This is a genomic window from Actinomadura roseirufa (genome assembly GCF_900659635.1).
Taxonomy (GTDB): Bacteria; Actinomycetota; Actinomycetes; order Streptosporangiales; family Streptosporangiaceae; genus Spirillospora; species Spirillospora roseirufa.
Genome location: NZ_CAACVB010000023.1, coordinates 1 through 55952, shown reverse-complemented (window position 1 = coordinate 55952; position 55952 = coordinate 1). Strand labels below are relative to the sequence as shown.

Here is a 55952-nt window from a genome sequence, read left to right as displayed (position 1 = left end):
AGCGTCGCCGGCGGTCTCGCCGCCCTGTCCCTGGACGCGATGGCGTCGGTCGCGTACGGGCCCGAGGCGATCGTCCTCGTCCTGGCGCTCGCCGGGGGAGCCGGCATGGGCTTCATGCTGCCCGTCACCCTCACGATCGCCGGGCTGCTGACCGTCCTGACCCTGTCCTACCGCCAGGTGATCGCCGCCTTCCCGGAAGGAGGCGGCGCGTACGGCGTCGCCAAGAAGCACCTCGGACGCCGTCCGGCGCTGGTCGCCGCGGCCTCCCTGATCGTCGACTACGTGCTCAACGTCGCGGTCTCGGTCGCCGCCGGAGTCGCGGCCCTGACCTCCGCCTTCCCCGAGCTGCTGCCCTACACGGTCTGGCTGTGCCTGGCCGTGCTCGCCGCCATCACGCTCGTCAACTACCGGGGCATCGCCCACAGCGCGCGGATGTTCATCGTCCCCACCGCCGTCTATGTGGGCGCGATCATCCTGGTCATCGTGGCCGGGCTGCTGCGCGATCACCCCGCCGTCACCGAGCACGCGGCCGCCGCGCGGGCGAACGGCCCGCAGACGGTCGGCGCGCTGTTGCTGCTCAAGGCGTTCGCCAACGGCTGCGCCGCGCTCACCGGCGTGGAGGCCATCGCCAACGCCGTCCCGTCCTTCCGCAGGCCGCGCGTGAGGCGGGCGCAGCGCGCCGAGGTCACCCTGGGGGTGCTGCTGGCTTTGATGCTGATCGGCATCGCGCTGCTGATCGCGAGGTTCTCCGTCCGTCCCGTGGACGGCGTGACCGTGCTCTCCCAGGTCACCGAGGGCGCGTTGGGACACGGCGCCGCGTTCTACGTGGTCCAGTTCGCCACCGTGGTGCTGCTCGCGCTGGCCGCCAACACCTCCTTCGGCGGCCTCCCCGTCCTGGCCCGGCTCCTCGCCGCGGACAACAATCTGCCGCACCTGTTCGCGCTGCGCGCCGAACGGCAGGTCCACCGCTACGGCATCGGCTTCCTGGCCGTCACCTCGGCGGCGCTGCTGCTCGCGGCCCGTGGAGACATGAACACCCTCGTCCCGCTGTTCGCCATCGGCGTCTTCGTCGGGTTCACCCTCTCGCAGGCGGGCATGGTGCGCCACTGGGTGACCGACCGCCCGGACGGCTGGCGTCGCAAGACCCTGCTCAACGGCCTGGGCGCCCTCCTGACCGGCACCGCCGCGATCGTGGTGACACTGTCCAAGTTCACCGAAGGCGGCTGGCTGATCCTGCTGGCGCTGCCGGCGCTGGTCCTGCTCATGGAGCGGATCAGCCGCGCCTACGCCCGGATCGGAGAACGGCTCGGGCTCGGCCGCACGCCCGCTCCGCCGCGTCCGCGCAGGGCACTGGTCATCGTGCCCGTCGGCGGGGTCACCGACCTCACCCGCCAAGCTCTCGCCGCCGCGCTCAGCCTCGGCGACCGGGTCGTGGCCGTCCGCGTCGTCCATCCGGAGGAGGCCGGCGACCGGCGAAGGTTCCTCGCCGAGTGGGAGCGCTGGTCGCCCGGCGTCGAACTGGTCCTGCTGAACGACGACCATCTGCGGTTGGTCGAGCCGATCGTCCAGCACGTGCGGGACGTCTCAGAGCGGCACGTGTTCGTGCTCATACCCGAGCTGGAGCCCGAGCACGTCTGGCAGCGCGTCCTGCAGAACCAGCGCGGCGCCGTCCTCGCCCACGCCCTGCGCCGCGACACCGACGCCGTCGTGTGCCGCCTCCGCTTCCGCCTTGCGCCGCGTCCCGAACCCGGCATGCGGGGCACGCTGGCCCGCACAGCGAGCTGGACCACCTGAGGAACATGAACCAGCTGCTCGGCACGCTCCTCATCATCGCGGGCATCGCTCTCGCCCGATGGTCGCGGCACCTTCGCCACCCACAGTCGGCCACGGACGAACCCGCGAACCCAGACGACTCAGAGTCATGGATGTTCGCCGCGGGCCTCGGCCTGATACTCGTCGGCGTGGCCGCCCTCAACGTCGAACCCGTCGGCGTCCTGCTCGCACTCGTCCTGCCCGGTGTGCTTCTCTGCACGGCCCTTGCCGCCATCGGCCTCGTCCTCGACCGACCCGGAAAGCACCAGGGCCACAGATAGGGGACGCGAGAACGAACGTCGCCAACACCAATTCAGCGCCCGATCTGCCGCGTTCGTCAGTGGCGGCATTATGGCGCGGGTTTCTTGAGGTGGGGGAGAGGCGTGTATCGCGGGTGTATCGAAAAACGCATACGTCATGGCAACGCTCTTCGGTCTTCGGTGGAGGCAAGAGGACCACAGCGGTCCTTGCCGGGGCGTGGTGCTGCCGGCTTCGGACGATGACCATGGAAGAGGAGAAGGTCATGGCTGATGGCGGGGCGTGGGATCGGCGTTCGCTGTTGCGGGGGGCGGCCGTGGTGGCCGGTGCCGCCGGGGTGGCGCCGTTGCTGGGCGGGACGGCCAGGGCGCAGGGCGGCGGCGGTGACGCGGACGCGTTGTTCAAGGCCGGGAAGTTCGAGCCGGCCGGCCGCGCGTACGAGGAGATCCTGAAGAAGGACCCCGGGGACCTGCACGCGGCTCGCCAGCGCGGCTATGTCGGGCTGCTGGCCAACAAGTTCCCCGACGCCGAGAAGTACCTCACGATGGCCCTCAAGCTGGCGCCCGACGACAAGGAGACCAACACGCTCCTGGGGGACTGCTACATCCGGCAGAACAAATTCTCCCTCTCCGTGCCGCGCTGGCAGGCGGCCGGCGAGGAAGCCTACGCCAAATGGTTCGCGGCGGTCAGCGGCGATGCCTATCAGATTCATGGCGACATCGGCCGTGTGCCATGGACGCGGGTGGACCCGGAGCCGCAGGTCGAGGTCTCGGTCAACGGCGGACCGCCGAAGACCTTCAGTTTCTACACCGGCGCCGGGTGGCTGGGCATGTCCGCGGCCGTGGCCAGGGAGGCAGGGCTACGCCCCGTGTATCAGGAAAGGAGTGAATTCGAAGGCCACGCCATGTGGTCGTACTACGGGGTGCTGGAATCGTTCAAACTGGGCGGCATCGAACTGCGCAACGTCCCCGTGAACTGGTCAGAGCCGGAGTCGGCCGCGGACGCGCCTCCCAAGACCAATGACGGCCTCATCGGCACGTGGGTCTTCTACCACCTGCTGACCACCTTCGACTACGCGGGCCAGTCGCTGATCCTGCGCCGCCCCACCCCCGAGGCGGCTAGGAAAGTTCACATCGCCGCGGCACGGGCGGGAGTCAAGCCCCTGCCGCTGTGGATGTCCCGTGACCACGATCTCAGCAGCGTGGGCAGCATCGCCGGCTCCGGCACCCGGGTGGTGGGCGTGAACTTCGGCGGGGTCGGCGAAATGGTCGCGGGCATGCCGGGGGAGGTGGCCAAACGGTTGGGGATCCGCACCGACTACGACCGCCCGATCGAGACCGCTGGGCACGGCCACCCGACCGTCACCTATCCCTGCTACCCGGAGGAACTCCGACTCGGTGACGCCGTCGCCAACGAGGTCTACTGCGAAATGGACCCGAACATGCTGGTGAACGTGCCCTGGCCCTATGGTCCCGGGTACGACGCGACCGGCTACTTCGCCCACTGCTTCTTCAAGCCCTACAACATCACCCTCGACTTCACGAACATGAACCTCTACATCGCCCGCGGCAAGGCCACTTGATAACTACCGCGACGGGCGCCGCCTGGAACTGTCGGCTTCGTGGTCCGCGGGGGCGGCGGCGTCGTGTCAGGTTCTTCGCGTGCAGGCCAGGCCGCTCAGGGTGAGGCTGATGAGGCGGTCGGCGGCGGCGGGTGACAGGTCTTCGCGGACGGCCGCGGCGGCGGTGGTCAGCGCGGTGAGGTCCGCGCCGGTCGCGTCGGGACGGACGGTGCCCGACGCGCGGGCCGAGGCGACGAGGCGGTCGCCTATGTCGGCCATGCGCAGGCAGGAGTCGTGCAGTTCCGATGCCTCGTCGTCCAGGCCGCCGGCCAGCAGCGAGGCCAGGCCGCTGTAGGTGGCGGCGTGGTCGGTGACCGCCCGCGCCCACGTCGCCAGGGCATCGGGGGTGTTCTGGGCGACGAGCCGGTCGCCGAGCTCGAACAGGGCCTCGTTGCGCTCCCGCAGCAGGGCGCCGACCAGTGCGCGGCGGGTCGGGAAGTGGCCGTAGAGGGTGCCGATGGCCACGCCCGCGCCGCGCGCGATGCTCTCCAGGCTGGCACCGACTCCGCGCTCGGCGAAGGCGGCGTCGGCCTCCGACAGCAGGCGCTCGTAGTTGCGCCGGGCATCGGCCCGCGGCCGGCGGGTGGTGCTCAAGGGATCCTCCGGTTGTAAATCGAGGGTGCCTCGGGATAAGTTTCCGAGGCACCCTCAGTTTAGTGTCGCGCCGTCGGCGCGCACCTGGAAGGACGCTCATGATCCTGGTCACCGGGGCCACCGGCTCCATCGGCACGCACCTCGTCCGGCTCCTTCTCGATCGCGACGTCCCCTTCCGGGCGCTCGTCCGAGACGCCGCCAAGGGACGGGCCCTCGGCTGCGACTACGTCGTGGGCGACTTCGCCGACCCCGGCTCCCTCGCCTCCGCCATGACGGGCGTGGACCGCCTGCTGCTGAACAGCACCGGCGCCGAGCCGGTCGCCGACGGGGAGCAGCCGATGATCCGTCTGCAGCGGGCGGCCATCGACGCCGCCCGCGCCGCCGGGGTGGGCCGGGTGGTGAAGGTCTCGGTCTGGCACGCGCACCAGGGCGGGCCGCTGGCGGAAGGCGCGCACTGGGAGATCGAGCGGTACCTCAAGGCGTCCGGGCTGGGCTGGACGATCCTGCAGCCGAGCGGGTTCATGCAGAACTTCATCACCGGAGCGGGCACGTTCACCGCCGAGGGCGGCATCGCCGGTGCCTACGGTGACGCCGGCGTGTCCTATGTCGATTGCCGGGACATCGCCGCCTGCGCCGCCGCGCTCCTGTCCGGGACGGCTGGCCTCGGCGAGACCTACGTGCTCACCGGCCCCCAGGCCCTCACCCACGCCGACGTCGCCCGCGAGATCTCCACGGTGCTGGGCCGTTCCGTCGCGCACGTCGAGCTGTCGCCGGACGAGATGGCCGCGTCGCTGCGAGCCCAGGGTCTTCCGGCCGGGTTCGCCGACGACATCGCCGAACTCTGCCGCGAGGTGGCGGCGGGCTCGCTGGAGGCCACCACGACCGCGGTGCGCGAGCTGACCGGACGCGAACCCCGCACGTTCGCCCGCTTCCTGGCCGACAACGCCGACGCGCTGCGCGCCGGCCTCCTCGCCGCCACGCGCTGAACCGGCAGGGCCCGGCCCCTTGAGCGCCACGCCGGCGAAGGCGCCGGGCCTTCCTTCGCTTCGGGTGATCCGGTGATGCGTGTGATGAGGCGATGCGGCCCGCGAGGCGAGGAGGTCAAGGCGTTCGTCCAGGTCAGCGGGCAGACCGACCAGGTCGGGCGCCCTCGTCCAGCGCTCGGTGCGGGTGCACCCCGGCTACCCCGCCAGGCCGGTCAGCCATCCGCGCTGGGTGGCTCGTACACCGGCCTCGAAACGGCTCTGGGCGCCCAGGCGGTCCATGAGGTCCGACATCATGCGCCGCGCCGTTCGGACGGACACGCCGAGCACCCTGCTGGCGGACTCATCGGTATGGCCACTCGCCAGGAGCCCGAGTAGTTCTCGTTCCTGGGGAGAAACGCCATTGCCGTCGGCGGCGGGTCTGCTCTCCCACGGCGTCGCGTCCTGCCAGAACTTCTCAAAGAGCATGGCGAGGGGAGTCACCAGCCCCGGGCCCCGGAGGAGGAGCGCGCCCCGCCGTCCGTCCTCGGGATCCAGCGGCACGAGGGCGCTCTCCCGATCGACGATCACCAGCAGCGTCGGGAGGGATGGCACGGTCCGGGTCTCGCCGCCGAGCAGGGCGAGCCGCCGCACGTAGCGCAGGCAGGCCGGATCGTTGCGGAAGCTCTCCTGGTAGATGCTGCGGATGAGCACCCCGCGTGCCAGCGCCTCCTCGTCGAGCGGGCCGCTGGCCTGCATCGTCTCCGTGTCGGGCGGCCCACCCGGCAGAAAGGAGAGGCACTCGCGTTCGGCGCGTTCGGCCAGCTCGGCCAAGCGCCCCCGCACGGCGTCCAGCCCCTCGATCCGCTCGACGGTTTCGAGGTCGTGGCTGTCGTGGCCGTACCGGTCGACCAGGTCGCGTACGGCCGACCTCGTGACGTCGATCACCCGCTGTCGCGTGGCGAGCTCGGCCTCCTCCCTGGCGAGCAGGGAGACCAGGGCGACCCTCGGGCTGACCACCCGGAGCGTTCCAGGGACGTCGGCGGACTTGCTCAGGAGATGCAGGTCGGCCAGGGCGTCCAACGCGATGCGGGTTCGCGGCGCGTCCCAGCCCAGATGCCCGGCGAGCTCGTCCAGTCCCCACGAGGGATGCTCGAGCAGTAATCGGTAAACGGTTTCGGTCGACCTCTCCAGACCAAGAGCATTGAGCATGCCCCGTCTCCTCCGAGTCCGGTTCCGTTGAAGATCATCTGATTATCGTCGCCCGGCCCGTGGCAGGCAAGGCGCTCCGTACCGGCTCCCTCGGGAAAGCGCCTGGCAACTTCCGGCCTGGCAACGGCAGGCCAAATCGGCGCGGTCGCTGATGGTGCGCCGCGCGGCGCCCGGACGCCGAGGACCATTCCTGCCAAGGCTCTTTGTGCCAGCGGAGACCAGGTGACACGGGGTCTCGTGCCGGGGGACTCTTGACGAACCGGCGCGGATCAATGAATTCGCCGCCGCCGAAGAGAGAGGCGACCCGATGTGCATCGTGCAGGACTCTGAAAGACTCGCGTTCTCCAGCGGTGGCTTTTCCTGGGGCTGAACCACGTTACTGGAGAGCACCCCGTGCATATGATCATCGTCCGGCTCGAGTTGCGGGACGGCCTTTCTCCGGACGCCCTGGAGATCACCGCCGTCACGGCGGCCTTCCAGGCGGCGGCGTGCGCCGACGACGCCCTGGAGCACCTGCGAGTCCAGACTTCCGATCGCGAGATAGCGGTGGCCGTTTTCGTCAGGCTTCCCGGGCTCGTGCAGGCGACGCTGCGGGCATGGCAGATCTGCCTGCGAGCACTGGACGGGTCCTCCTGGGCGAATTGTTCGGGCATCACCGAAGACGCGTTGGTCAGCGTCGGCAGCGAAGCATCCACTCGACTCACCTGACGGTCCGAGGAGCATTCATGAAGATCTTCTTCGACGGCAGCGATCTCCACGAGATCGGCGCGGTCCTGGAACGCGGGCTCGCCCGGGGCATCACCACCAACCCCACGCAGATAAGCGAACAGGCGGCTGGGCGGCCGCTTCACCACATACAGCGAATCGTGCGGCTGGTCGAACAACGGGACCTGGAGCTGCCGATCAGCGTCCAGGTCATGGCGCATGATCCCGGCGACATCGAGTACCAGGCCCGGCGAATCATCGATGAGGTGGCCTACAAGCAATTGGTCATCAAAATTCCCTGCAGCTGGGAACTGCTGCCGGTCATCAGCCGGCTGGCCGGCGACGGTGTCCCGGTCAACTGCACCGCATGCGTCACGGTGAGCCAGTCGCTCATCGCGGCTTCGGCGGGGGCTCGTTATGTCTCGCTCTTCTGCGGCAAGATGAGCGACGCGGGGCTCGACCCGGCCACGGTCATCGCGGAGGCGGCCCCCCTGGTGGAGAAGCAGGGCGGCGAACTGATCGCCGCGAGCCTGCGGCGGTCGTTCGACGTTCCGGTGTTCGCCCGCGCGGGAGCGCACATCACCACGCTGCCGCTGCGTTACCTGGAGCCGCTGGCCGCGCATCCGAAGACCGTGGAGGCGGTGGATCTCTTCGCGCGCAACTACGTGCCGCTGGAGGAGACCGGCCGGACGGAGCCGCGATGATCGCGGCTCACGCTCCGGGCGTCACCGTCCTCGCCGGGACCGTCGCCGACAGCCTGGCCCTCACCGGGTCGCCGGAGGCGCGCACGGTGAGCAGGCACTGGCTCAAGTCCGGACGGTTGCACGAACGGGTGGCCACCGAACTCCGAAGGCTGCCCGACGCATCGGTGCGGTCGCTGGGAATGGCGGCCATGGCCGATCCGCGCGACGCGAAGGCGTACCGTGCCTTCGTCCGGCTGCTCACGGACAGGCTGTCCGGCGACGACCGGGACGGCCGGTACGCACGAATGATCGACGCCGCCTGGAAGGCCGACTCGAAGTCGAGGATCGGATACCACATCGGCGGCAAATATTCACCGGCCTCCCCTCGGCCCTCATATCGACGGTCGATCGGACGGCCCTTGACCGACCGGACGAGGCCGGCCGGGGACGTTCCGCTCCTGGTCGTGATCCCGTTCCGCGACGACCACCCCGACAAACGCAGACTCCGGAACCTCCTGGCCTGTCTGCAGTCGCTTCACGACCAGTCCTGCGACCGGGCATCGTACCGAATCGTGGTCGTCGAGGCGGACACCCGGCCGCGCTGGGGCGACGTGCTGCGCGAGCATTCGGACATTTACCTGTTCGCTCAGGACGCCGGTGCCTTCAACAAATCCTGGGCGATCAACGTCGGTGTGGTCAACGCCGGCTGCCGAGCGGAGATCCTGTGCGTGCTCGACGCCGACTGCATCGTCGATCGCTCTTTCATCGAGCGCAATCTGGAACGGTTCCAGCACTCCGGCCGGCAGGTGCACCTGCCCTATCGGGACGCGCTCTACCTGGATGCGCAATCGAGCGGCTCGGTGATTCAGGCGCGTTGTGCGCGCGGCGAGCCCGGCTTCGACCTCGAATCGCTCCGAGGTTTCCTGCTGCGCCGGACCATGGGCGCCTGCATTTGGCTTCGGGCCGATATCTTCCGCCAGGTCGGCGGCTTCGACGAGCGGTTCGTCGGCTGGGGCGGTGAGGACATCGACTTCATGCTCCGGCTGCACACGGTCTCCTCGGTGGACCGCTATGACGATGATCTGCTGCATCTCGACCACGGCAGGCCGGAGATGTCCGCGCGGGGCGTGGTCGCGCGCGGGGAGATCGCCGCGCTGAGCTGGCCTGCGGACGCGACGATCGGCGTCATCGCCCATGGATGAGCCGAGGCCGCCCACCGGGGAACGGAGAACGATGCCCCATGCCCCGGGGGCGGGCGCCGGGCCTCGGCGGGTCGTGTTCTCCCCCCACCTGGACGACGCGGCCCTGTCGGCGTCGATCCGGCTGATGGAGCCGGACACTCAGGTCGTCACGGTCTTCGCCGGCCCGCCGCCCGAGGACGTCGGCCTGACCGCCTACGACCGGCTCACCGGTGCCCGTTCGTCGGCGAGCCGGTTCGCCGCGCGCCTCGCCGAGGACGAACGCGCCATGGCGGCCATGAGCTGCCGGGTTCGGAGGCTGAGCGAACTCGACGAGCAGTACCGCCGCGCGCCTCTGGACCAAGAGCGGCTCGCCGCCGCCCTCGGCCCGTACGTGGACGGGGCGGCGGAGATATGGGCGCCGGCCGGGATAGGCGGCCATGTCGACCACGTGGCCACCCGCGACGCGGTCATCGCCGCGATCCGCGGACGGAACATCTCGCCTGAGCTGTTCCTCTACGCGGACATCCCCTATAGCCTGCGCTTCGGCTGGCCGTCCTGGGTCACGGGACGACCCGATTCCGCCTACCTCGACCTCGGATTCTGGTTCGACCAGGAACTGTCCGCCTGCGGGCTGGATCCGGAATCCCTGGAAGCCGGGGTATTCCCGCTCGACACCGAGATGCGGAGAAGCAAGGAGCGCGCCGCACTCGCTTACGAGTCGCAGCTCCCTTCGCTGCGGCTCGGTCCCGGCAACCCGCTTCGTTGGGACGCCTTCCTGCGGTACGAGGTCGCATGGCGGCTTCCCCTTGGAACGCTGAGGTGACCAAGATGCAAGAGGACTCCGGACCGGCGATCCACGCCGAGGAGCTCGGCAGGAGCTTCACCGTCACCACACGGAAGAGCGGCCTTCTCGGGGCTCTGCGATCTCTCGTCCGGCCGGCTCGCGAATCGCGCACGGTGATAAACGGCGTCTCGTTCCGGGTCGAGCCCGGTGAGCTGGTCGGGCTGCTGGGCCCGAACGGCGCCGGGAAGTCGACCTTGGTGAAGATGCTCACCGGAATAGTCGTACCGAGTTCGGGGGCGGTGCACGTCAACGGGCGGGTTCCGCACGCCGAACGCGGGCGGCTCGCCCAGGAGATCGGGGTGGTCTTCGGGCAGCGGACCCAACTCTGGTGGGACCTGCCCGCCCGGGAGTCCTTGAACATTCTCCGGGACATCTACGCGATCTCCGAGAGCGACTACCGGCGCCGGCTCCGCGAATTCGACGATGTTCTTGCGCTCGCGGAGTTCTGGAACACGCCGGTGCGCCACCTGTCCCTCGGCCAGCGCGTCCGATGCGACCTGGCCGCGGCTCTGCTGCACGATCCGCGGATCGTCTTCCTCGATGAGCCGACCATCGGAATGGACGTGATGGTGAAGGAGCAGGTTCGGGATTTTCTTCGGTACCAGGCCACGGTGCGAGGCCGGACCGTCCTGCTCACCACCCACGACACCGCCGACATCGCGCAACTCTGCGACCGGCTGCTCCTGATCGACCATGGGCGCGTCGTCTTCGACGGCACGCTCGAAGCCCTGCGGGCGGCGCGCGACGACGGGGTGACGGTCCGGGTCGCCTTCGCCGAACCGGTCGGTCACCTGGAGATCGACGGCGCCGTCGTCGTCGAGCGCACCGAACTGCGCGCCACCCTGGTCCCCGCGCCGGGCGTGCCGCACGGGCGCGTCGTCCAGCAGGTGGTGTCCCGCGCGCCCGTCACGGACCTGCGGGTGGAGGAGAGCAGCGTCGAAGCGCTGATCAGGGACGTCTACCGAGGCGGGTCACCGGCCGTCGCAAGGGCCGGTGCGTGACCGGCCATGGCGATCCACGCCGCGCGTACGCGCCGCCTCCTGACCGTCCCCGCGCTCAGTGAACTGACCCGGCGCAGCGGAGTCGTCACGGCGCTGCTGATGGCCGTGCTGCAGGTCGGCCTCGTCTGCACCCTCTGGCGGGCCGTGTACGCGACCACGGAGGTCAGCGCCGGTCTGGACGTCCGGCAGGCGGTGACGTACGTCGTTCTCGCGCTGCTCGTGCAGCGGATCCGGTGGGGCTCGCGGCTGCATTCCCGGGAGTCCCTCTGGGCCCTCGTCCGAGACGGGCGGATCATCTACTGGTTCCTCCGGCCGCTCGGACCGCGGCGCCACTACCTGCTCAAGTCGCTGGGCGAGATCCTCTACTGGGGGACCTGGTCGCTCGCCGGGTACGGCATCGCGCTGGCGGCGGGTCTGATCTCACCGCCGCCGGACGCGCGAGTGGCCGCCCTCGCCGCCGTCAGCCTGCTCCTGGGACAGGTCATCGCGCACCAGCTCATGCTGGGCATCGACCTGTTGTGCTTCTGGACCACCGCCAACACGAACGCGCTCCGCGTCTACTCCTTCAGCAGTGATCTGCTGTCGGGCGCGTTCGTCCCACTGTGGTTCTTCCCGGGCTGGTTCCTCACGCTGAACCAGTGGCTCCCCTTCCAGGGCACGATCAATGTGCCGGTTTCGATCTATGTGGGCCGGATCCCGGCCGCCGAGGCCCTCGTACAGCTGGGCATCCAGACCCTGTGGTGCTGTCTCCTGTACGCGATGACCTCTTTCCTCTGGCGGCACGCCATCCGGCGGGTCGACGTCCAGGGAGGGTGAGCGAAATTTCCGTACGGGCATTCCGCCGACGACTTCAGATCGTCCGGCGTATCACCGGCCTGAACCTGCGCGCCCGCCTGGAATACCGCACCGAGTTCCTGCTGGCCATTCTGAACGGGGTGCTGTGGCAGGCGTCCGTCCTGCTCTTCATGACGGTGCTCGTGACCCGATTCTCGGGGCTCGCCGGATGGAGCAGTTCCGAAGTACTGTTCATCACCGGCTTCCGCCTGTTGGCACATGCCCTGTACGTGTGCTTCTTCCTCAACGTGACGTACGTTCCGGTCATGATTCGGGAAGGTCGCGTCGACGCCTTCCTCGCCAGGCCGTTGCCGCTGCTCACCCAGGTGCTGCTCAACTCGTTCAACGTCAACGCCCTCGGCGACCTCTGTGTCGCCGCCACCCTTTTCGGCGTCGCCGCGAGCACCGTTCCGCTGGACTGGACGGCCCCACGCGTCTGCCTTCTGGTGATCTCCGTGGCCGGGGCGGTTCTCCTTGAGGCGGCGATCCAGCTCCTCATCTCATCGGCCGCCTTTCGGCAGTCGGAGACCTTCACCCTCTCGACCTGGATCGACGAACTCATGGCGACCTTCGGAAACTATCCGACGGTCATCTTCCCGCTGGTGCTGCGGGCCTTGTTCCTCAGCGTCCTGCCAATAGCGTTCATAGCGTACCTGCCCGCCTCCGTCATCCTGGGTGAGCAGCACCGGTCGTCGATGACGTCCATCCTCGGCTACGCCGCCCCCGCGATCGGTCTGTGCGCCTTTCTGGGCGCTCGCCTGATCTGGTACCGCTCGGCGCGCGCCTACCAGGGCAACGGCGGCTGACCTTCGTCGAACGGGGGGCGGCCGGCCGCGGCTGGGGCGGTCGCCGTCGTCCCAGCCGCGGGCCGCCCGGTCAGAGGTTCTCGGGTGAGGACGCCGGAGCCCCGGGTCAGATGTGCTCGGTGAACCAGGCCGCCGCCACCTTGGCCGTCTCGCGGCGCACCTCGACGTCCTCGTAGAGGGTCAGGTGGGTGGACCGGGGGACCACGTGGAACTTCTTGCGGGGTCCGGGGATCGCGTCGAACGCCTCGGCCGCCAGGTCCCAGTGCGTGTGGTCGTCGCCCTCGGCGACGCACATGAGGGTGGGCGTGGCGACGAGACGCGTGAGGAACGGGCGGACGCTGTAGGCGAGGAGCATCTCGGTCGACTGGGCCGTGGCGTTGCCCACGTAACCGGGCGCCTCCGTGCCCTTGATGCGGGCGAAGGTGTCGCGGCTCGCGGGGAAGGGGAAGGTCCCGACGGCTCCGAGCTCGACGGGCTGGTGGTCGATGTAGGTGTGCTCGCCCGTCTCGAACAGCCGGGTGCGCGCCTCCTCCAGAGCGGCTCGCAGGGCGCGGAAGCTCACCGTGCCGTGCGAGAGGCGGAGGTTGTCCCACCCGTCGATGACGGGGACGACCGAGCAGACGGCGCGGACGCGCGGGTCGACCGCGCCGAGGATGAGGACGTGCCCGCCGCTGTAGGAGATGCCCCAGGCCCCGATCCGGGCGCCGTCGACATCGTCGCGGGCCTGGAGGTAGGAGATCGCGTTCCGGTAGTCCTCGATCTGCCGCCAGGGGTCGATGTGCCGCCGGGGGTGTCCCGTGCTCTCGCCGAAGTGGCGGTAGTCGATGACGAGCGCGGCGAGGCCGGCCTCCGCGAAGACCTCCGCGAACAGCGGCTGGGCCACTTCCTTGACGTAGCACCACCCTCCCGCGAGCACGACGGCGGGATGTGGCCCGGGTCCGTCCGGCACGTAGAGCAATCCGCTCAGCTGATCGCCCTCGCTGGGCACGGTCACAGCGTGTGGTCCTGCCATTCCGGCTCCCTGGTCGTCTCGTGGGTCCCAACATCTAGCCTTATGCGGTCAGATGCACGAATGATGAACATAGCCTAGAGGCGGCGCCGAGTCACCGGGCGGCCCGCCGGACTCTCGTCGAGTGCGCAACGAAGGAGGCAGTACCCCCTCTCAAGAGGGGAGATGCCGTCCGCGCCCCCTTGACACCCCCGGCAGAGTGCTCATAATACGTACTCATGTTCGCTAATTGTGCATTCGAGGAGACGTGATGAACCCTCGTCCGATCCGGATCGGCCTGTGCGGCCTCGGCAGCATCGGCGGCGCGGCCGCCCGTCTTCTGCTGGAGCACCGGACGGGGTTCGACATCGTCGGCGCGGCGACCAAGGAACCCGGCGCGGTGGGCCGTCCCCTGCACGAGGTGGTGGGCTCGGCCGCGCCGGGCGGGCCCGCCGTCGCGGGCGACCTGGAGGACGTGCTGGCGGCCGACCCGCAGATCATGCTCTACGCGACGGGCTCGTTCCTGCGCGACACCGAGGACGACATCGTGGCCTGCGCCAAGGCCGGCGTGGACGTCGTGTCGCCCTGCGAGGAGCTGGCCTTCCCCTTCGGCCGGCACGCCCCCGCGGCGGCGCGCATCGACGCGGCCGCCCGCGAGGGCGGTGCGACCGTCCTCGGCACCGGGGTCAACCCCGGCTTCCTCTTCGACTCGCTCCTGGTCGCCGCGACGGGCGTGTCGTGGGACATTCGCACGATCCGCGGGCACCGCGCCGTGGACGTGTCCGGCTTCGGGGAGAACATCCACCGCCGCCTCGGAATCGGGTACACCCCCGAGGAGTTCGAGGAGGGCCACGCGACCGGCACCATCGCCGGCCATGTCGGGTTCCCCGAGTCGATCGAGCTCGTCTGCGAGCGGCTCGGACTGCTGCTCGACGGGCCGGTCACCGAACGGTTCGAGCCGTTCATCGCCGAGACCCCGGCCCCGACCCGGTACGGGCAGGTGCCCGCCGGACGGACCGAGGGCTTCCTGCAGAAGGCCACCGGATACGTCGGCGGGGCCCTGTTCGTCCAGATGGAGCTGGTCCTGCACCTGCGTCCCGAGAGCGCCGGTTTCAAGACCGTCGACTCGCTCGCCGTCGAGGGCCTCCATCCGGTCAACCTCACGCTGTCGCCCGGAATGGACGCGATCCCGGCGACGTCCGCGCAGCTGGTGAACAGCATCCCGGGAGTGCTCCAGGCGGCTCCCGGCCTCAGAACCGTCAAGGACCTGCCCGCCGCCGGCGCCTGGCACGACCTGCAGACCCATCCGTTCCGGTGAAGTGAGCCCCCATGACCCAGACAGCAGCAAACCCGCACAGTCCGGCGGACGTGTTCACCGGCCTCCCGGTCGGTGAGGCCGGCCTGGCCGAGGCGCACGCGCTCTACCGCGGCATGACGGTCGTGCGCGCCGTCGAGCTGGAGATCGAGAAGATGCACCGGCTCGGGCGCATGTCCGGATCGTTCCACTCGTCGCTCGGCCAGGAGGCCGCGGCGGTCGGCGTCTGCGCGGCGCTGCGCGACGGCGACATGGTCACCAGCACCCATCGGGGGCACGGGCACGCGCTCGCCAAGGGCGTGCCCATGGAAGGCGTCTTCGCCGAGCTCTTCGGCCGGACGTCCGGTGTCAGCGGCGGGCGCGGCGGCTCGATGCACCTGCACGACCGGCCGAGCGGGTTCCTCGGCGAGAACGCGATCGTCGCGGGCGGCCTGCCCTGGGCGGCCGGCGCCGCGTGGGCGCGCCGGCGCCGGGGCGGCGACGACATCGCGGTGGCCTTCATCGGCGACGGCGGGTTCGCGCAGGGCGTCACCCACGAGACGCTGCTGCTCGCGCGGTTCTGGGCGAGCCCGTGCCTGATCGTCTGCGAGAACAACGGCCTCGCGCACTCGATGCCGTCCGACCGTCTCTTCGGGGCGCCGGGAAGCATCGCGCGCATCGTCGAGGGGACGGGCATGCACGCCCGCTACGTGGACGGACGGGACGTGGTCGCCGTCGCGGAGACCGCCCGGGAGATGGTCGCGCGGGTACGGGCCGGAACTCCGGCGTTCCTCGAATGCGGCGTGTACCGCGTCCGGCCGCACAGCCTCTCCGACCCCGACTACCGGTACCGGCCCAAGTCGGCCGGCCCGGACTGGCTGGCGCTCAACGACCCGATCGCCAACCTCCGCACCCGGCTGGAGGCGCACGCCGCCAACCGGGTCGCCCGGATCGACGCCGAGGTGGCCGCCGAGGTCGAGGCCGCGCGGGACCGGGCCGAGGCGGCGGAGCGCCCGCCCGCCGCCGCGGCGAAATCGTTCGTCTACACCTCCCCGGAGCTGCAGAACCATGCGTGAGGTCAAGTACGCCGAAGCGGTGCGCGCCGCGCTGGAGGCCGAGATGGCGGCCGACGAGAGCGTCGTCGTCATGGGCGAGGAGGTGGCGGCGCTCGGCGGGGTCTTCACCGTCACGCAGGGCCTGCTCGACAGGTTCGGCGACGACCGGGTGCTGGACTCGCCGATCTCCGAGGCCGGCGTGGTGGGGTTCGCGATCGGCGCCGCCGCGGAGGGCATGCGCCCCGTCGTCGAGATCATGTTCTCGGACTTCGTCCTGCTGGCCCTCGACCAGATCATCAACCTCGGGGCGAAGATCCGCTACATGAGCAACGGCCAGTTCAGCGTGCCGCTGACCATCCGGATGCCGGGCGGCGGGGGCACCAACCACGGGCCGCAGCACTCGCAGAGCCTGGAGAGCCTCTTCGCGCACGTCCCGGGGCTGGTCGTGGCGATGCCCAGCAACGTCTCCGACGCCTACTGGATGCTCCGGCACGCTATACGTTCCGACGATCCCGTGATTTTCTTGGAGAGCAAGAACCTGTATTTCCGCACGTCAGGGGACATCGATGCGCGTACCGGGCCGGACGGTTTCGGGGCCCGGGTCGCGCGCCCGGGCGGCGACGTCACCGTCGTGTCGGCCGGCCGGATGGTCGAGCGGTGCGTGCTGGCGGCCGACGAGCTCGCCGCCGAGGGCGTCGCGTGCGAGGTTATCGACCTCCGCTATCTGTGGCCCCTGGACACCGCCTCGATCGAGGCGTCGCTGAGGCGGACGGGCAAGCTCGCCGTGGTGTCGGAGGCCGTCGAGTTCTGCGGCTGGGGCGGCGAGGTCGCCGCGTGGGCGGGCGAGCACTGCTTCGAGAGCCTCGACGGACCGGTCGTGCGCGTCGGCGCCGAACGCGTCCCCATCCCCTACGGGCACGCGCTCGAGGACGAGATCGTGCCCACCACCGACCGCATCGCCGGCGAACTGCGCAAGCTCGCGATCTACTGACCGTCGCCGCGGCGACCTGAGAGCAGGAACGTCTCCATGAGGTTTGCAGTCGACACCGGTGGCACTTTCACCGACCTGGTCATCGAGGACGAGGGGCGCCTGAGCGTCCACAAGAGCTCCACCGTGCCGGCGGACCCGGTCCAGGGCATTCTCAACGCCTTCGAGGTCGCGGCGGCCGACCGCGGTTGCTCCCGGCGGGAGCTGCTGGAGCGGGGGACCATGCTCGTCCACGGCACCACGCGCGGGCTGAACGCCGTCCTGACGAAGAGGGTGGCGCGGACGGCGTTCCTCACCACCGAGGGCCATCCGGACGTCCTGCTGCTCCGCGAGGGCGGCAGGCGCGACATCTTCAACCAGCGGCAGCCGTACCCCGAGCCCTACGTCCCGCGTTCGCTGACCTTCGAGATCCCCGAACGCATCGGCGCCCAGGGGGAGGTGGTCAGGGAGCTCGACGAGGAGGCCGTGGCGGACCTGGCCGGCAGGCTGCGCCGGGAGCGGGTCGAGGCGGTCGCCGTCTGCCTGCTGTGGTCCATCGCCAACCCCGTCCACGAGCTGCGGGTGGGCGAGCTGCTGCGGGACTTGCTGCCGGACGTCCCGGTGACGCTCTCGCACCAGGTCAACCCCTGCATCCGGGAGTACCGCCGAGCCTCGGCGACCGCGATCGACGCCTCGCTCAAGCCGCTGATGACCGCCTATATCAGCGGGCTCCAGGGGCGCCTGCGGGAGGCGGGGTTCGCCGGCCGGGTCCTCATGGTCACCTCCGCGGGCGGCGCCCTCGACGCCGAGGACGTGGCGGCGTCCCCGATCCACTCGCTGAACTCCGGCCCCGCGATGGCCCCGGTCGCCGGACGGTACTTCGCCGGCCTGGACACCACGGCGTCCATGGCGATCGTCGCCGACACCGGCGGGACCAGCTACGACGTCAGCGTCGTCAGGAACGGCCGGATCCCGTGGACGCGCGAGTCCTGGATCGGCGAGCCGTTCCGCGGCCACATGACCGGGTTCCCGTCGGTCGACGTGCGCAGCGTCGGCGCCGGGGGCGGCAGCATCGCCTGGGTGGACCCGGGCGGGCTCCTGCACGTCGGGCCGCAGAGCGCCGGCGCCGACCCCGGCCCGGTCTGCTACGGGCGGGGCGGCACCAGCCCCACGATGACCGACGCGTGCCTCGTCCTGGGGTACCTGGACCCCGGCTACTTCCTCGGCGGGCGCTCGGCGCTGGACCTTGAGGCGGCCCGTGAGGCGATCAGGACCCGGATCGCTGAGCCGCTCGGACTGGACGTGATGGAGGCCGCGGGCGCGGTGTACCGGCTCGCGACCGAGCGCATGGTCGGCGCCATCGAGGAGATCAGCGGGCAGAAGGGCATCGACGTCGCGCAGGCCGTCCTGGTGGGGGGCGGCGGCGCCGCCGGGTTCAACACCGTGGCCATCGCGCGGCGCCTCGGCTGCCGGGAGGTCATCGTCCCGATCATGGGCCCGGCGCTGAGCGCGGCGGGCGCGCTGATCTCCGATCTGTCGCGCGGCTTCGAGACGACGTTCCGGACCACCACCGAGGCGTTCGACTTCGAGGGCGTCAACGCGGTGCTCGCCGATCTGGCGGTCCGGGCCCGGGACTTCATCGCGGGACCGGGCGCCGGAGCCGTCGAGACCTCCGTCGAGTTCTCCGTCGAGGCGCGCTATCCGAGCCAGGTCTGGGAGCTGGAAGTGCAGCTGGGCTCCGAGGGATCGCTGGACGCCGAAGGGCTCGAACGGTTGAAGAAGGCCTTCCACGAAGTGCACCGGGACGCCTTCGCCGTCGACGATCCCGGCTCGCCGATCGAGTTCGAGAGCTGGCACGTCAGGGCGCGCTGCCGCATCACCGACCCGGTGCTGCCCGAGGCGGGGGCCGGCGACGGCGTGCGCCGGGAGCGGGAGATCCATCTGCCGGGCGTCGGGCCGGTGAGCGCGGAGGTCTGGCGGCTGGAGTCGGTGCCCGTCGGCGCGGAGCTGCGCGGACCGGCGATCGTGGAGTCGGCGACCACGACGATCGTCATCGACGACGGCGCCACGTTCAGCCGCCGCGCCAGCGGCACCGTCCATGTCGTCCCCGGGACGAGGGCGACCGCCCCCGCCCACGCGGCGGACAGGGACACCCGAACCGGACGAGGGGGGAAGTGACGATGGACGGCGTGCGCATGGCGGTGATCAGCAACCGCCTGAACGTGGTCGTGGAGGCCATGATGAACACGGTCTTCCGCTCCAGCCGGTCGGGGGTGCTCAACAGCGCCCACGACTTCTCCTGCTGCATCGTCAGCGCCGATCACGAGCTGGTGATGGGGGCCGAGAGCCTGCCCATCCACATGATGAGCGGCCCCGACCTGATCTCGAAGGCGGTGTCGCGCTTCCATCCCGAGATGCGGCGCGGTGACGCCTACCTGCACAACTCGCCGTACAACGGCAACTCGCACGCCGCCGACCACGCGATGCTGGTACCGGTCGTCGACGACGAGGGCGTCCACCGCTTCTCGGTCCTCGCCAAGGCCCATCAGGCGGACTGCGGCAACTCCAAGCCGACGACCTACATGACGGACGCCCGCGACGTCTACGAGGAGGGCACCCTCCTGTTCGACGCCTGCCGCGTCCAGACCGGCTACCAGGACAACGACGACATCCTCCGCATGCTGCGGCTCCGCGTCCGGGTACCCGACCAGTGGTGGGGCGACTATCTCGCGCTCATCGGCGCGGTGCGCCTGGGGGAGCGCCGCATCCTCGAACTGGGCAACGAGCTCGGCTGGGACGTGCTGCAGGAGTTCGTCGGCGAGTGGCTCGCCTACAGCGAGGGCCGGATGCGCACCGCCATCGCGGAGCTCCCCGCCGGACGGCTGAACCTGACCACCAGGCACGACCCGTTCCCGGGGATCCCCGACGGCCTGGACATCAGGATCGGCATCGACATCCGGTCGGCGGACGAGGAGATCCACGTCGATCTCACCGACAACGTCGACTGCCTGCCGAACGGCCTGAACCTCACCGAGTCGACGGCCGCCACGGCGGCCCTGATCGGCGTCTTCAACTCCATCGGCGAGGGCGTGCCGCCGAACGCCGGAAGCCTGCGCCGGGTGAAGGTCCGGTTGCGGGACGGCAGCGCCGTGGGCGTCCCCGTGCATCCGCACAGCTGCTCGGCGGCGACCACCAACCTGGCCGACCGGGTGACCAACGCCGTGCAGCGCGGCATGGCGGAACTGGCCGAGGGCATCGGGCTGGCCGAGTGCGGCGCCGTCATCCCCGCCGCCGCGGCGGTCGTGTCGGGCGCCGACCCGAGGTCGGGCGGGCGTCCGTTCGTCAACCAGATCTTCCTCGCGGTGACCGGCGGGGCCGCCACCCCGTGGACCGACGCCTGGCTGACGATCTTCCATGTGGGCTGCGCGGGCATGCTGCGCCGCGACAGCGTGGAGATCGCTGAGATGACGCACCCGATCCGGGTGAGCCGCCAGCGGCTCGTCCGGGACACCGAGGGCGCGGGACGGTTCCGCGGCGCCCCGTCGGCGGAGGTCGAGTACGGGCCGGTGGGCACGTCCATGACGGTCGTCTACGGATCCGACGGCGCCGTCTACCCGGCGCTCGGGGTGCGCGGCGGCGGCGAGGGCGGCCTCACCCGGCACCTGCGCCGGGACCGTGCGGGCGACCTCACCGAACTGTCCTCCCAGGGCCTGGTCGAGCTCGCGGACGGCGAGCGCATCGTGTCCATCACCGCCGGTGGAGGCGGATACGGGCCGGCGATGCACCGGGACCCCGCCCACGTCCAGGAGGACGTGCGCGAGGGCTGGATCAGCCCAGAGCGCGCGCGGGACGTCTACGGCGTCTCCCTGCGCGCGGACCTGTCGATCGATGAGGCTGCCACGGCGCGGTTGCGCGCGGAGCCCGCGTCCAGTTGACCGCCTTCCGAGGCTTCCCGAGAGAGGGCTCCGCGCATGGCAGTCCCCGTCACCATGCCGCAACTCGGTGAGAGCGTCACCGAGGGCACCGTCACCCGCTGGCTGAAAGGCGTGGGGGAGTCCGTCGAGGCCGACGAACCCCTGCTGGAGGTGTCGACCGACAAGGTGGACACCGAGATCCCCTCGCCGGCCGCGGGAATCCTCCACTCGATCCTCGTCCAAGAGGACGAGACGGTCGAAACCGGCACACAGCTCGCGGTGATTCGTGAAGCGGTGCCGTCGAGCGAGGCGCCGCCGCCTCCGCCTCCCGCTCCGCGACCGGCGCGGGCACCGCGACCCGCCGTGTCCGTTCCGCACCCGGTGGCATCCGCTCGGGACCACCGAGCGGCGGGATCCGGGACGTACGTGACGCCTTTCGTCCGCACGCTCGCGCGTGAGCACGGAGTCGACCTGGCTTCGCTGCGGCCGGGCAGAAGCGGGGACCGGATCCGGAGGGACGACGTCCTGAGAGCCGCGCGTTCGCCGCGCGGTCCCCAGGAGGCGCCCGCTCCGCCGGCCCCAGTCGCCGAACGGGCACCCGCCGAGCAGCCGCGGGCAGGGACGGTCGTGGAGATCGGCCCGGCGCGGCGGGCCTTCGCCGCGAGCGCGCTGGAGTCGCTGCGCACCAGCGCGCACCTGACCACCGTCGTGGAGGCCGACGTCACCGAGGCCGTCCGGTCGTGCGAGGCGGCCGCGGCGTCCTTCCACGCACGCGAGGGCGTGGACCTGACCCTGCGGGCGTTCCTCGCCCTCGCCGCGTTGAGCGCGCTCAGGGCGCACCCCATCCTCGGGGCGCGCGCCGACCTGGACCGGAAGGAGATCGTCCACCCGGACGGGACGCACCTCGCGATCACCGTCGGCACGCCGCGGGGGCCGGTCTCGCCGGTCGTCCGGAACGCCGGGGACCTCAACCTCGCCGGGCTGGCCCGCGCGATCGACGATCTCGGCGACCGGGCGCGGACCGGACGCCTCGCCCCCGAGCACCTGAACGGCGCGACGTTCACGCTGGACGACCGGAGCGCGGAGGGGGCGCTGTTCTCCACCGCCGTCATCGCGCAGCCCCAGGTCGCGGTCCTCGGCGCGGGCGCGGTCACCAGGAGGCCCGTGGCCGTGGCGCACCCGGTGCTCGGCGAGGTCGTCGCCGTGCGATCGATGCTCCACCTGGCGCTCACCTACGACCACCGGTTGATCGACGGTGCCGACGCGGCGCGCTTCCTGGCGGCGGTGACCGCGCACCTGGGCAGGCCGGCCGCCGGTCTCGGCGGCTGAGCGGCGGTCTCCCGGAACCGGCCGGGAGACCGCCCCACGGGACGCACCGGGCACACCCGGCCGAACCCGGCGCGCCGATCACTCACATCACGCCATTCACATCACGTCATTCACATCACGCATCAGGGACTCGCACGGCGCCCGAACGCCATGCGAGCGCTGGACCCTTTCCTCAGGAGTTCTCGATGAAGTTCGGTCTCGCCGTCTTCGCGACGGATCAGGGCCTGACGCCCGCGGATCTCGCCCAGCTCGCCGAGGACGGCGGGTTCGAGTCGCTGTTCTTTCCGGAGCACACGCACATGCCCGTCGAGCGCACGGCGCATTTCAAGCCGGAGGGCGGTGACGTTCCTCCCGAGTACGCGCGGACACTCGACCCGTTCGTCGCGCTGACGGCCGCGGCCTGCGCGACCCGCGCCCTGCGGGTCGGCACCGGCATCTGCCTGGTCTCCCAGCGAGATCCGATCACCACGGCGAAGGAGGTCGCGACGCTGGACCACCTGTCCGGCGGCCGGTTCCTGTTCGGCGTCGCGGCGGGGTGGAACCGCGAGGAGATGCAGAACCACGGCACCGACCCCCGGCGGCGCCTGTCGGTGATGGCGGACCGGATCAAGGCGATGCGAGCGATATGGGCCGAGGACGTCGCCACGTACGAGGGACCCCATGTGGCCTTCGACCGCATCCAGGCGTGGCCCAAGCCCGTCCAGTCCCCGGTCCCGGTCCTCATCGGCGGCAACGGCCCCACCGTCGTGGACCGCGTCCTGGCCTACGGGACCGAGTGGCTGCCCGAACCGTCCCCCGGCCTGGTCGACCGCATCGCGGAGTACCGCGAGCGGGCGCGCGCCGCGGGGTGGGCGGACGCGCCGGTGACCGTCTACGGCGCCGACCCCGCCGATGTCCCGCGCTACGCGGAGGCCGGGGTGCACCGATGCGTCTTCTGGCTGCCTCCCGGGGACGCCGACGGAGCCCGCCGGCGGGTGTCCGAGCTCCGCGCGTCCCTGGGCCTGGACGGGCGGGGCTGAGATGACGCGGGCATCCGGCCCCCATCGGCGGGCACGGCCTGCCGGGCGAGGCGGGCCACTCCCCGTCCCACCGGGGACCGATAGCGCATTGAAAATGAATGGGCGATCGTATGGTGAATCCTCTGATGGCTTCGAGGGCTCGCCGGTCGCCTATATTGACCCTGCTTCCTGCAGTGATGTCAGAGAGTCGACAACCTTGACCGCGGAAAACCCGCACGTTAGCGTGAGCTCACTTCGCGAACATGTGCACGCATGTCGATCGAACCTGGAGGGGTCATGTCGCATCCACACCTCATGAGGCGCCGGTGGCCGGTGCTGATGGCCGCCGGGGCGACGCTGGTCGGGGCGCTGGCCGGGACGGCGGCGTGCTCGACCGCCTCGGCCCGCAAGGGAGGCGGCGCGGGCTCCCTCGCCTGCAAGGACGGGAAGATCCTGGTCGGCGTCGCCAAGGCGGACAGCGGGTTCGCCTCGTTCTTCGACGTCGCCGGCAAGCGCGGGCTCCAGGTCGCGATCCAGGAGATCAACGCCCGGGGCGGCATCAAGGGCTGCCAGATCCAGACCATCACCGGCGACACCAAGTCCGACCCCGCGATCGCCGCGCAGGTCGCGCGGTCGCTGGTCGCCAAGGGCGCCCAGATCCTGGTCGTCGCCGACGACTTCGACACCGGCGTCGCCGCCGCCCGCATCGGCCAGCGGGAGGGACTGCTGACCCTGTCGCTCGCGGCCTCCTCGACCGTCTTCGGCAAGGCCGTCGGCGACCGCTTCTTCAGCGGCGGGATCACCACCACCGAGCTGGGGCTGGCACAGGCCAAGTTCTCCCTGGAACGCAAGTGGCGGACGACCTTCCAGGTGCTCGACCCAGGCCTGGCCTACTTCACCGAGCAGGACACCGCCTACCGGAAGCTGTACGAGAGCGGCGGGGGCAAGGTGAGCGGGGCCGACCGCGTCGACTCGCTCGGCGGGCAATCCGACTTCAGCGCCACCATCTCCAAGATCAAGGCCGCCGACCCCGACGTCGTCCAGGCCCTGGCGGTCTTCCCTGCGGTCGGCACGTTCGTCAAGCAGCTGCGGGCCGCCGGCGTGGACAAGCCGGTGCTCGGCAACATCACCCTGCAGACCCGGGAACTGCCCAAGCTCGTCGGGACCGGCCGGGCGGACGCGATCTACTACGCCGCCCAGGTCTACTTCGACGGGGCGGACACCGACCGGAAGACCGATCCGGCCATCACCAAGTTCGCCGAGGCGTACCAGAAGATGTTCGGGCACTTCCCCGAGCAGGCCAACGCCCCCGGCGCCTACCAGACCTTCCTGGCGGTCGACGCCGCCCTCCAGCGCAAGGACGTCACCGACGCCGCGTCGGCCGCCAAGGCGATGCGCGAACAGCGCGGCCTCAAGGTCCCCGGCGGCACCCTCGACCACTGGCAGGACGGCTACGCCGTCTGGAGCCCCACGATCGTCGGGCTCGACGGCGGCAAGCCCGGGTCCGTCACCGTCTACAACGCCACCGCGATGAGGAACGAGGCGTCGTGAGCGCGGCACCCGTGCCCGCCTCGCGGACCCGGAGTCCCGGCCCCGGCACGGACGCGCCGCTGCTGCGGGTGACGGGCGCGGTCAAGCGGTTCTCCGGGCTCACCGCGCTGGACGGCGCCGACCTGGCCCTGGCGGCGGGTGAGGTCCTGGGCCTGATAGGGCCGAACGGCTCGGGCAAGACCACGCTCGTCAACTGCGTCTCGGGGGCGCTCCGGATCGACGAGGGCGAGATCCGGCTGGGCGGGCGGGACATCACTCGCGCGTCCCGGGCCCGCCGCGCCAAGAGCGGCATCGCCAGGACGTTCCAGAACCTCAAGCTGTTCGGCGAGCTGACCGTGCGGGAGAACGTGCTCGTGGGCCTGAACGCCTCCTCGGGGGCCTCGTCCCTGGAAGAGGTGGAGGGCCTGCTGCGAAGCCTCCGCCTGGAAGAGGTCGCCCGCGAGATCGTCTCCACCCTGTCCTACGGCACGCAACGCCGTGTGGAGATCGCGCGAGCGCTCGCCGGAGACCCGCGGGTGCTCCTGCTCGACGAGCCCGCCGCGGGGCTGAACGACGGTGAAACAGCGGAGCTGAAGGAACTCATCCACGAGATCCGGAGCGAACGGGGATGCGGCGTCCTGGTCATCGACCACGACATGAACCTCGTCCTCGGCATCAGCGACCGCGTCCAGGTTCTCGACGAGGGCAAAGTCATCTACGAGGGCGCGCCGCAGGAGGCGTTCAAGCAACCCCGCGTCGTGGCGGCGTACCTGGGGGCGGAGTGAGCATGGAACCACTGCTCCAGGTCTCGGACCTCGTGGTCGGCTACGGCGCCACCAAGGTGCTCAAGGGCGTCTCCCTCACCGTCGCCCCGGGCGAGGCCGTGGCCGTGCTCGGCGCCAACGGGGCGGGCAAGTCGACGCTGATGAAGGTGATCTCCGGCCTGCTCGCGCCCTGGGAGGGCACCGTCCGGTTCGGCGGCGAGGACGTGACGGGCATGCCCGCCGAGGAGCGCGCCGCCCTCGGGATCGCGCTCGCCCCCGAGGGCCGCGGCATCTTCGCGACCCTGTCGATCGAGGAGAACCTCCTGATCGGCGCCACCTGCCTGCGCCGGCGGATGTCGGCCGCCGAACGGCGCGGGCACGAGCGGGACGTGCTCGACCGGGTGTACACGACCTTCCCCGTCCTGGCCGAGCGGCGGACGGCCAGGGGATGCGACCTCTCCGGCGGCCAGCAGCAGATGCTGGCGATCGGGAGGGCGCTGATGGCCGCCCCGAAGCTGCTCGTCCTGGACGAGCCCTGCCTCGGCCTCGCGCCGAAGATGGGAAACGAGGTGTACACCGTGCTCCGGAGCCTCCGCGAGGCGGGGCAGAGCCTGATCGTGGTGGAGGAGTCGTCCCGGCGGGCCCTCGACTTCGTCGACCGCGCCTGCTGCCTGAAACTCGGCGAGAAGGTCCTGGACGGCGACGCCGCGGAGATGAAGGCCGACGAACTGCTCATCGAGGCGTACTTCGGGCTCAAGGGGGCCGGCCGATGACCGCGCTCGTCCAGCACGTGCTCGACGCCCTGAGCGTCGGCTCCACCTACGCCCTGCTCGCCCTCGGGCTGACGCTGGTGTTCAGCGTCATGAACCTGATCAACTTCGCCTACGGGCTGCTGCTGGTGTGGGGCGGCTACGCGGCCTGCGTCCTGGTCGACGCCGGCCTGCCGTTCGCCCTGGTGGTCCCGCTGTGCGTCCTGTTCGTCACCGCCCTGTCGGTGGTGATGGGACGGGTCGCCTTCCGGCCCTTCATCGGCGCGCCGCAGATCACCCTGCTCATCACCTCGTTCGGCGTCCTCCTGATCACCCAGTACATCGCGATCCTGGTCTTCGGCGAGAAGCCCCGGGTCCTGAACACCCCGGACTTCCTGACCGGCGTCATCGCCGCCGGCGGGCTGCGCGTCCCGGTGCTGCAGGTCGTCACCATCGCCAGCGGCGCCCTCGTCGTCGCCGCGTTCTACGGGCTGCTCCACCGCACCCCGTTCGGCGCCCATCTGCGCGCCGCCGCGGAGTCGCCCGAGACCGCCCGCCTGATGGGGATCCGCCCCGACCGCGTCCTGATGATCGCCTTCGCGATCAGCGGCGCGATCGCCGGGGTGGTCGGGCTGCTCTGGTTCGCCAAGGTCGGCGCGGTGACCCCGCGGTCGGACATGGAGCCCACCCTGAAGGCGTTCATCGCGATCGTCCTCGGCGGCCTCGGGCGCACCTCGGGCGCCATGCTCGGCGGCCTCGCCCTCGGCGGGATCGAGGTCACCATGAACGTCGTCCTCCCGTCCGGGGCGATCACCTACGCGCAGGCGATCGTCTTCGCGGTCGTCATCGCCCTACTCGTGCTGCGGCCCGGCGGGCTCAGCGGCGCCAGAACGGAGGCTGCCTGATGGTCAGGCTCGCATTGCGAAGTGACAGCCCGCCCGATCTCCTCGGACGGCTCGGCGCGACGGCCGGGGCGCTGCTGGCGGCGGGCGTGGTGACGCTGCTCGGGGGCCTGCTGTTCCTGGCCCCGACGATGGCGGAGATCGTCCTGCTCTTCGGCATCAACGCCATCCTGGTGATCGGGTTCCAGGTGTTCGTCGGCAACACCGGCATCGTCTCGTTCGGCCATGTCGCGTTCATGGCCGTCGGCGCGTACGCGGGCGGGATCGCGGCGATGCCGGTCCTCGACAAGGAGGTCGTCCTGCCGGACCTGCCGGGGGCGCTGGCGGGCACCGAGGTGGGGTTCCTGCCGGCGCTGCTGGTCGGCGGGGCCGCCGCCGCGCTCCTCGCGCTGCTCACCGGGCCGGCGCTCATGCGCCTGTCCGGCGCGGCGGCGTCCATCGCGACCCTGGGCCTGCTGATCATCGTCAGCAACGTGCTCGCCCAGGCGACCCCGCTGACGCGCGGCCCGCAGTCGCTGTTCGGCGTCCCGGAGAACACCACGTTCATCGGGGTGTACGCGAGCCTCGCCGTGGTGGTGGCGCTGAGCGCGTGGTTCAAGTGGTCGGGGGCGGGGCTGCGGGCCCGCGCCGTCCGGGACCAGCCCGCCGCGGCGGAGGCCGCCGGGGTGTCGGTCCTGCGCTCGCGCCTCTGGGCGTTCGTCCTGTCGGCGTTCATCACCGGTGTCGCCGGGGCCCTGTACGCCCAGCTGCTCACCGCCTTCTCGCCCGGGTCGTTCTACATCCCGCAGCTCGTCCTGGTCATCGCCATGGCGATCGTGGGCGGCGTCGGCGGCATCAGCGGAGCGCTGCTCGGAACGGCCGTGATCACCGTCATCAACGAGGTGCTGCGCAAGGTCGAGAGCGGTGTGCCGATCGCCGGCGTCGAGATCCACGCGCCCAGCGGGATCTCCTTCGCCGCCTTGGGCGTCGCCTTGATCCTGATGCTCCGGTGGCGTCCGAGCGGACTGCTCGGGGCCTCGGAGGTGCAGGTCGAGACCCGGGCGCCCGCACCGGCGGAGGCCGGACCAGCGCGCGTCGCCGGTGCGGCGGTTCCGCCCGTCGCGACCGACCGGCCGCCCGCCGAGGCCACCGTGGAGGAGTGAGACCGGAGAAGGCGGGAGGGGGAGGCGCGGGCGCGCCTCCCCCTCCTTTCCGTCGCCTGCTTCAGAGCCGGCTCTAGACGTCCAGGACGATCTCCGGGGTGACGGCGCGGGAGACGCAGGCGTGCATGCGGTCCACCGTGCCGGCGGTCAGCAGGGAGTCCCGGTGCTGGGGAACACCGTCCAGCACCGTGACGGCGCACGAGCCGCACACCCCCTTGAGGCAGCCGCCGGCAACGCGCACGCCCTCGCGCCGGAGCGCGGTGAGAAGGCTGGCACCGGCGTCCACCCGCACCCGCAGCCGCGAGCGCGCGCACACGGCCTCGAACGGTTCGCAGGGGCCGAAGTCCCGCGGAACCGGAAGGAAGCGTTCGACATGGAAGGACCCCGCCGGCCACTCGGCCACGGCCTCCTCCGCCGCCTCGACGAAGCCGGGGGAGCCGCAGCAGTAGACGCCGGTCCCCTCCTCGAACGCCCCCACGAACTCGCGGACGTCCAGCCGGCCCTCGGTGCTCGTGGCCCGCAGCGTCACCTCTCCGCCAAGCTGGGCCAGCTCATCGCGGAACGCGGCCTCCTCCAGAGTCCGGACGCTGTAGGCCAGCCTCCACGGGACACCGGCGTCCTGCGCCCGCATGACCATCGGCAGGATCGGCGTGATCCCGACACCGGCGGCCAGGAAGACGTAGCGCTCCGCCGGGCGCAGCGCGAAGTGGTTGCGCGGTTCCCACACGCGCACCTGCCTGCCGACGCGCAGGTACGAGTGCACGTAGGCGGACGCGCCCCGGGACAGGCGCTCCCTGAGCACCGCGATGCGGTAGCCGGACCTGTCGCCGGGACGCCCGCACAGGGAGTACTGGCGGAGATGGCGCGTGATCAGCTGGACGTCGACGTGGGCGCCGGGCTCCCACTCCGGAAGCGGGTCTCCCGCCGGGTCCGCCAGGTGGAGGGCCACGATGTCGCGGGCCGGGTGGTCGATCTCCGTCACGGTCAGGAGACGGCCGCCTTCACGGATCATCATCTCAGTAGAGCTCCTGGTAGCCGTTGTCGAAGAGGGCGTCCAGCCGTTCGGCGTCCAGCCCCTCCGTGGCCGCGGCGTCCGCCCAGAAGGTGCCGGGAGAGGGGATCTCCCGCGCCAGGTCGCGCATGTCCTCCTCCCAGAGCCGCGATCTCAGCAGCGACCGGCCGCAGTGCAGATAGGCCTCGTCGACCTCCACGAGGGTGGCCATCTCGGGACGCACGTCGTCCTGCTCCAGCATCGTCCGCAGGTCCTCGTCGTCGGTGATGTACGCGCGCCCGTTGACCCGGAGGGTCTCCACCACCCCGGGAACGAAGAAGAGGAGCCCGACATGCGGGTTCTCGGCGATGTTGGAGAAGGAGTCGCCGAGCTTGTTTCCGAGCCGGTCGGGGATGACGAGGGTCCGCTCGTCGAGGGCGCGGACAAATCCCGGATAGTCGCCTCGGGGAGTGCAGTCGGACGCGCCGGAGGCGTCCGCGGTGGCCATGCAGCAGAACGGCGAGTGAGCGATGAAGATCAGGCAATTCCGATCGAGGTGATCAAGGATTTTCAGCCGGGTCTCCGGGTCGGGCTCGCCGAGCAGGCCGCGCATCTCCGCCGCGCCCAGCCGCCGGTGATCCGTCCGCCACCGCGTCGCGCCCGCACCACCGGCGTCGCTTCCCCGAGGCCCCTCGGATCCGGGCCGAATACGTTCACCATTCGACTGCATGCTCATATGGTGAGCATACTCGGGTCCACCTGGCCGGAGAAGGTCCACCCGGACCGGATCGCCCGAGGCTCTCGGGCGCCCGCCGTCGAGGTCCGCGGATGGCGACTTGCCGCTGTCAGGGCGCCGCCCGGCGCGAGGATCGCCGAGCGAGGCGGACGCGGAAGTGAACCATCCGCCATGGTGGGCTACCATCGTGCCTGTGGCTCGCACATCGAACAATCATTCGCTTGGTGACGTCGGCGGCGGCAAGAAGGACGGCATCCAGTCCGTCTCGCGCGCTCTCGCCATCCTGGAGCTGTTCAACGAACGGCGTCCCGAGCTCACCACGAGCGAGATCGCCTCGTTGACCGAACTCAACCGCGCGACCGCGTACCGCTTCTGCCAGACGCTGCTGAATCTCGGCTATCTGGAGGAGACCCAGTCGAGGACCTTTCGTCCCGGCCTCAAGGCGATCTCTCTGGCGCGTGCGGCACTGAGCAGCCGGGAACTTCCGGAAATGGCGCGCCCTTATCTCCAGCGGCTTCGCGAGAGCACCGGCGAGACCGTCAACATGGCGCTGCTGAGCGGAGCGGAGGTGGTCTATGTGGCGCGCCTGCTCAACGACGACCTCCTGGCGCTGCGGCTGTTCGTCGGAAGCAGGCTGCCCGTCCACGCCACCTCGCTGGGGCGCGCGATCCTCGCGTTCCTGCCCCGCGAGGAGGTCGAGCGGATCCTCGGCGGCCGCGAGCTGGAGGCGGTCACCCAGTACACGATCACCGAGCTCGGCAAGCTCACCCAGGAGCTCGACCGCGTCCGTAGCCGGGGCTACTCCCTCAACGACGAGGAGATGGTCCTGGGCATCCGGGGAGTCGGGGCGCCCGTCTTCGACGCGTCCGGCCGTCCCATCGCCGCGATCAACGTCTCCGTCGCCCGCCCGCTGGACAAGGCGGAACTGAGGGACGTGATCGCCCCCCAGGTCGTCGAGACCGCCCGCGCCATCAGCACCCTGGTGACCGAGCTGGCGATCGACTCCGAGCACCGCTGACCGGCCTCATTCCGCCGCTCCGGAGTGTGGGAGCCGCACGATCCTTCGGACGACCGAGACGGCGCGCACCAGGTGCGGTTCGCCGCGGTCGGTCCGGTGGGCGATCGCCAGATCGACGGTGACGGCGGGCCGCGCCAGGGGACGGAAGACCACGCCGTCGAGGGCCAGGGCCGTCACGGGTTCCGGGACGACGGCGACACCGAGGCCGCCCGCGACGAGGGTGACCAGGGTGGAGGTCTCGCCGACCTCGTGCCGGATCCGCGGTTCGGCGGCGGCGTCGTGGAACAGGCCGAGGACCACGTCGTACATCACCGACCGGCGGTTCGCCGAGTGCACGATGAGATCGGTGTCCGCCAGGTCGTCGATCCCGATCCGGTGGAGGGCGGCCAGCGGATGGTCGGCGGGGACCGCGACGACGAGCCGGTCGCGGCGCAGCGGCAGGACGGCGAGGGACGGGTCGGCGAGCGGTGGCCGCAGCAGCGCGAGGTCGATCTCGCCGGCGCGCAGCGCGGCGGCCTGGTCGGGAGCGAGCATCTCGCCGCGGAAGGAGAAGTCGACGCCGGGCAGCTCCTCGGAGAGGCCGCGCGAGATGGCGGGCAGGAGGCTGTAGGTCGCCGAGCCGACGCAGCCGAGCGTGAGGTGGCCGACGGCGCCGGCCGCGATGCGGCGGGCCTCGTGCGCCGCGTCGTCGACCTCGCCGAGGATCTTCCGGGCGCGAGCGAGGTAGCCGCGGCCCGCGTCGGTGAGGTCGACCCGGCGGGTGGTGCGGTGGAGCAGTTCCACGCCGAGGTCGGTCTCCAGCCGGCGGATCGCCTGCGACAGCGGCGGCTGGGCCATGGTGAGGCGTTCGGCGGCGCGCCCGAAGTGGAGCTCCTCGGCGACCGCGACGAAGTACCGCAGATGACGTAGATCCATAGTGTGGACGTCTCAATTGCATCGAATATTGATACTTCACTGTATCAAGGGGGGCGGCCTAACCTCGATCACATGAGCACCTACCTGTACTCGGCCGTCCGGACGCCGTTCGGGCGGTTCAACGGCGCCCTCGCGGACGTCCGGCCGGACGACCTGGCGGCCGGTGTGATCACCGCGCTGCTGGAGCGGGCGCCCCGGCTCGACCGGGCCGCGATCGACGAGGTCGTCTGGGGCAACGCGAACGGCGCGGGCGAGGAGAACCGCAACGTCGGCAGGATGGCCGCGCTGCTCGCCGGGCTGCCGGCCGCCGTGCCCGGCTCGACCGTCAACCGGCTGTGCGGTTCCAGCCTCGACGGGGCGATGATCGCGTCCCGGACGATCGAGACGGGCGAGGCCGGCGTGGTGGTGGCGGGCGGGGTCGAGTCGATGACCCGGGCGCCGTGGGTGCTGCCGAAGCCGTCCAGGGCCTTCCCCGCCGGCGACCTCACCGCGGTCTCGACGACGCTCGGCTGGCGGCTGGTGAACCCGCGCATGCCGAAGGAGTGGACGGTCTCGCTGGGGGAGGCCAACGAACTGCTCCAGGAGAAGTACGGCATCGGCCGGGAGCGCCAGGACGCGTTCGCGCTGCGCTCGCACCGGCTCGCGGCGGCCGCCTGGGACGAGGGCTTCTACGACGACCTGGTCGTTCCCACCGCGGGACTGGAACGCGACGAGGGCGTCCGCGCCGACACCTCGCTGGAGAAGCTGGCCGGCCTCAAGCCGAGTTTCCGCGCGGACGGCACCATCACCGCCGGCAACGCCTCGCCGCTGAGCGACGGCGCGTCCGCCCTGCTGCTCGGCTCGGCCGAAGCCGCCGGGCTCATCGGCCTCGAACCGCTCGCGCGCGTCGCCGGGCGGGGCGCCTTCGCGCTCGACCCGCGGGACTTCGGCTACGCCCCCGTCGAGGCGGCGAACCGCGCCCTCGCCCGCGCCGGGATCGGCTGGGACCGGGTCGGCGCGGTGGAGCTCAACGAGGCGTTCGCCGTCCAGTCGATCGCCTGCGTCGACGCCTGGGGCGTCGACCCGGAGATCGTCAACACCCGGGGCGGCGCGATAGCGATCGGCCACCCGCTCGGGGCCAGCGGCGCCCGCGTCCTCGGCACCCTCGCCAAGGTGCTCCGCGAGCGCGGCGAGCGCTGGGGCGTCGCCGCCATCTGCATCGGCGTCGGGCAGGGCCTGGCGACCGTCTTGGAGAACACGGAGGCACGGGCGTGAGCCGGGCGGAGATCCTGGAGAGCGTCGACGAGGCCGTCCGGGGGATCGAGGACGGCAGCACCGTCCTGGTCGGCGGGTTCGGCTTCGCCGGCATGCCCTTCGACCTCATCGACGCGCTGATCCGGCAGGGCGCGGCGGACCTCACCATCGTGTCCAACAACGCCGGCAACGGGGACGTCGGGCTGGCCGCGCTGCTCAAGGCCGGACGGGTCCGCAAGGTGATCTGCTCGTTCCCCCGGCAGAGCGACTCCCATGTCTTCGACGAGCTGTACCGGGCCGGGCGGGTCGAACTGGAGGTCGTGCCGCAGGGCAACCTCGCCGAGCGGATGCGGGCCGCCGGCGCGGGCATCGGCGCCTTCTACTGCCCCACCGCCGTTGGCACCCCGCTGGCCGAGGGCAAGGAGACCAGGACCATCGACGGGCGCGTCCACCTACTGGAGTACCCGATCAGGGGCGACGTGGCGCTGATCAGCGCCCACCGCGCCGACACGATGGGCAACCTCGTCTACCACAAGACCGCCCGGAACTTCGGCCCCGTCATGGCGACCGCCGCCGCCACCACGATCGTGCAGGTGGGCGGGGTCGTCCCGGCCGGCGACCTGGACCCCGAGGCGGTCGTCACGCCCGGCATCTACGTCGACCGCGTGGTGCGGGTCGAGGAACGCCGCTACACCGTCCAAGGAGCGCGCTGACCATGTCCCTGAACCCGGACCGGCTCGCCGAGGTCGTCGCCCGCGACATCCCGGCGGGCTCCTACGTCAACCTCGGCATCGGTCGCCCGACCAAGGTCGCCGACCATCTCCCGGACGGCTCGGGCGTCGTGCTGCACACCGAGAACGGCATGCTCAACATGGGCCCCGCCGCGACCGGCGACCAGATCGACCCGGATCTCACCAACGCCGGCAAGGTCCCGGTGACCGAGCTCGCCGGCGCGTCGTACTTCCACCACGCGGACTCGTTCGCGATGATGCGCGGCGGCCACCTCGACGTGTGCGTCCTGGGCGCGTTCCAGGTGTCGGCGACCGGCGACCTCGCGAACTGGAGCACCGGCGCCCCCGACGCGATCCCGGCCGTCGGCGGCGCGATGGACCTGGCCATCGGAGCCAAGCAGGTCTTCGTGATGATGACGCTCTTCGACAAGCGGGGCCGGCCGAAGCTGGTGCCCGAATGCACCTATCCGCTGACCGGCGTCGGCTGCGTCAGCCGCGTCTACACCGACGTCGCCGTCATCGACGTGGGCCCCGACGGCGCGTCGCTCCGCGAGACCTTCGGGATCACCGTCGACGAACTGCGCGACCGTCTGCCCGTCCCCCTGAAAACGACCTGACGCCGCCCTCAAGCCGGCACCCCGCATCGTCGGACGGCTCGACATCCTGGTCAACAACGCGGGCCGTACACTCAACAAGCCCATCACCGAGACCACGGTGGAGGACTTCGAGGCCATCCTGCGCGTCAACGCCCGCGGCAACTTCGTCCAGGCCCGCGAGGCGTTCCGGCTGATGCGGGTGGGCGGCGGCTCCATCATCTCGATCGCGTCGGTCTCCTCGGTCGTCGCGTTCGAGACCCAGACCGCCTACGCCGCCTCCAAGGGCGCCCTCGCCCAGATGACGCGCGTCCTCGCCATCGAGGGCGGCCCCAAGGGCATCCGTTCCAACGCGGTGCTCCCCGGCGTCATCGACACCGACATCATGGGGGGCGTCGTCGAGAACGGCCGCGAGATGCTCGCCTCGTTCGGCACCGCCCACCCCATCGGCCGCATCGGACGCCCCGAAGAGGTGGCCGAGACCGTCGCCTTCCTGGCCTCCGACGCCGCCTCCTTCATCACCGGCGCCCTCCTGCCCGTGGACGGCGGCTGGACCGCCCAATAACCCACACCCCCAACGAGGGGCGGACCGGCAAAATCGGCATGGCGCCGACGTTCGTTGGATCGTCAGTTATGGACTTCGACCTCCGGTGCGCCATGGTCGGCGAACCAGCGTTGAAGGTCATCTCCGTCAAGCAGCCGAGGTGACGACGTACCGACGTCGATCGGGCCGCTGAGATGGCCGGTGGCGCGGTCGAGACGTGAATCCGCCATACGCACCTCGAAGAGGCCGGCCGAGGTCGAGCGCCCACCGAAGTCGCATCCACGTAGGTCAGCACCACGCAGGTCCGTTCCGGCAAGCCATGCGTTCGCGAGCTTGGCCCTACGGAGATCGCAGTTTCTCAGGTCGGCTTCCTCGAACTCGCATGTCCGGAGATCCGCGTCGACGAGCAGTGCATTTCGAGCATCGCAGGCTCGCCCCTGCGCCTTCCGGAGAAGTGCGCCGCTCAGATCGGCGCCGCGCAGGCTCGCTGCTATCAGGGACGCCCTTCCAAGTTCCGCGTTGCGGAGCCTGACGCCGTCCAGGGTCGCTTCGTCCAAGCTGGCGCCGAGCAGTTCGAGACCGGACAGATCGGCGCCGGAGAAGTCGAGGCCGTCTCCCTCGAAGCACGGAATGAAGCCCTCAGGGCCCTCAGGAAGAGCGTCGAGGTAGGCTTCCAAGGCCTGCCTCGCGTTCGCATCGCGTGGAAACGTGCCGACGTCGCCGCGCGTACGTCCGAAGTTCCTCATGGTTTCCATATTACCTTCCCCTGCCACTCCGGATGGGCGGCGACCACTTGCTTCATCACGTCGACCCGCTCCGCTGTCATCCCGATGGGGTCAATAATTACATTGATTCCTTTGTTTAATTCTCTGTTCACCATTGCGGTGAAGGCTTCGGTCGACTGTGGTCTTGGAATTTGTTGACCCGGATTCTTGGTATAGCTTGGCTTGACATCCGGAGAACTCTTTACATCCCAATGCCGGCCGGTCGCGTCAATGAATTCACCTCGGTCGTTTCCCGCCTCATCGAAGGGGGCGCGCTTGATAGGGCCGGGCAAGAGGCCATCCCGTTCCAGTTGCAGACCGACTTCTGCCTCACGTCTTGTCGCGGCGCTGGGTTTCCTTCCGTGGGCGGGGTCTTTCGCCAGCTCCTCCAGTCGGGCCTGATACTCGGGAGTGCCCGGTACGAGTCCGAGCCGGCGTTCCGTGGCCTCGATGTCCTTGCCGAGCGCCATGCCGACCCTCTTGTCGAAGGCGGCTTGGACTGCTTTGACGACCTTGGTGTCGGCGGTGGCCTTGAGGAGGTCGGCGAGGATCTTGCGGAGCGCCCAGCGTTCGGTGATGCCGGCGACGCGGCCGAGCATGTAGGCGCCGACGCGGGACAGGACCCGGCCGAACAGTTTGCGCAACAGGCCGGAGAGGGCACCGGCGCCAACGAGCAGGATGATCTCGGCGATGTGCTCGCCGGTGACGACGCGGGTGGCGTCCCGGGTGGCCTGGGCGTACTCGTGGCACGCGTTGGCCAGGGCGCTGCACATCATCTGCAGGCCGGACAGGATGGTGGACGCGTCGCCGGGCCGATAAAGGGTGGCCCAATAGGCGGCGACGGCGGTGTGTTCGGCGTTGTCGGCCGGGTCGAGGACGGTGGTGACCGTCCAGTTCAGCCACGAGGCGACCTGACCGATCTCCCGGGCGGCCTCCGCCCAGGCGTCACCGGTCTGATCGAACATCTCCGGGTTGCCCTGCGGCCACTCGTTGGAGGTGCCGAGCAGATCGTCCACCCAGCCGGGCAGGTGCGGTATCGCGTGGCGGATGAGCGGGACGGTGGTGTTGGGCGCCCAGCTCATCGCCCCGATCACCGACGGAGGCGCGGCTGTCACCGCGAAGTTCTGCGACACCGGATGCGGCGGGAAGCGCCGCGGGCCGCCGCCGGGACGGTCGGCGCGGGAGTGGTGATCGGCGGCCAAGTGATTGTTGACCGTCTGGGTGAGGCCGAGGGAGGTGCCGCCCAACGCCTCGATCGCCTTGTGGAATGCCTGATAGGCGGCCTTGGCCGCCGGGTCGTACAAGGCGGCGAACTGGCGGGCGGCCTTGTCGAAACCGGCCATGCCCGACGAATGCGCGGACAGCTTCTGCGACAGGGTCGTGTACGCCCTGATCAGGTCCTGCTGGCCGATCGCGAAGTTGGCCGCCGCCCGGTCGACCGTCGCCGGCGTGACGTCGACCCGCGCCGGAACGGACGAGACCGGATCCGGTGGTGGGCTCACGACGGATTCCACATGCCGTGGTTCGCCTGGAGAGAGGCGCGGAAGTTGCGCCTCGCCTGGGCGACGTACCGATGCAGCTCATCCACCTGACGCGCCATCTCGCGCGCGGCCAGCATCCATTCACGATGCGCCCTGTCATAGGCCGCCCGCGCCTCTCCTGACCAGGCGGCTAACGACTCTCGAAGATCGTCGTCCAGACGGTCCAACTGCCTTTCCAGCCGCTCGTAAGCACGCCGGAGATCGGCTTCCCCAGTCTCCAACGCCGCCAGTTCCGCAAGGATTCGATCGGCCACGACAGTAGATTAACGGCACAAGCGGTGATTTCCCCAACATATCCGGTCTTGCGCGGACGGTGCTCGGTCGGCCGAACACCGACCCGAGCGATATACCAGCCGCCGACAGATGGCGCCGCTCACCGTCTGGCTACGCTCCGACACCACCAGTCCGCCGCCCGCCAACACCACCACTGCCCAACCAGGCAACACCACGGCCGCCTCCATCGCCGACTGATGGGTTACTAAGACCCCACTCTGGGACCTATTCCCTCACACGCCTCGGTTTGCGGTAGATGTACGGCGATGTCCATACCGCCGGTGGGGCGGGCGGTGCTGGAGATGTCTCCGTCGTGCGCGGTGACGATCGCCCGGACGATGGACAGGCCGAGGCCGGTCCCTCGGGTGCCATTGCCGGCGCCCCGGACGAACGGCTCGAACAGTCGCCGTTCCTCGTCCGGTGTGACGGGTCGGCCGGTGTTGGTCACCCGCAGGAAGACGCGCCCGTCCGTGGTGCCGGAGCTCACGGTGACGTTTCCGCCGGGGTGGTTGTAGCGCAGCGCGTTGTCCAGGAGGTTGTGGGCCATCCGTTCCAGCAGCACCGGCTCGCCGCTGGACGGTGCCGGGCGCAGGTCGGCTTGCAGGGTGACGGTCCCGCCGGCCGCCCGGTCGGCGGAGGCGGCGATGGCCGCGGCGGCGACCGCGGCCAGGTCCACGGGCGTCCGGCGGAGAGGGCCGGCCTGGCTACGGGCCAGGAGCAGCAGCCCGTCGAGGGTGCGCTGGCTGGTTTCGACGGCGGCGGCGATGTCTCCGGCCATCACCACGAGTTCGGCTCGGTCGGGTTCGCCGTCGAGGGTGACGTCGATGGCGGTGCGCATGGTGGTGAGCGGGGTGCGCAGTTCGTGCGCGGCGTTGGCCACGAAGAGGCGCTGGCTGCTGAGCACCCGGTCGCGTTCGGTGATGCCGTCCTGGATGCGGTCCAGCATGCCGTTGATGGTGGCGGCCAGCGTGGCGAGTTCGTCGGCGGGCTGGCCGACGGGCACCCGTTCGGACAGGTTCTCCGCGGACAGCCGGTTGGCGGTACTGGACATCGCCCGGATCGGCCGCAGTATCCGCCCGGCCACCAGCCAGCCGGTCAGCCCGGCCACCGTGGTCACCGCCAGCAGCGCCAGCGAGGCCCGGGTCAGCAGTTCCGACATCGCCTCGCCGAGCAGCCGATCGTCGGGGTTGTCGACCGGGACGGTCCGTCTGCCGCGGACGAGGCCCGGGGTATGCAGGCCACGCCACAGCAGCAGGTACGTCAGCGCCAGGAGCAGCACCCCGGCGGCCGCCACCAGGCTGGTGTAGGCGAGGGTGAGACGACTGCGGGCGGTCAGCCGCCGGATCACGGGGTGATCCGGTACCCGGCGCCGGTCACGGTTTCGATCAGCGGCGGATCACCGAGCTTGCGGCGCAGGGTGCTGATGGTGATGCGCACCGCGTTGGTGAACGGGTCGGCGTGCTCGTCCCACACCTTGTCGAGCAGCGTCTCCGCGCTGACCACGGCTCCGTCGGCGGTGAGCAGCCGTTGCAGCACCCCGAACTCCTTGGGGGTCAGCCACAGCGCCCGGCCGTCCCTTTCGGCGGTGCGCCGGGACGGATCGAGTTCGACGTCCCGCGCACGCAGCACCGGAGGACGGGCCGGAGTGCTGCGCCGGGCCAGCGCGCCGACCCGGGCGACCAGCTCGGAGAACGCGAACGGCTTGCCCAGGTAGTCGTCGGCGCCCAAGGCCAGCCCGTCCACCCGGTCGGACACGGCACCGGACGCGGTGAGCATCAGCACCCGGGCGGTGCCGCGCTGCGCCAGCCTCCGGCACACGGTATCGCCGTGCACCACCGGAAGGTCCCGGTCCAGGACCACCACGTCGTACGGAATGATGTCGCAGTTGTCCAGCGCTTGCTGACCGTCGTGCGCCACGTCCACGACACAGCCGTGCTTGCGCAGCCCGGCCGCGATATAGGTGGCCAGTGGCTGTTCGTCCTCGACCAGCAGTACCCGCATCCGCCCAGTATCCCCAGCACCGCGTATCGGCCGCGTATGGCCCGGCGATCGCTTGGCGATAGGCGGCCGCCGGTAGACCTGCAACGGTCCGTTTGTCGATCAGGAAGGACCGTGATCATGGACGAGGTTTCCGTACGTGGTGTCGACCGGCGGCGGCTGCTCGGGTGGGGCGGGCTGGCGGCCGCCGCCGGCGTGGCGGCGGCCGGCGCGCAGATGGTCGGCGCCCGTCCCGGCCACACCGAGTCGGCCCCGACCGACCCGATCCCGCCGGACACCCAGCCCGGCGGAGCCTACGACCGGTACGTGGCGAAGCTGGCCGCCGATGGCAAGTTCTCTGGCGTGGTGCTGCTGTCGCACCAGGGCCGGACGGTGCTGTGCCGCAGCTACGGCATGGCCGACAAGAACACGGGGATCCGCAACCACGAGGGCATCGCGTTCAGCCTCGGCTCCGCGGGCAAGCCGTTCGAAGCGGTGGCCATCCTGCAACTGGCCCAGCAGGGCAAGCTGCGGCTGTCGGACACGGTGGGCACCCATCTGAAGGGCTACGCCACGGACATCGCCGAGAAGGTGACCCTCCATCACATGCTCACCGCCACCGGCGGGATGGACGCCCCGGACCTGGACCTGCAACGCGTCTTCAACAGCCGGGAGGACGTCCACGAGTACTACGAGCAGTGGTCCCGGCAGGCGAGGCTGGTGGTCCCCCCCGGCTCGGGCGACCAGGGCCACACCGACGGCGCCGGCGCCGGCATCACCATGCTCGCGCTGATCGTGGAGGCCGTGACCGGCCAGACGTACTGGGACTACGTCCAGGAACACATCTTCGGGCGCTGCGAGATGACCGGCTCGGCGTTCTACACCAGGCCGCAGTGGCTTACCGACAGGCACATCGCGCACCCGTACATGACTCTGGCCGACGGCAGCCAGGTGGACGCCATCCGCAACCTGGACAAGAGCAGCCCGAACCCGCAGATGCTGGGCAAGAACCCGGGCCGCGCCTTCATCGACGCCCCCGGCGACGGCGGCTTCGCCACCGCGCGGGATCTGGCCCGGTTCGGGCACGCGCTGGGCGACGGGACGGTGCTGGAGCGGCCCTGGGCCGATGTGTTCACCGCCGCCAACAGCCCCCACGGACCGGCGTCGTTCGGGACCTATGGGCCGGTGGCCAAGATCGTCGGCGACCAGTGGGTGTGGAGCCGCGGCGGCGGCAACCCCGGTGTCGGCGCCAACTGGAGCATCTACCCCTACACCGACTGGGTCGGCGTCATCCTCAGCAACATCGATGGCGTGCCGCTACAGGAGATGGTCGGACGGGAGATGCAGGCTATCACTGGTGTTTCGCCCGGCGGGGAAGGCGGGGGTGGCGGGGGCGGCGGCTGACACGAAGAGAGAAGAGACCTCCTGACGTTTCGTGAGTGGATTCTCGCCTGGCCTGGCGCGATCGCCCCTTGACCCTTCGCCGAGCATGAGGAAGCCGGCGCTGGGTCCAGGCGAGCTTCCACTCCTGACCGGAGAGTCGGTTCTGCTCAGGAGCCGGAGGGGCGGCGGCGAGCCGGCCGACTTCGATGTCTCGGCGGGCCGGCCGCGGCGATCGAGGGAATCGATTGGATGAGGCTCGTGGTGTATCAGGAGCCGCGGTGGCCCCTGTCAACGCTCCGCGTCCGCGGCCAGCCGTTTCAGCGCGATGACCGCTTCGGCGGCGCGAGCATGCGGAACGAAAATATGATCATGATAGAAACCTGCCACGACGTTACAGCTGAGCCCTATCCGGGTGAGTGCATCCGCAACGGCTGCCGTCAAGCCGATGGCCTCCAGCGCCGAGTGCACGTTCAGCGTGATCCAGCCGGCAACGAACTCATACCCGATCCCGGCACGGTCCGCCTCGTCCCGGCGCAGGACCAAGGTCAGGCCCTCGTCCTCGACCACAGTGACGACAGGACGGACGCCATCGGGAGTGGCGCTCCCCTCGATCGTGGTGAAGACGTACTCGCCTGGATTCAGCCGCGGCCGCATACCGCCGAGCAGCTTGCCAAGATCAGTTTCTCCCGCCATACCGGCCTCCTGGAATTCCGAAGATGTGCCGCGTGCTCTGGCACGCGGGTTCCGAGCGTCCGCCAGCGCCACGGGGCCCCGGCCGATCTGCGCCTCAGCGCCTACCGCTCATTCTCGGCTGAATGGTCCCGGCCCCCGCCTACAGCACCTTGGAGAGGAAGTCCTGGGTACGCGGGTGTTTTGGTCCGGTCAGCACCTCGTGCGGGTCGCCCTCCTCCACGACGATGCCTTCGTCCATGAAGACCAGCGAGTCGCCCACCTCGCGGGCGAAGCCCATCTCGTGGGTCACCACGACCATGGTCATGCCGTCCACCGCGAGCTGCCGCATGACGTCCAGGACGTCGCCGACGAGCTCCGGGTCGAGCGCGCTGGTCGGCTCGTCGAAGAGCATGAGCTTGGGCTGCATGGCGAGCGCTCGCGCGATGGCCACGCGCTGCTGCTGCCCGCCGGAGAGCTGGGACGGGTAGCTGTCCACCTTCTCGGACAGGCCCACCTGGTCAAGGAGCTTCAGCGCCCGCTTGTGTACGACCTGGCGGGACTCGCCCTTGACCCGGATCGGCGCCTCCATGATGTTCTGCACGGCCGTCATGTGCGGGAACAGGTTGAACCGCTGGAACACCATGCCGATCTCCCGGCGCTGCGCGGCCACCTCCTTCTCCCGCATCTCGTGCAGTTTGTCGCCGCGTTGGCGGTAGCCGACGAGGTGGCCGTCCACCCAGAGCCGCCCTGAGTCGATCTTCTCCAGGTGGTTGATGCAGCGCAGGAACGTCGACTTCCCGGAGCCGGACGGCCCGATCACGCACATCACCTGACCGGACCTGACCTCCAGGTCGATGCCGCGCAGGATGTGGAGCCGGCCGAAGAGCTTGTGGATGCCCTCGGCCTTGACCATCACGTCGCCGGTAGGTGCCTTGCCGGTCATGCGGACCCCTCCCGTACGGCCGGGGGCCGGGCATGGAACGTCGTCAGGTTCCGCCGCAGGCGTTGCAGCGGGGTCGGGGGCAGCTCACGTGAGGAACCCCGGCCGTAGCGACGCTCCAGGTAATACTGCCCGGCCGAGAGGATCGAGGTCACGGTGATGTACCAGACGCTGACCACGATCAGCAGCGGGATCGTCTTGTAGTTGGCGTTGAAGATGTCCTCGCCGGCCTTGAGCAGCTCGGTGAAGGCCACCGTGGAGGCGAGTGAGGTCGTCTTCAGCATCGAGATCGTCTCGTTGCCGGTGGGCGGGATGATCACTCGCATCGCCTGCGGGAGCACGATCCGCCGCATGAACTGCAGGCGGCGCATGCCCAGCGCCTGGGACGCCTCCGTCTGGCCCTCGTCCACCGACAGCATGCCCGCCCGGACGATCTCCGACATGTACGCCGCCTCGTTCAGGCCGAGGCCCAGGATCGCCGCGACGAACGTGGTGACCAGGCTGTTGACGTCCCAGGTGATGAACACCGGGCCGAACGGGATGCCAAGCGAGATGTCGCCCATCAGCGACTTGATGTTGAACCAGAAGATGAGCTGGACCAGGACCGGCGTGCCGCGGAAGAACCAGATGTACAGCCAGGCCGCCGACGCCAGCATCGGGTTCGCGGACAGGCGCATCAGCGCCAGGACGATGCCGCCCACGATGCCGATCGCCATCGCGATGACCGTCAGTTCCAGGGTGGCGACGAGGCCCTTGAGGATGCCGCCGTCGAAGAAGAACTGCCGGAACGTCGACCAGTCCAGCTGCTTGTTGGTGAACAGCATGTGGACGAACATCGCGGTCAGCACGAGGATGACCGCGCCGCTCACCCACCGGCCGGGGTGCCGGACCGGGACGGCCTTGATGCTCTCAGGCCGCGCCAATCCGATGGTGTCGTCGATCTGTGTCACGTCAACCTCAGCCCCCCGCGCCGTTGACCTTCGGGTCGGTGAGGCCGCCCGCCGAGATGCCCCACTTCTCGGTCAGCTGCTTGTACGTGCCGTCCGAGATCAGGTCCTTCACGGCCTTCAGGATCCCGTCCCGCAGGTCGTTCTCGTTCTTGGGGACCGCGATGCCGTACGGCGCGGTGCCGTAGGCGTTACCGGAGATCACGAACTTGCCGCCGGACTCCTTGGCCGCGTACGCGGCGACCGGCGAGTCGGCCAGGACCGCGTCGGCGCGGCCGTTGCCCAGTGCCAGGTTGGCGGCGTTCTCCTCGTTGAGGGAGATCTTGACCGGGGCGGGTCGGCCGCCCCGCTTGCACTTGTCGAGCCGGGCGCCGCCGTCGGGCTTGGCCGCCGACTTGGGCGTGAGCTCGTCCTCCTGCGTGGTGCCCTTCTGCACGGCGACCTTCTTGCCGCACAGCGACAGGTCGTCCGGCGAGAGCTTCTGCGGGTTGCCCGCCTTCACCATCAGGCCGGTGCCCGCGGAGAAGTAGGTGACGAGGTCGAAGCTCTGCTCCCGCTGCTTGGTGTCGGTGAAGGAGGACATTCCGATGTCGTACTTCTTGCTCTGCAGCGCGGGCAGGATGTTGTCGAACGTGACGTCTTGGAACTTCGCCTTCACGCCGAGCTTCTTGGCGATCGAGGTGCCGAGGTCGACGTCGAAGCCGACGATCTGGCCGTTCTGCTTGAACTCGTTCGGGGCGTACGACGCGTCCGTCGCGATCACGAGCTTGCCGTTCTTCTTGACGATGTCGAGGGCGGTCTTTTTCCCGGGGCTTATCGTCTTGGCGTCGCACGCGGACAGCGCGAGGGCGCCGGCGACGACGGCGACACCTATCGCAAGCCTTGGGCAGCGCAGAGGGCTGGTGTGCACGGAGTCCTTCTCCACAGGTCTGGGGTTCATGCGCGGGGGGCGAGAAGTCTGGGAAGCGCCACTTCGGCCGCGGCGAGGTCTTGGATGCCGAGTCCGATCAGCTTCGCGATGGTGATCTGGGCGGCGTTGTGACGACCCGGTTTCATGCCAAGAAGGAGTTCTCCCAGTTCGCCGCTTATGCCGGCCCCGGTGAGGACTCCCTCCTCGATCGCGCGGCGTAGGTCTCCAGCGAACTTAGGCGTCTCGCTGAGACTGTCCACGACGGTGATGTCGGCGAGCTCGAAGCAGGCCGGATCGAGCTCCTGCTTGGTCTCGTCGTCCGCACCGACGGCTGTGACGTGCTGACCCGGGCTCAGCCAGGAACCGCGTACGATCGGCTGCCTGCTTGCCGTGGCGGTGATGACCACGTCGGCGCGCCGTACGGCTTCCTCCGCGTCGCTGAGAACCGACACTGTGAGCTCGGCATCTCTGGTCGCGAGCGTTTCCGCGAGGGCACGTGCGGCGTCGTCTCGCCGTCCCCAGACCAGGACCGTTTCGATGGGCCGGACGGCGCAGAGGGCCAGGACCTGAAGGTATGCCTGGATCCCCGTTCCGAGTACGGCGACGGTGGTCGCGTCCTCCCGTGCCAGAACCCGCGCGGCCACGGCGCCGGCCGCTGCCGTACGGATGTTGGTGAGGTGGCCCTCATCCTGAAGGATGGCGAGCAGGTCGCCGGTGGTGGCGTCGTGAACTGCGATGAATCCGCTGCCGGCAGGCTTGCCGCCGACCGCTCTGGCCGTGAACCACGAGGCGACCTTGATGGTGAAGAAGGTCCGGCCTGGCATCCACGCCGACTTGACGTGCACGTCACCCTGGGCACCGGCAGGCGCGAACATCGAGATCGGGGCTTCACCGAGGCCCCGGCTGTAGTCGGCGAAGACCTGGGCGACCGGCTCGATCAGGTCGGTGAGATCGACGGCCCGCCGGATCGTATCCGGGCCGAAAACCTGGACCTTCCGATCAGTTCGGTTCTCGGGGGTGCCGGCGGCGTGGCTCATTGAGGCTCCAGTGGTGGAAGGACGTGTAGGGAACCGGTCCCCACTACGGCGATGTCTCCGCCGACCGTGACCCGGACTACGGCGTCGGGCGTTCCGTACGCGGTCACCGTGATCGTGCTGGGCCGCCCGACGAAACGGCCCTGCGACAGGTGGACCCTTTCCCCTCCGGCGGCGAGTCCCTGACGCAGAAGGTACGCGGCAACGCACCCGGCGGCGCTCCCGGTCGCGATGTCCTCCAGCAGCCCGTCGTTGTTCCAATGCCTGCCCTCGATCCCGGCGGGATCGAGGACGTAGGCGAACTGCGCGCCGAACCCGGCCAGGAACGCATCGAAATCCGGCCGCGTGATCCTGGCGCGAGCCAGCGCGTCCTGCCCGCTCACCGGAACGATGAGATATTTCAGGCCGGTGGAGATAACCTCCGGGAGCAAGGCCGGGTCGAGATCACCCTCGGCGAGCCCGAGGGCCGCGGCGATGGCGGGACGATCCGAGGGCGAGGCCCGGTGGATCAGTTCCGGCCGTCCCTGGTCCAGCAAGGCCGACACATGCCCAGCGGCGTCGCCGCGCGTTGTGACCTGCACGGTTCTGGCCGCCAGGACGAAGGTCCACTCGCGTTCCTCCTCCGGAGGAACACCGCTGCGGCGATGGAGCACGGCCGCGGCGCCCAGCACCGGGTGGCCGGCGAAATCCAGTTCCTCGTGCAGATCGAACACCCGTGCCTCGACGGTGCCCCTGACGGCCGCGGACGTCAGGAAGATCGTCTCGAAGTGGCGAAGCTCTTTGGTGATCTTGGACATCTGCGCCGTCGACAGGTGCGGAGGGTCGACGAAGACCGTGAGGCTGTTGCCGGCGTAGGCGACATCGGTGAAGACATCGACGTGGTGGTAGCGGGCCGCGACTTCCAAGACGGCCTCGGCCTGATGCGTCGGTGCGGACATGGAGGTCAGCGTAGGCATGGCGCCGACCTTTGCCTATGGCAATATGCCGATGGACTCCATAAGCTTCTCCAATGACCTTTGACCTGGAGATGTCGGACCTCCGGACGTTCACGGCGACCGTCCGGTCGGGGAGCATCACCCGTGGCGCGCTCGCGCTCGGTCTCAGCCAGCCCACCGTGAGCCAGCGGATCCAGCGCCTGGAGAAGGCAGTGGGCGAGCGCATCCTCATCCGGGACCCGCGGGGAACAAGAGTCACCCCGGCCGGAGAAACCCTGCTCGTCTACGCCGAGCGGATTCTGTCCCTGCATGACGAGGCTCATATCGCGATGGACGGGCGCGGCAGGACATCGACCGGCAGGCTGACGCTGGGGCTGCTCGAAGATCTCGCGATCACCGCGCTTCCCCCAGCGCTCGCGGACTACGCCACGGTGTACCCACAGACCGAGCTGGAGGTCGTCATCGGCACTGCGGCCGCGCTCCGCAAACTCGCCAACCGGGGCCGCCTCGACCTAGTGTTCGGCGACCCGTCGGTCATGCCGGACGCCTCCGTGCGCTGGCGACGCCAGGTCCCGCTGGAATGGACATGCGCGCCGTCACTCGATCCGCTGCCCGATCCACTGCCGCTTGTGCTCTTCTCCCACCCCTGCAGATGGCGGCAACCGGTCCTCGACGCGATCAGCGGACACGGCCTACGGTGGCGGATCGTGTTCCAAAGCACGAGCGTGCACGCCGTTCAAGCGGCGGTCGCCGCGGGTCTGGGCGTCGGCGCCCTGCTGGCAGGGAACATCCCGGCGACCGCCATGCGCCCTCGCGCCCGGCACGGCATGCCGCCAGCGCCGATGGTGGACATCGCCATCGCCCGACGGGCGGGAACCGACGCGAACCCCGCTCTAGACCACCTGGAACGGCTGCTGAAGCGGATTGTCACGACACCTCAATAAAATCAAACAGCCGATCTGCCTATCACTCGCAGTTGACGAGCCGCATCAGTGAGCCCTTTTCAGCGAAGGCTTCGGGTGTGCTGATCACAGCACGGCCGCGGACGCTGCGGCGTCCCCGAATGTCAAGAAGCCCCCGGTAGGACGGTTGATCTCGCACGACCCTCCGCACCCGACAGAGGCTTCACATGCTGCTGTACCGTGCTTCGATACCGTTGTCGCAGCTGATCGCTTCATGATCTGAATGCTCGGGTCAAGGCGTTGTTGATATTGCTGAATCGCCCTGTTATGGCCGCATTGAGTGCTCTTGTGTCTCTCTGGCGCCGGAGGCGCCGCGAGAACGTCGACCACGCCAAGGCCATCTCCAGGGCAAAGATCGAACGGCTGCTGTCGCGCCGGACACCATGGCCGTTCCGGGTTCGGGCCGGTGTGCCGCGGAGGGACCAGCCGGAACGCTTTGGGCCGTGGGAGACGGTCTAGAAGCGGCATAGTCGCTGGTCGCCCGAAGGGATCCGCTCGGGGCGGCGGTGGTGCCCGACCGTACGCCGTGAAACCCCGCCTGGGGCCGTGTCACCTTTGCCTGGGCGGCGGCGGGTGGAGCGCGACGACCTGCGCGTCCGCTGGGTCTGGCCGCCGGACGAGCGCACGCTGGTCGGCGGCGAGCTGGACCAGGCGGGCGGAGGTGTCGGCGAACAGCAGCAGCTGACGGGCGGCGGACGGGCTGAACGGTTCGGTGCCCGGCCGTCCGAGGACGGCGAGTAATCCGCGCGTGGCCTCTCCGGTGTCCAGCGGCAGGATCAGAATCGGGCCGGCCGGCAGGGCGCTCAGTGTCTGGTCGGCCACGATGCGCGCGGACAGGGCCCGGCGGGAGCTGAAGGCCCGGCCGAGCATCGAGCGGCCGCGCCGCACCGTCAGCCCGCGGACGCGGTCGCTGCCGATCCCGACCGCGATGTCGATCCGCAGGGTGACGGCGTCTTCGGCGGGCAGGGCGATGAACGTCAGCGGAACGCCCGCGATGGCGCGGGCCTGCTCGGCCACGCGGATCAGCAGGTCGGGGAGGGGGATTCCGCCGAGGACCGCTGCCATCAGGTCGAACGACGCGGCCACGCGCGGGCTGTTGTCCGCGCCGCGGGGCATGCTCGGCGGCGCCAAGCCGGTCGCGGACGGATCGTTGCCGTTCATGTCGTCATCACGCTCTCCTCGTCCGGCTGGAGGCCGACCCCCGCCTCCGCCTTGGGCGCCGGCCCGCGCTCCGGTCCGGCAATGTGCCCGGTGTTCGCGAGCGTGCCTCGCGCCCGCACCCTGTGGTCAGGCCGTGGCCGATCGCGCGTCCGGCTCGGCGGACCACGCGCCGGCGCCGGACGGACGGACGGCAAAAGTGCGGAACGATCGGCAGGTCCGCGCCTCCGGTCGCGTACCTGTGGTGACGTACACTCGCGGGTGCCAGGGACCTTCCGAGCGCGGGCCGCCTTGCCGACGACGGTCCCCGGCGACACGCGAACCCGGTTCGGTACGGACCGAGAATGGGATCTTTCAAGGCCCGCGACACCACACGGCTCGCCTCTCCACCCGCCACGACCACGGCGTCCGAACCCAGTGCACAGCCCGCGCCGCGCCCGTGTCCGGCCTCCCGGCCATGCGGATCGCGGGCCATGAACGGCGGCCTGTGGCCGCGCTCCCGCGACACCGCCGCCGAACTCGCCGGACTGCTGACCGCACCGTCCCGCCGCGCTCACCCGCGGCCGCGCTGCCCCGACGTTGCTTCTCGTCATCCCGCCCGGAACGCCGTGAGGTCGGGGGAGGATGTCCTGACCAGATGCACGGCTGCGATGTCCCCACCTACGTCCCTGAGGCGTCCAGCACCTGCCCCACTTCCCGCTGTCGGCGATCTCGCCTGTGATCGGTGGCGAGTCGCGCCGAACCCCGCACTGGCCTCCCCCGCACCGTCACTCGTCCCGGTCGGACCCTGCTGACCGGTCCTCGGGCCGGCAAAGGTTGCTCGGCCCACCACCTTCCTGACGGACGATCTGCGCCGAAGTGTTCGAGGTGAACCGAAGGGAATGAGCTTGATGTTCGAGTCAGGGGGTGAGGATGTCCGGGCAAATGGACGATCGACCGGGCACGATTCATGACCGTCTCGTGGAGGCGGCTGACCGAAGGGAGTAGAGCACGCCCGGCGGGCCGCGGAGCGTTGCCGAACTGGGCTTGCCGGATCGAGCGCGGCGTCGGCAGGGATGCGACGGGACGCCAGGGGGACGACGAGGGACGCGCGAGCGTGTCCCCGAGCATCCCGTCCCGTCCCGTCGCGTCCCGCACGGGGCCGTGTACGAAGGATCAGCCACGGCCGCCAGGCCCCGCTCTTGCCGTTGGCTTGCCCCTCGCCGGACCTTCGGCAGTCCGGGGGACGCGGTGTTTGCGTTCGAGTGCGCTCGAAGTCCTAGCGTGGCGGGCATGACATCTCAACCAGGGATTCAGCGGACATGGATCATCACCGGCGCGTCGGCGGGCTTCGGCCGCGCCATCGCCGAATGCGCGGTCGGACGAGGCGACAATGTGGTGCTGGCGGTGCGGCGGCCCGGGTCGGTGGCCGACCTCGCCGACGCTCACCCCGACCGGGTGCTGATCGTCGAGTTCGACGTGCGTGACACCGGGCGCGCCGGGGAGGTCGTGGGGTCGGCGGTCGATCGGTTCGGACGAGTGGACGTGCTGGTGAACAACGCCGGCCAGGGGGTGGTCGGGGCGGCCGAGGAGGTCGGTGAGCAGGAGCTTCGGGCGTCGTTGGAACTGCATCTGCTGGGTCCGGCGGCGCTGGTGCGGGCGGTCCTGCCGGTCCTGCGTGAGCAGGGGTCGGGCACGATCGTGCAGATGAGCAGCCAGGGCGGGCGTATGTCCTTTCCCGGTGTCGGCGCGTACTCGGCCGGTAAGTTCGCGCTGGAGGGCTGGTCGGAGGCGCTGGCCGGTGAGGTCGCGCCGTTCGGGGTGCGGGTGATGATCGTGGAGCCGAGCCGGTTCCGTACCTCCTTCAACGCCCCCGGTGTGCTGGGGGTCGCCGAGGCCAGTGCCGCCTACACCGGGCTGCTCGGGGCGGTCCGCGACGACATGGCGGGCGCCGACGGGCTTCAGGAGGGCGATCCGGTGCGGGCCGCCCAGATCATCGTGGACCTGGTCGCCGAGGACCGGGTGCCGCTGCGTCTTCCGCTGGGACGTGAGGCGGTCGAGCGCCTCGGGCGGTCCTACCGGCACAACCTGGAGGAGCTCGAACGCTGGGCGTCCGTCGCGCGGGCCGCCGACTTCCCCGGCGCCCCCGCCTCCGCGCGGCCGGTCTAGGCTGTGGTCATGGCCACCGGTGATCTGATGTCCAGGGCGCTGGCCGCCCTGGAGGAGATCGACGGCCCGGTGCCGGTCGAGGTGATCCACGGCCTGGTCGACGCCGAGGCCGTCACCGGTCCGATGACGATCGCGCAGGTCGCCGATCTGCTGGATATGTCGCCGCACACGCTGCGCTATTACGAGCGGATCGGGCTGGTGGAGGTGGCCCGGGACGCCGGCGGTCACCGCAGCTACGACGCCGCGGCGGTGCGGAGGCTGGTGTTCGTGGCCCGCATGCGGTTGTCGGGGATGGCCATGCGCGATCTTCAGCACTATCTGCGGCTGGCCGATGAGGGGGACGACACCGTCCCCGAGCGTCTTGATCTGCTGCTCGAGCACCGTGACACGATCCGCCGGCAGCTCAGGGAGCTGACCTTGTCGCTGGCGGCGACCGAATACAAGATCGCCACCTACGGCGGCCACACCGGCCCCTCATCGGCGGGGGAGACCTGACCCTTTCGGCACCCAACCACGCCGAAAGGGTCCACCGAGCCCGGCCGACGCGTTCACCTTCGTCTTCATCACTTGTGCGAAGACATCGGCGGCGACGCGGCCCGTGCCCTCTGAGCAGGAGACTCCGGGAACTCTAAGCCTGGGGCCACAGACCCCACGCCCGGGACCATGAGGATGTGGTGGCGGTCCGGCTATGGAGCGCTGATGGTGAGGGGACTGGAGTAGCCGAGCACTTGTCGTCACGATATGTAGTCACCCCGCTACATAGTGACTGGAAGTGACTCGGAAGAGGTGTCATGCGAAACATGCACTGCCCCAGGCTGCGCACTCGCACGACGAGGATGCGTCGATCGGCCACTCTGACGCTGGTACCGGCCGTCGCGATGCTGGGCGGGCTGGGGGCCGTCTCGTCCGCTTCGGCGGCCCCCTCGTCTCGTCCCGGACCCCAGCGGGTACTCGCCGGCCTCCAGATCAGGCCGCAAGGATTCCCCAACCTGTGCCTCGAAGTCGCCGACGCCAACACCGGCAACGGCGCCCTGGTCACCCTGTGGCCGTGCACGGGCAACAGCAACCAGCGGTGGAGCTTCGGCGGAGGAAGGTTCCTGAGCGACCTCCCCGGCAACAAATGTCTGGACATCCGAGGCGGAAACACCGGAGACGGGGCCGCCATCAACACCTACGACTGCCACCCTGGGAACCCGCAGCAGTGGCGCGAGTCCGGAAACAGGATCATCAACGCGCTCAACGGCAAGTGCCTCAGCGTTCTGGCCAACAACTTCGCCGGCGGAGCCGCCGTCGTGACCTACGGCTGCAACAACGGCGACGGTCAAAAGTGGGAACGCAGCTGACCGGACGACACCCTCGACACGACCTCACCCCACGACGCAGGCCCCTAGAGCCCGGCGGCAGCCGACGACCGTCCTCGATCATCATCACCGCAGACACCTACACGAGCGTCCCGCCCGACCCTCCGCCGAAATCGCCGCCGCGAACATCCTCACCGTCATGACCCGCTACATCTAGACGTCGCCGCGCCCGAAGGCCGCGCGGTAGTCCCTCGGGCGGCGGCCCGTGTGCCTGGCGAAGAGGGCCGCGAAGGTTCCGGAATCGCTGTAGCCGACGGCGGCGGAGATGGAGGCGACGGTCCGGTCCGTGGTCTCGAGGAGATGGCGGGCGCGGCGGACGCGGGACACCTGGAGGTACTCCAGCGGGCTGTGCCCGGTCTCGTCGGCGAAGCGCCGCAGCAATGTCCGGGTGCTGACGTTGAACGTCTCCGCTAGGGCGGCGAGGTCGTAGCGGGCGGCGAGGTTCTGGTCGAGCCTTCGCATGACCCTGCGGGAGAACTCGTGTCCGGGCCGCGGTAGGAGCCGGGCGTCGACGTACGGGGTCTGGGACGATCGCGCGTCGTCGAGGAGCGCCACCCGCGCGGTCGCCCGTGCCACGCCGGCGCCGCTGTGCCGCCGGATCAGCTCGAGCGCGAAGTCGTACATGGCGCTGAAGGCCGCGGTCGTCGTCACCCCTTTGTCGGTGACGACGAGGCGTTCGGGGCGGACATCGGCGTCCGGAAAGCGCCGGGCCAGTTCGTCCGCGAGGAGCCAGGCCGTCGTGGCCTGACGGTGGTCGAGCAGCCCGGCCTCGGCGACCAGGAACGCGCCGACGCAGATCGAGACGACGGCCTTGCCCGTGGCGGCGTGGCCGCGGATCGCCGCGACTTCAGGGCCGAGGGAGGTGAGCGTCGCGTCCACGTCGAGGCCCGGCACGAGCTCGAAACCCGGGACGACGAGGACGTCCACCTCGCGCAACGGCGAAACGGCCAGCGCCGCGCCACCCGCGGCGATGACGCGACGACGAGGCGAAACGATCGACACCTCGTACCCGGAGTGGTCCGGGCCGGAAACGTGCGCGGCCATCGTCAGGAGATCCGGGACGCCGAACACCTCGGACGCGAAGCAACCCGGATAGGCCAGGACACCGACCCGCAGCGCACTCATATGGCGAGATTAGCGTGGAACATGGCGATCTGGCCTCTCACCGTGGGCGGGCGGACCGGTCCACCCTGTCCCCATGACGATCACGGATTTCTCCCCCCGGCGCGTGGACGTGGACGGGGTGGTGAAGACGGTGTACGCCGCCGGTTCCGGTCCGGCCGTCGTGGTGATGCCGGAGATGCCCGGCATCAGCCCTGACGTCCTCAGGCTGGCGCGGTGGGTGCGGGACGCGGGCTTCACCGTCCTCGTCCCCTCGCTCTTCGGGATCGACGGCGCCTATCCCACGGCCGAAGCCGGCGAGAACGTCACCCGGAGGGCGTGCGTCAGTGCCGAGTTCCGGGCGTTCGCCGGGGGCGGCACCAGCCCGGTGACGGCGTGGCTGCGCGGGCTCGCGCGCCAGGCCCACGCCGAATGCGGTGGGCCCGGAGTCGGCGCGATCGGGCTGTGCTTCACCGGCAACTTCGCCCTCACCATGGCGCTTGAGCCCGCCGTCATCGCGCCGGTGGTGAACCACCCGTCCCTGCCGCTGGACGACCCCGCCGGACTCGAGATCAGCGACGCGGACGCGCGGGCCGTCCGAGACCGCATCGCACGCGACGGGCTGACGGTTCTCGCCTACCGCTTCGACAACGATCGCTGGTGCACCGGCCGGCGCTTCGCCGCCTATCGAGCACTCCTCGGCGACGCCTTCGATGGCCGAGTCCTCCCAGGCGGGTCGGCCAACACCGACCCGCCCCCATTCTTCCGCGACGTGGTCGGAACCCCTCACAGCGTGGTCACCGCCCACCTCGTCGACGAAGAGGGACATCCCACACTGAAGGCCAGGGACGAAATCCTCGCTTTCCTCACCCACCGCCTGAACCCACTCGCCTCCAGCAACTGACAACACCGACCCGGGCGTGTTGTTGGGCGTCGATCGGAGCCCTTGGATTCCCCACCGCCGCCGATAGAATCGCTCAAACCGCAGCCGCAGTTGTCGTCTGCTCTAGTTAGGTGATTGCGGGCCAGCTCACCGGATCGCTGTTGGGCGGCGGTGGCAAAGTACTATGTCCTCGGCCGTGCCTGGAGACCGTGCTCAGCCATTGATACCGAGAAGGTGATCAATTTCTGGCGATGGGGCCGACGAGCATTGAACGGTCGAGCGCGTCCGGCGTGAGCGGGACCCCAGTGACCTTCGCCGCCAGGGCGAAACCCCTGGTCACGGCGGTTTTGTAGTTGTTCTCCCGGACGGCGTCCCATGTGGCATCGTCATGCGGCCTGTCCAGCCCCATCCCCAGATCCAGCATGAAGCCGTTGAGCCGGTCGGGATCGGATCCGTAGCGCTCGTGCGGATGTCGCAACCGGTAGCCGGTGACGATCGTGCCGTCGATGGCGTACTCGAAGCTGTGCTCAGCGGCGTAGTCATGCCTGGTCACTGCCACCACCTCACAGCCATGCGACAGTCTGGTCAGCAGATGGTGGTCGGTGACCCACCAGCCATCGGGCTCAATGGCCACACACCACACGCCGGCCTGGAAGGCGCCGATATAGCCGCCGCCCTCTCCACCTCGGGTCGCGTTGACGAACTCGAAGACCCGCTCGTTGAGTCCACTGAAATCCGACTCCTGACTGGAGTCCTCGCCGCGGTTGAAGCGGCGTAACACCCCGTCCGCGTCGATCCCGTGGAAGAACGCCACGCTGAAGATCACTCCAAGTGGCCCGCCTCCCTCGGTCTCGGACATGCTGAGCCACTGGAACGGGGCCAAGAGGTCGCTTGTGGTCATGGGAGCATGGTGGCAGGTTGGGCCGATAGTCAGCCGGAAACGACCGCCGCGGTGGTCATGTCGGCGACAAGTCGCTAACGCGGCGGGGGTCTCGCTGCGGTCGTAGGGCGGGGACACCCGCTCGGCCGACGCATCGACCAGGCGCATCAGGCTGGGTCGTGCACGGGAGTGTTGGCGATGATCCAGGAGCTGGAATACGGTGTGCGCACTCGCGCACGTGTGCGCCGATGGCATCGCCGGAGAGCGCACCCGCCTGCCCGGCCCGCACATGAACGGCTCCCAAGCCGCCGCGATGGCCTCGGCATCGACACCCGGTTCAACGTCAGGGCGGCGTCGGCGGACTTCGTGAAGAGGCGCCGACAACCGCCCTCCATGTCGGCCGCTCACCTTCGCTGGCCGCGACTTGAAGATCACCATCGTGTCACACCGGGCGATCGTCACTGCGCTCCCGCGAAAGCCCAGACCGATGTTCTAGCCCCTGATGAGGTGACGCGTGCGATCTCCTCCGCGGGCGCCGGGTCTCCCTGACGCCTTGTGCCAGCTCCTGTCGCGCTGTCTGCGACATACGAGCGAACAACGAGCGAACACAGTTCGGTGCGGCGTCGACCGCCGACGCTCAGACAAAATCTATGGCCGGCGACATGGGGTTCATGTCGGTGGGAACCATGACCACTGCACATGGCACCCGCTACTCGGTGATGTCTATCGCGTCGTGGCGAGGGACTAGAGAGCTTCAATAGCTGGGGTTACTGCTTTGCAGGTGGGTGTGGGCGAGGAGGCTGTTGAGCAGTGCGGGCCGATGCTGGATGCGTTTCAGGCGGGTCTTGATCAGCTGCATGAGCTGGTCGATGGTGTGTTTGGTGAGGTTGGCCAGGGACCGTTTCAGGTGTGACCACACGCCCTCGACGGGGTTGAGTTCAGGAGCGTGGGGCGGCAGGTAGAAGACGATGAGCCAGTCCCGGGCGGCCAGGTAGCGGCGCATTCGGACCGAGCGGTGGGTGTTGAGGTTGTCCCACACGACGACGATCGGCCCGCCGAGTTGCTGGTGAGCGGCATCCAGTAATCGGATGTAGTCGCCCTCGTCGAACCCCTTCCGCTGGTGTTTTCGGCCGTAGTAGGCGTGTGCGCGATAGATCAGCCGGGGATGCTCGTCGGG

General features: G+C 70.0%; 53 protein-coding genes and 2 pseudogenes (1 of these 55 running past the window's edge). 33 read left to right on the top strand and 22 right to left on the bottom strand.

Annotated features, from left to right (window positions below):
- Positions 1-1794 carry the 3' portion of an APC family permease gene (locus E1291_RS07885; protein ID WP_207400617.1) on the top strand. Its footprint begins 96 nt before the window's first position, so 1794 of the gene's 1890 nt are visible here — the last part of the coding sequence; its start codon lies off the left edge, out of view; the stop codon is at positions 1792-1794.
- A gap of 125 nt (positions 1795-1919) precedes the next feature.
- On the opposite strand, the gene E1291_RS41835 is transcribed toward E1291_RS07885, so the two are convergent.
- The gene (locus E1291_RS41835) at positions 1920-2087 is read right to left on the bottom strand and encodes a hypothetical protein (protein ID WP_165495011.1); all 168 of its coding nucleotides are present in this window, start codon (positions 2085-2087) and stop codon (positions 1920-1922) included.
- Between the two features lie 224 nt (positions 2088-2311).
- Here E1291_RS41835 and E1291_RS07880 point away from each other — a divergent pair, with 224 nt between their 5' ends.
- A complete protein-coding gene (locus tag E1291_RS07880; RefSeq protein ID WP_165495010.1) occupies positions 2312-3652 on the top strand; it encodes an aspartyl protease family protein in 1341 nt (446 codons plus the stop codon).
- A gap of 66 nt (positions 3653-3718) precedes the next feature.
- Here the strand turns inward: E1291_RS07880 and E1291_RS07875 are convergent, their stop codons facing one another.
- Positions 3719-4285, bottom strand: coding sequence for a TetR/AcrR family transcriptional regulator (locus E1291_RS07875; RefSeq protein ID WP_131737068.1), 567 nt, complete (start codon positions 4283-4285; stop codon positions 3719-3721).
- A 98-nt stretch (positions 4286-4383) separates the two neighbouring features.
- Between E1291_RS07875 and E1291_RS07870 the strand changes: the two genes are divergently transcribed.
- On the top strand, positions 4384-5271 hold the full coding sequence (locus E1291_RS07870) for an SDR family oxidoreductase (protein ID WP_131737067.1): 888 nt from the start codon (positions 4384-4386) through the stop codon (positions 5269-5271).
- A 195-nt stretch (positions 5272-5466) separates the two neighbouring features.
- Here the strand turns inward: E1291_RS07870 and E1291_RS07865 are convergent, their stop codons facing one another.
- Positions 5467-6459 carry a helix-turn-helix transcriptional regulator gene (locus E1291_RS07865; RefSeq protein WP_131737066.1) on the bottom strand — a complete coding sequence of 331 codons (993 nt, stop codon included), beginning with the start codon at positions 6457-6459 and terminating at the stop codon, positions 5467-5469.
- Positions 6460-6858: 399 nt separating this feature from the next.
- On the opposite strand from E1291_RS07865, the gene E1291_RS41830 reads away from it, so the two are divergent.
- The 7 genes from E1291_RS41830 to E1291_RS07835 all read left to right on the top strand — a co-directional run bounded on the left by E1291_RS41830 (position 6859) and on the right by E1291_RS07835 (position 12513).
- Positions 6859-7167 carry a hypothetical protein gene (locus E1291_RS41830; protein ID WP_165495009.1) on the top strand — a complete coding sequence of 103 codons (309 nt, stop codon included), beginning with the start codon at positions 6859-6861 and terminating at the stop codon, positions 7165-7167.
- A gap of 17 nt (positions 7168-7184) precedes the next feature.
- Positions 7185-7868 carry a transaldolase family protein gene (locus tag E1291_RS41825; protein WP_165495008.1) on the top strand — a complete coding sequence of 228 codons (684 nt, stop codon included), beginning with the start codon at positions 7185-7187 and terminating at the stop codon, positions 7866-7868.
- 86 nt (positions 7869-7954) lie between these two features.
- A complete protein-coding gene (locus E1291_RS07855; protein WP_165495007.1) occupies positions 7955-9049 on the top strand; it encodes a glycosyltransferase family 2 protein in 1095 nt (364 codons plus the stop codon).
- A 31-nt stretch (positions 9050-9080) separates the two neighbouring features.
- Entirely contained in the window at positions 9081-9851 is a 771-nt protein-coding gene (locus E1291_RS07850) for a PIG-L family deacetylase (protein ID WP_165495006.1), read from the top strand.
- A 5-nt stretch (positions 9852-9856) separates the two neighbouring features.
- Positions 9857-10873, top strand: coding sequence for an ABC transporter ATP-binding protein (locus E1291_RS07845; RefSeq protein WP_131737078.1), 1017 nt, complete (start codon positions 9857-9859; stop codon positions 10871-10873).
- Positions 10874-10879: 6 nt separating this feature from the next.
- Positions 10880-11689, top strand: coding sequence for an ABC transporter permease (locus tag E1291_RS07840; RefSeq protein ID WP_131737062.1), 810 nt, complete (start codon positions 10880-10882; stop codon positions 11687-11689).
- The gene (locus tag E1291_RS07835) at positions 11686-12513 is read left to right on the top strand and encodes an ABC transporter permease (RefSeq protein ID WP_131737061.1); all 828 of its coding nucleotides are present in this window, start codon (positions 11686-11688) and stop codon (positions 12511-12513) included. Before E1291_RS07840 ends, E1291_RS07835 begins: the two co-directional genes overlap by 4 nt.
- 106 nt (positions 12514-12619) lie before the next feature.
- Here the strand turns inward: E1291_RS07835 and E1291_RS07830 are convergent, their stop codons facing one another.
- Entirely contained in the window at positions 12620-13525 is a 906-nt protein-coding gene (locus E1291_RS07830; protein WP_131737060.1) for an alpha/beta hydrolase, read from the bottom strand.
- Between the two features lie 247 nt (positions 13526-13772).
- On the opposite strand from E1291_RS07830, the gene E1291_RS07825 reads away from it, so the two are divergent.
- The 12 genes and pseudogenes from E1291_RS07825 to E1291_RS07770 all read left to right on the top strand — a co-directional run bounded on the left by E1291_RS07825 (position 13773) and on the right by E1291_RS07770 (position 28145).
- Positions 13773-14819 carry an NAD(P)H-dependent amine dehydrogenase family protein gene (locus E1291_RS07825; RefSeq protein ID WP_131737059.1) on the top strand — a complete coding sequence of 349 codons (1047 nt, stop codon included), beginning with the start codon at positions 13773-13775 and terminating at the stop codon, positions 14817-14819.
- 11 nt (positions 14820-14830) lie between these two features.
- Positions 14831-15871 carry a thiamine pyrophosphate-dependent dehydrogenase E1 component subunit alpha gene (locus E1291_RS07820; RefSeq protein WP_131737058.1) on the top strand — a complete coding sequence of 347 codons (1041 nt, stop codon included), beginning with the start codon at positions 14831-14833 and terminating at the stop codon, positions 15869-15871.
- The gene (locus E1291_RS07815; protein ID WP_131737057.1) at positions 15864-16841 is read left to right on the top strand and encodes an alpha-ketoacid dehydrogenase subunit beta; all 978 of its coding nucleotides are present in this window, start codon (positions 15864-15866) and stop codon (positions 16839-16841) included. Before E1291_RS07820 ends, E1291_RS07815 begins: the two co-directional genes overlap by 8 nt.
- 36 nt (positions 16842-16877) lie before the next feature.
- Positions 16878-18995: a hydantoinase/oxoprolinase family protein gene (locus tag E1291_RS07810; protein ID WP_131737056.1), complete on the top strand. Its 2118-nt coding sequence runs from the start codon at positions 16878-16880 to the stop codon at positions 18993-18995.
- A 2-nt stretch (positions 18996-18997) separates the two neighbouring features.
- Complete coding sequence (locus E1291_RS07805; protein WP_131737055.1) at positions 18998-20752, top strand: hydantoinase B/oxoprolinase family protein; 1755 nt, start codon at positions 18998-19000, stop codon at positions 20750-20752.
- A 36-nt stretch (positions 20753-20788) separates the two neighbouring features.
- Positions 20789-22060, top strand: a complete 1272-nt coding sequence (locus E1291_RS07800) for a 2-oxo acid dehydrogenase subunit E2 (protein ID WP_131737054.1) — start codon at positions 20789-20791, stop codon at positions 22058-22060.
- A gap of 185 nt (positions 22061-22245) precedes the next feature.
- Positions 22246-23079 carry an LLM class F420-dependent oxidoreductase gene (locus E1291_RS07795; protein ID WP_131737053.1) on the top strand — a complete coding sequence of 278 codons (834 nt, stop codon included), beginning with the start codon at positions 22246-22248 and terminating at the stop codon, positions 23077-23079.
- Between the two features lie 276 nt (positions 23080-23355).
- Positions 23356-24609, top strand: a complete 1254-nt coding sequence (locus tag E1291_RS07790) for an ABC transporter substrate-binding protein (protein ID WP_165495005.1) — start codon at positions 23356-23358, stop codon at positions 24607-24609.
- Positions 24606-25373, top strand: a complete 768-nt coding sequence (locus E1291_RS07785) for an ABC transporter ATP-binding protein (RefSeq protein ID WP_242614008.1) — start codon at positions 24606-24608, stop codon at positions 25371-25373. The genes E1291_RS07790 and E1291_RS07785 overlap by 4 nt, the downstream gene beginning before the upstream one ends.
- A gap of 71 nt (positions 25374-25444) precedes the next feature.
- Positions 25445-26125, top strand: a pseudogene (locus tag E1291_RS07780) (ABC transporter ATP-binding protein); the annotation flags it as partial.
- Positions 26122-27006, top strand: coding sequence for a branched-chain amino acid ABC transporter permease (locus tag E1291_RS07775; protein WP_165495004.1), 885 nt, complete (start codon positions 26122-26124; stop codon positions 27004-27006). The pseudogene E1291_RS07780 and the gene E1291_RS07775, both read left to right, overlap by 4 nt.
- A complete protein-coding gene (locus E1291_RS07770) occupies positions 27006-28145 on the top strand; it encodes a branched-chain amino acid ABC transporter permease (RefSeq protein ID WP_131737049.1) in 1140 nt (379 codons plus the stop codon). The genes E1291_RS07775 and E1291_RS07770 overlap by 1 nt, the downstream gene beginning before the upstream one ends.
- Before the next feature lie 73 nt (positions 28146-28218).
- Here the strand turns inward: E1291_RS07770 and E1291_RS07765 are convergent, their stop codons facing one another.
- Together E1291_RS07765 and E1291_RS07760 are read right to left on the bottom strand one after the other, a co-directional pair.
- Positions 28219-29160 (bottom strand): PDR/VanB family oxidoreductase, encoded by a 942-nt coding sequence (locus tag E1291_RS07765; RefSeq protein WP_207400616.1) that lies wholly within the window; start codon positions 29158-29160, stop codon positions 28219-28221.
- Between the two features lies 1 nt (position 29161).
- A complete protein-coding gene (locus E1291_RS07760; protein ID WP_207400615.1) occupies positions 29162-29872 on the bottom strand; it encodes an MSMEG_1061 family FMN-dependent PPOX-type flavoprotein in 711 nt (236 codons plus the stop codon).
- 193 nt (positions 29873-30065) lie between these two features.
- On the opposite strand from E1291_RS07760, the gene E1291_RS07755 reads away from it, so the two are divergent.
- Positions 30066-30890 (top strand): IclR family transcriptional regulator, encoded by an 825-nt coding sequence (locus tag E1291_RS07755; RefSeq protein ID WP_165495003.1) that lies wholly within the window; start codon positions 30066-30068, stop codon positions 30888-30890.
- A 6-nt stretch (positions 30891-30896) separates the two neighbouring features.
- On the opposite strand, the gene E1291_RS07750 is transcribed toward E1291_RS07755, so the two are convergent.
- The gene (locus tag E1291_RS07750) at positions 30897-31805 is read right to left on the bottom strand and encodes a LysR substrate-binding domain-containing protein (RefSeq protein WP_131737047.1); all 909 of its coding nucleotides are present in this window, start codon (positions 31803-31805) and stop codon (positions 30897-30899) included.
- Between the two features lie 72 nt (positions 31806-31877).
- Between E1291_RS07750 and E1291_RS07745 the strand changes: the two genes are divergently transcribed.
- The 4 genes and pseudogenes from E1291_RS07745 to E1291_RS07730 all read left to right on the top strand — a co-directional run.
- Positions 31878-33059, top strand: a complete 1182-nt coding sequence (locus E1291_RS07745; protein ID WP_131737046.1) for a thiolase family protein — start codon at positions 31878-31880, stop codon at positions 33057-33059.
- Positions 33056-33751 (top strand): 3-oxoacid CoA-transferase subunit A, encoded by a 696-nt coding sequence (locus tag E1291_RS07740; protein ID WP_131737045.1) that lies wholly within the window; start codon positions 33056-33058, stop codon positions 33749-33751. Before E1291_RS07745 ends, E1291_RS07740 begins: the two co-directional genes overlap by 4 nt.
- Before the next feature lie 2 nt (positions 33752-33753).
- Positions 33754-34386 (top strand): 3-oxoacid CoA-transferase subunit B, encoded by a 633-nt coding sequence (locus E1291_RS07735; RefSeq protein ID WP_131737044.1) that lies wholly within the window; start codon positions 33754-33756, stop codon positions 34384-34386.
- 13 nt (positions 34387-34399) lie between these two features.
- A pseudogene (locus E1291_RS07730) lies at positions 34400-34927 on the top strand (SDR family NAD(P)-dependent oxidoreductase); the annotation flags it as partial.
- Positions 34928-34989: 62 nt separating this feature from the next.
- Here E1291_RS07730 and E1291_RS07725 read toward each other — a convergent pair.
- The 5 genes from E1291_RS07725 to E1291_RS07705 all read right to left on the bottom strand — a co-directional run bounded on the left by E1291_RS07725 (position 34990) and on the right by E1291_RS07705 (position 39485).
- Positions 34990-35652, bottom strand: a complete 663-nt coding sequence (locus E1291_RS07725; protein WP_165495002.1) for a pentapeptide repeat-containing protein — start codon at positions 35650-35652, stop codon at positions 34990-34992.
- Positions 35649-37172: a WXG100-like domain-containing protein gene (locus E1291_RS07720; protein ID WP_165495001.1), complete on the bottom strand. Its 1524-nt coding sequence runs from the start codon at positions 37170-37172 to the stop codon at positions 35649-35651. Before E1291_RS07720 ends, E1291_RS07725 begins: the two co-directional genes overlap by 4 nt.
- Entirely contained in the window at positions 37169-37465 is a 297-nt protein-coding gene (locus tag E1291_RS07715) for a WXG100 family type VII secretion target (RefSeq protein WP_131737041.1), read from the bottom strand. Before E1291_RS07715 ends, E1291_RS07720 begins: the two co-directional genes overlap by 4 nt.
- Before the next feature lie 224 nt (positions 37466-37689).
- Complete coding sequence (locus E1291_RS07710) at positions 37690-38832, bottom strand: sensor histidine kinase (protein ID WP_207400614.1); 1143 nt, start codon at positions 38830-38832, stop codon at positions 37690-37692.
- Positions 38829-39485, bottom strand: a complete 657-nt coding sequence (locus tag E1291_RS07705) for a response regulator transcription factor (protein WP_131737040.1) — start codon at positions 39483-39485, stop codon at positions 38829-38831. The genes E1291_RS07710 and E1291_RS07705 overlap by 4 nt, the downstream gene beginning before the upstream one ends.
- 117 nt (positions 39486-39602) lie before the next feature.
- Here E1291_RS07705 and E1291_RS07700 point away from each other — a divergent pair, with 117 nt between their 5' ends.
- On the top strand, positions 39603-40865 hold the full coding sequence (locus tag E1291_RS07700) for a serine hydrolase domain-containing protein (RefSeq protein WP_131737039.1): 1263 nt from the start codon (positions 39603-39605) through the stop codon (positions 40863-40865).
- A 267-nt stretch (positions 40866-41132) separates the two neighbouring features.
- On the opposite strand, the gene E1291_RS07695 is transcribed toward E1291_RS07700, so the two are convergent.
- The 6 genes from E1291_RS07695 to E1291_RS07670 form a co-directional block, all read right to left on the bottom strand.
- On the bottom strand, positions 41133-41537 hold the full coding sequence (locus tag E1291_RS07695; protein ID WP_131737038.1) for an ACT domain-containing protein: 405 nt from the start codon (positions 41535-41537) through the stop codon (positions 41133-41135).
- 139 nt (positions 41538-41676) lie between these two features.
- The gene (locus tag E1291_RS07690; RefSeq protein ID WP_278045240.1) at positions 41677-42459 is read right to left on the bottom strand and encodes an amino acid ABC transporter ATP-binding protein; all 783 of its coding nucleotides are present in this window, start codon (positions 42457-42459) and stop codon (positions 41677-41679) included.
- Positions 42456-43406, bottom strand: coding sequence for an amino acid ABC transporter permease (locus E1291_RS07685; protein WP_207400613.1), 951 nt, complete (start codon positions 43404-43406; stop codon positions 42456-42458). The genes E1291_RS07690 and E1291_RS07685 overlap by 4 nt, the downstream gene beginning before the upstream one ends.
- 7 nt (positions 43407-43413) lie before the next feature.
- A complete protein-coding gene (locus E1291_RS07680; protein ID WP_242614007.1) occupies positions 43414-44313 on the bottom strand; it encodes an ABC transporter substrate-binding protein in 900 nt (299 codons plus the stop codon).
- A 26-nt stretch (positions 44314-44339) separates the two neighbouring features.
- Positions 44340-45350, bottom strand: a complete 1011-nt coding sequence (locus E1291_RS07675) for an ornithine cyclodeaminase family protein (RefSeq protein ID WP_131737036.1) — start codon at positions 45348-45350, stop codon at positions 44340-44342.
- The gene (locus tag E1291_RS07670; RefSeq protein WP_131737035.1) at positions 45347-46285 is read right to left on the bottom strand and encodes a PhzF family phenazine biosynthesis protein; all 939 of its coding nucleotides are present in this window, start codon (positions 46283-46285) and stop codon (positions 45347-45349) included. Before E1291_RS07670 ends, E1291_RS07675 begins: the two co-directional genes overlap by 4 nt.
- A 71-nt stretch (positions 46286-46356) precedes the next feature.
- Between E1291_RS07670 and E1291_RS07665 the strand changes: the two genes are divergently transcribed.
- Positions 46357-47226: a LysR family transcriptional regulator gene (locus E1291_RS07665; RefSeq protein WP_131737034.1), complete on the top strand. Its 870-nt coding sequence runs from the start codon at positions 46357-46359 to the stop codon at positions 47224-47226.
- Positions 47227-47793: 567 nt separating this feature from the next.
- On the opposite strand, the gene E1291_RS07660 is transcribed toward E1291_RS07665, so the two are convergent.
- A complete protein-coding gene (locus tag E1291_RS07660; protein WP_131737033.1) occupies positions 47794-48405 on the bottom strand; it encodes a GAF domain-containing protein in 612 nt (203 codons plus the stop codon).
- A gap of 1269 nt (positions 48406-49674) precedes the next feature.
- Between E1291_RS07660 and E1291_RS07655 the strand changes: the two genes are divergently transcribed.
- From E1291_RS07655 to E1291_RS07645, 3 genes are all read left to right on the top strand, one after another.
- The gene (locus E1291_RS07655) at positions 49675-50550 is read left to right on the top strand and encodes an SDR family NAD(P)-dependent oxidoreductase (protein ID WP_131737032.1); all 876 of its coding nucleotides are present in this window, start codon (positions 49675-49677) and stop codon (positions 50548-50550) included.
- 9 nt (positions 50551-50559) lie between these two features.
- A complete protein-coding gene (locus E1291_RS07650; RefSeq protein ID WP_131737031.1) occupies positions 50560-51045 on the top strand; it encodes a MerR family transcriptional regulator in 486 nt (161 codons plus the stop codon).
- 341 nt (positions 51046-51386) lie between these two features.
- Positions 51387-51893 carry an RICIN domain-containing protein gene (locus E1291_RS07645; RefSeq protein WP_165495000.1) on the top strand — a complete coding sequence of 169 codons (507 nt, stop codon included), beginning with the start codon at positions 51387-51389 and terminating at the stop codon, positions 51891-51893.
- A gap of 171 nt (positions 51894-52064) precedes the next feature.
- Here the strand turns inward: E1291_RS07645 and E1291_RS07640 are convergent, their stop codons facing one another.
- Positions 52065-53036 (bottom strand): GlxA family transcriptional regulator, encoded by a 972-nt coding sequence (locus E1291_RS07640; protein WP_131737029.1) that lies wholly within the window; start codon positions 53034-53036, stop codon positions 52065-52067.
- 73 nt (positions 53037-53109) lie between these two features.
- On the opposite strand from E1291_RS07640, the gene E1291_RS07635 reads away from it, so the two are divergent.
- The gene (locus E1291_RS07635; RefSeq protein WP_131737028.1) at positions 53110-53916 is read left to right on the top strand and encodes a dienelactone hydrolase family protein; all 807 of its coding nucleotides are present in this window, start codon (positions 53110-53112) and stop codon (positions 53914-53916) included.
- Positions 53917-54133: 217 nt separating this feature from the next.
- Here the strand turns inward: E1291_RS07635 and E1291_RS07630 are convergent, their stop codons facing one another.
- The gene (locus E1291_RS07630) at positions 54134-54796 is read right to left on the bottom strand and encodes a DUF6461 domain-containing protein (protein WP_131737027.1); all 663 of its coding nucleotides are present in this window, start codon (positions 54794-54796) and stop codon (positions 54134-54136) included.
- A gap of 733 nt (positions 54797-55529) precedes the next feature.
- Positions 55530-55952: transposase (locus tag E1291_RS07625; RefSeq protein ID WP_207400612.1), on the bottom strand; the 423-nt coding region annotated here is incomplete at its 5' end.

Excerpts from the sequence above, each read along its gene's own strand:
- E1291_RS07880 (WP_165495010.1), top strand. The coding sequence starts at position 2,312 with ATGACCATGGAAGAGGAGAAGGTCATGGCTGATGGCGGGGCGTGGGAT.
- E1291_RS07870 (WP_131737067.1), top strand. The coding sequence starts at position 4,384 with ATGATCCTGGTCACCGGGGCCACCGGCTCCATCGGCACGCACCTCGTC.
- E1291_RS07865 (WP_131737066.1), bottom strand. The coding sequence starts at position 6,459 with ATGCTCAATGCTCTTGGTCTGGAGAGGTCGACCGAAACCGTTTACCGA.
- E1291_RS41830 (WP_165495009.1), top strand. The coding sequence starts at position 6,859 with ATGATCATCGTCCGGCTCGAGTTGCGGGACGGCCTTTCTCCGGACGCC.
- E1291_RS41825 (WP_165495008.1), top strand. The coding sequence starts at position 7,185 with ATGAAGATCTTCTTCGACGGCAGCGATCTCCACGAGATCGGCGCGGTC.
- E1291_RS07850 (WP_165495006.1), top strand. The coding sequence starts at position 9,081 with ATGCCCCATGCCCCGGGGGCGGGCGCCGGGCCTCGGCGGGTCGTGTTC.
- E1291_RS07845 (WP_131737078.1), top strand. The coding sequence starts at position 9,857 with ATGCAAGAGGACTCCGGACCGGCGATCCACGCCGAGGAGCTCGGCAGG.
- E1291_RS07840 (WP_131737062.1), top strand. The coding sequence starts at position 10,880 with ATGGCGATCCACGCCGCGCGTACGCGCCGCCTCCTGACCGTCCCCGCG.
- E1291_RS07830 (WP_131737060.1), bottom strand. The coding sequence starts at position 13,525 with ATGGCAGGACCACACGCTGTGACCGTGCCCAGCGAGGGCGATCAGCTG.
- E1291_RS07825 (WP_131737059.1), top strand. The coding sequence starts at position 13,773 with ATGAACCCTCGTCCGATCCGGATCGGCCTGTGCGGCCTCGGCAGCATC.
- E1291_RS07820 (WP_131737058.1), top strand. The coding sequence starts at position 14,831 with ATGACCCAGACAGCAGCAAACCCGCACAGTCCGGCGGACGTGTTCACC.
- E1291_RS07815 (WP_131737057.1), top strand. The coding sequence starts at position 15,864 with ATGCGTGAGGTCAAGTACGCCGAAGCGGTGCGCGCCGCGCTGGAGGCC.
- E1291_RS07810 (WP_131737056.1), top strand. The coding sequence starts at position 16,878 with ATGAGGTTTGCAGTCGACACCGGTGGCACTTTCACCGACCTGGTCATC.
- E1291_RS07805 (WP_131737055.1), top strand. The coding sequence starts at position 18,998 with ATGGACGGCGTGCGCATGGCGGTGATCAGCAACCGCCTGAACGTGGTC.
- E1291_RS07800 (WP_131737054.1), top strand. The coding sequence starts at position 20,789 with ATGGCAGTCCCCGTCACCATGCCGCAACTCGGTGAGAGCGTCACCGAG.
- E1291_RS07795 (WP_131737053.1), top strand. The coding sequence starts at position 22,246 with ATGAAGTTCGGTCTCGCCGTCTTCGCGACGGATCAGGGCCTGACGCCC.
- E1291_RS07790 (WP_165495005.1), top strand. The coding sequence starts at position 23,356 with ATGTCGCATCCACACCTCATGAGGCGCCGGTGGCCGGTGCTGATGGCC.
- E1291_RS07775 (WP_165495004.1), top strand. The coding sequence starts at position 26,122 with ATGACCGCGCTCGTCCAGCACGTGCTCGACGCCCTGAGCGTCGGCTCC.
- E1291_RS07770 (WP_131737049.1), top strand. The coding sequence starts at position 27,006 with ATGGTCAGGCTCGCATTGCGAAGTGACAGCCCGCCCGATCTCCTCGGA.
- E1291_RS07765 (WP_207400616.1), bottom strand. The coding sequence starts at position 29,160 with ATGATGATCCGTGAAGGCGGCCGTCTCCTGACCGTGACGGAGATCGAC.
- E1291_RS07760 (WP_207400615.1), bottom strand. The coding sequence starts at position 29,872 with ATGAGCATGCAGTCGAATGGTGAACGTATTCGGCCCGGATCCGAGGGG.
- E1291_RS07750 (WP_131737047.1), bottom strand. The coding sequence starts at position 31,805 with ATGGATCTACGTCATCTGCGGTACTTCGTCGCGGTCGCCGAGGAGCTC.
- E1291_RS07745 (WP_131737046.1), top strand. The coding sequence starts at position 31,878 with ATGAGCACCTACCTGTACTCGGCCGTCCGGACGCCGTTCGGGCGGTTC.
- E1291_RS07735 (WP_131737044.1), top strand. The coding sequence starts at position 33,754 with ATGTCCCTGAACCCGGACCGGCTCGCCGAGGTCGTCGCCCGCGACATC.
- E1291_RS07725 (WP_165495002.1), bottom strand. The coding sequence starts at position 35,652 with ATGAGGAACTTCGGACGTACGCGCGGCGACGTCGGCACGTTTCCACGC.
- E1291_RS07705 (WP_131737040.1), bottom strand. The coding sequence starts at position 39,485 with ATGCGGGTACTGCTGGTCGAGGACGAACAGCCACTGGCCACCTATATC.
- E1291_RS07700 (WP_131737039.1), top strand. The coding sequence starts at position 39,603 with ATGGACGAGGTTTCCGTACGTGGTGTCGACCGGCGGCGGCTGCTCGGG.
- E1291_RS07695 (WP_131737038.1), bottom strand. The coding sequence starts at position 41,537 with ATGGCGGGAGAAACTGATCTTGGCAAGCTGCTCGGCGGTATGCGGCCG.
- E1291_RS07690 (WP_278045240.1), bottom strand. The coding sequence starts at position 42,459 with ATGACCGGCAAGGCACCTACCGGCGACGTGATGGTCAAGGCCGAGGGC.
- E1291_RS07675 (WP_131737036.1), bottom strand. The coding sequence starts at position 45,350 with ATGAGCCACGCCGCCGGCACCCCCGAGAACCGAACTGATCGGAAGGTC.
- E1291_RS07670 (WP_131737035.1), bottom strand. The coding sequence starts at position 46,285 with ATGTCCGCACCGACGCATCAGGCCGAGGCCGTCTTGGAAGTCGCGGCC.
- E1291_RS07665 (WP_131737034.1), top strand. The coding sequence starts at position 46,357 with ATGACCTTTGACCTGGAGATGTCGGACCTCCGGACGTTCACGGCGACC.
- E1291_RS07660 (WP_131737033.1), bottom strand. The coding sequence starts at position 48,405 with ATGAACGGCAACGATCCGTCCGCGACCGGCTTGGCGCCGCCGAGCATG.
- E1291_RS07655 (WP_131737032.1), top strand. The coding sequence starts at position 49,675 with ATGACATCTCAACCAGGGATTCAGCGGACATGGATCATCACCGGCGCG.
- E1291_RS07650 (WP_131737031.1), top strand. The coding sequence starts at position 50,560 with ATGGCCACCGGTGATCTGATGTCCAGGGCGCTGGCCGCCCTGGAGGAG.
- E1291_RS07645 (WP_165495000.1), top strand. The coding sequence starts at position 51,387 with ATGCGTCGATCGGCCACTCTGACGCTGGTACCGGCCGTCGCGATGCTG.
- E1291_RS07640 (WP_131737029.1), bottom strand. The coding sequence starts at position 53,036 with ATGAGTGCGCTGCGGGTCGGTGTCCTGGCCTATCCGGGTTGCTTCGCG.
- E1291_RS07635 (WP_131737028.1), top strand. The coding sequence starts at position 53,110 with ATGACGATCACGGATTTCTCCCCCCGGCGCGTGGACGTGGACGGGGTG.
- E1291_RS07630 (WP_131737027.1), bottom strand. The coding sequence starts at position 54,796 with ATGACCACAAGCGACCTCTTGGCCCCGTTCCAGTGGCTCAGCATGTCC.